The organism is Streptomyces sp. NPDC053367, assembly GCF_044545925.1.
Classification (GTDB): Bacteria; Actinomycetota; Actinomycetes; order Streptomycetales; family Streptomycetaceae; genus Streptomyces.
Map to the genome: position 1 here is coordinate 1 of NZ_JBITYN010000012.1, position 57671 is coordinate 57671.

General features: G+C 72.1%; 42 protein-coding genes and 1 pseudogene (1 of these 43 running past the window's edge). 11 read left to right on the forward strand and 32 right to left on the reverse strand.

Going from position 1 to position 57671, the window contains the following annotated elements:
- Positions 1–129 precede the first annotated feature (129 nt).
- From ACIGXJ_RS30205 to thyX, 3 genes are all read right to left on the reverse strand, one after another.
- A complete protein-coding gene (locus ACIGXJ_RS30205; RefSeq protein WP_399651986.1) occupies positions 130–1815 on the reverse strand; it encodes a ribonuclease J in 1686 nt (561 codons plus the stop codon).
- A 154-nt stretch (positions 1816–1969) separates the two neighbouring features.
- A complete protein-coding gene (dapA, locus tag ACIGXJ_RS30210; RefSeq protein ID WP_399651989.1) occupies positions 1970–2869 on the reverse strand; it encodes a 4-hydroxy-tetrahydrodipicolinate synthase in 900 nt (299 codons plus the stop codon).
- Positions 2870–3080: 211 nt separating this feature from the next.
- Positions 3081–3821, reverse strand: coding sequence for an FAD-dependent thymidylate synthase (gene thyX / locus ACIGXJ_RS30215; RefSeq protein WP_399651992.1), 741 nt, complete (start codon positions 3819–3821; stop codon positions 3081–3083).
- Positions 3822–4085: 264 nt separating this feature from the next.
- Here thyX and ACIGXJ_RS30220 point away from each other — a divergent pair, with 264 nt between their 5' ends.
- A complete protein-coding gene (locus ACIGXJ_RS30220; protein ID WP_399651995.1) occupies positions 4086–4271 on the forward strand; it encodes a hypothetical protein in 186 nt (61 codons plus the stop codon).
- Between the two features lie 100 nt (positions 4272–4371).
- Positions 4372–4926, forward strand: a complete 555-nt coding sequence (locus tag ACIGXJ_RS30225; protein WP_399651998.1) for a hypothetical protein — start codon at positions 4372–4374, stop codon at positions 4924–4926.
- A 72-nt stretch (positions 4927–4998) separates the two neighbouring features.
- Here the strand turns inward: ACIGXJ_RS30225 and ACIGXJ_RS30230 are convergent, their stop codons facing one another.
- The 5 genes from ACIGXJ_RS30230 to rpsO all read right to left on the reverse strand — a co-directional run bounded on the left by ACIGXJ_RS30230 (position 4999) and on the right by rpsO (position 10462).
- The gene (locus tag ACIGXJ_RS30230; protein ID WP_399652001.1) at positions 4999–5451 is read right to left on the reverse strand and encodes a hypothetical protein; all 453 of its coding nucleotides are present in this window, start codon (positions 5449–5451) and stop codon (positions 4999–5001) included.
- 18 nt (positions 5452–5469) lie between these two features.
- Positions 5470–6222, reverse strand: coding sequence for a 4-hydroxy-tetrahydrodipicolinate reductase (gene dapB, locus ACIGXJ_RS30235; RefSeq protein WP_399652005.1), 753 nt, complete (start codon positions 6220–6222; stop codon positions 5470–5472).
- A 26-nt stretch (positions 6223–6248) separates the two neighbouring features.
- Positions 6249–7628 (reverse strand): M16 family metallopeptidase, encoded by a 1380-nt coding sequence (locus ACIGXJ_RS30240; RefSeq protein WP_399652007.1) that lies wholly within the window; start codon positions 7626–7628, stop codon positions 6249–6251.
- Positions 7625–9847: a polyribonucleotide nucleotidyltransferase gene (locus ACIGXJ_RS30245; protein ID WP_399652009.1), complete on the reverse strand. Its 2223-nt coding sequence runs from the start codon at positions 9845–9847 to the stop codon at positions 7625–7627. The genes ACIGXJ_RS30240 and ACIGXJ_RS30245 overlap by 4 nt, the downstream gene beginning before the upstream one ends.
- Before the next feature lie 327 nt (positions 9848–10174).
- Entirely contained in the window at positions 10175–10462 is a 288-nt protein-coding gene (gene rpsO, locus ACIGXJ_RS30250; RefSeq protein WP_015657483.1) for a 30S ribosomal protein S15, read from the reverse strand.
- Between the two features lie 273 nt (positions 10463–10735).
- Here rpsO and ACIGXJ_RS30255 point away from each other — a divergent pair, with 273 nt between their 5' ends.
- Positions 10736–11017: a DUF397 domain-containing protein gene (locus tag ACIGXJ_RS30255; RefSeq protein ID WP_399652012.1), complete on the forward strand. Its 282-nt coding sequence runs from the start codon at positions 10736–10738 to the stop codon at positions 11015–11017.
- Between the two features lie 163 nt (positions 11018–11180).
- Here the strand turns inward: ACIGXJ_RS30255 and ACIGXJ_RS30260 are convergent, their stop codons facing one another.
- Entirely contained in the window at positions 11181–12707 is a 1527-nt protein-coding gene (locus ACIGXJ_RS30260; RefSeq protein WP_399652015.1) for a PQQ-binding-like beta-propeller repeat protein, read from the reverse strand.
- Between the two features lie 435 nt (positions 12708–13142).
- Here ACIGXJ_RS30260 and ACIGXJ_RS30265 point away from each other — a divergent pair.
- A pseudogene (locus tag ACIGXJ_RS30265) lies at positions 13143–13271 on the forward strand (SCO5717 family growth-regulating ATPase); the annotation flags it as partial.
- Between the two features lie 492 nt (positions 13272–13763).
- Positions 13764–17186, forward strand: a complete 3423-nt coding sequence (locus ACIGXJ_RS30270; protein WP_399652603.1) for an AAA family ATPase — start codon at positions 13764–13766, stop codon at positions 17184–17186.
- A gap of 75 nt (positions 17187–17261) precedes the next feature.
- On the opposite strand, the gene ACIGXJ_RS30275 is transcribed toward ACIGXJ_RS30270, so the two are convergent.
- The 9 genes from ACIGXJ_RS30275 to rimP form a co-directional block, all read right to left on the reverse strand.
- Positions 17262–18209 (reverse strand): bifunctional riboflavin kinase/FAD synthetase, encoded by a 948-nt coding sequence (locus ACIGXJ_RS30275; RefSeq protein WP_399652017.1) that lies wholly within the window; start codon positions 18207–18209, stop codon positions 17262–17264.
- Between the two features lie 219 nt (positions 18210–18428).
- Entirely contained in the window at positions 18429–22802 is a 4374-nt protein-coding gene (locus ACIGXJ_RS30280; protein ID WP_399652020.1) for a hypothetical protein, read from the reverse strand.
- 325 nt (positions 22803–23127) lie between these two features.
- The gene (gene truB, locus ACIGXJ_RS30285; RefSeq protein ID WP_399652023.1) at positions 23128–24033 is read right to left on the reverse strand and encodes a tRNA pseudouridine(55) synthase TruB; all 906 of its coding nucleotides are present in this window, start codon (positions 24031–24033) and stop codon (positions 23128–23130) included.
- Positions 24030–24488 (reverse strand): 30S ribosome-binding factor RbfA, encoded by a 459-nt coding sequence (gene rbfA, locus ACIGXJ_RS30290; RefSeq protein ID WP_399652026.1) that lies wholly within the window; start codon positions 24486–24488, stop codon positions 24030–24032. Before rbfA ends, truB begins: the two co-directional genes overlap by 4 nt.
- 35 nt (positions 24489–24523) lie before the next feature.
- Positions 24524–24817 carry a DUF503 domain-containing protein gene (locus ACIGXJ_RS30295; protein WP_399652029.1) on the reverse strand — a complete coding sequence of 98 codons (294 nt, stop codon included), beginning with the start codon at positions 24815–24817 and terminating at the stop codon, positions 24524–24526.
- Positions 24818–24956: 139 nt separating this feature from the next.
- On the reverse strand, positions 24957–28028 hold the full coding sequence (gene infB / locus ACIGXJ_RS30300; RefSeq protein ID WP_399652031.1) for a translation initiation factor IF-2: 3072 nt from the start codon (positions 28026–28028) through the stop codon (positions 24957–24959).
- A 147-nt stretch (positions 28029–28175) separates the two neighbouring features.
- Positions 28176–28472: a YlxR family protein gene (locus ACIGXJ_RS30305; RefSeq protein ID WP_399652034.1), complete on the reverse strand. Its 297-nt coding sequence runs from the start codon at positions 28470–28472 to the stop codon at positions 28176–28178.
- A 90-nt stretch (positions 28473–28562) separates the two neighbouring features.
- On the reverse strand, positions 28563–29549 hold the full coding sequence (gene nusA / locus ACIGXJ_RS30310) for a transcription termination factor NusA (RefSeq protein ID WP_399652037.1): 987 nt from the start codon (positions 29547–29549) through the stop codon (positions 28563–28565).
- Between the two features lie 2 nt (positions 29550–29551).
- Positions 29552–30061, reverse strand: a complete 510-nt coding sequence (gene rimP / locus ACIGXJ_RS30315) for a ribosome maturation factor RimP (protein ID WP_399652039.1) — start codon at positions 30059–30061, stop codon at positions 29552–29554.
- A 207-nt stretch (positions 30062–30268) separates the two neighbouring features.
- Here rimP and ACIGXJ_RS30320 point away from each other — a divergent pair, with 207 nt between their 5' ends.
- The 3 genes from ACIGXJ_RS30320 to ACIGXJ_RS30330 are packed head-to-tail and all read left to right on the forward strand — an operon-like array spanning position 30269 to position 32162.
- The gene (locus ACIGXJ_RS30320; RefSeq protein WP_399652042.1) at positions 30269–30781 is read left to right on the forward strand and encodes a hypothetical protein; all 513 of its coding nucleotides are present in this window, start codon (positions 30269–30271) and stop codon (positions 30779–30781) included.
- Positions 30778–31236 (forward strand): ferritin-like domain-containing protein, encoded by a 459-nt coding sequence (locus ACIGXJ_RS30325; RefSeq protein WP_399652044.1) that lies wholly within the window; start codon positions 30778–30780, stop codon positions 31234–31236. The genes ACIGXJ_RS30320 and ACIGXJ_RS30325 overlap by 4 nt, the downstream gene beginning before the upstream one ends.
- Positions 31237–31262: 26 nt before the next feature.
- Positions 31263–32162, forward strand: a complete 900-nt coding sequence (locus ACIGXJ_RS30330) for an aminoglycoside phosphotransferase family protein (RefSeq protein ID WP_399652047.1) — start codon at positions 31263–31265, stop codon at positions 32160–32162.
- Between the two features lie 64 nt (positions 32163–32226).
- On the opposite strand, the gene ACIGXJ_RS30335 is transcribed toward ACIGXJ_RS30330, so the two are convergent.
- The 7 genes from ACIGXJ_RS30335 to ACIGXJ_RS30365 all read right to left on the reverse strand — a co-directional run bounded on the left by ACIGXJ_RS30335 (position 32227) and on the right by ACIGXJ_RS30365 (position 41542).
- A complete protein-coding gene (locus ACIGXJ_RS30335; RefSeq protein WP_399652050.1) occupies positions 32227–33927 on the reverse strand; it encodes a proline--tRNA ligase in 1701 nt (566 codons plus the stop codon).
- Positions 33928–34000: 73 nt separating this feature from the next.
- Positions 34001–34531: a GNAT family N-acetyltransferase gene (locus ACIGXJ_RS30340; RefSeq protein WP_399652053.1), complete on the reverse strand. Its 531-nt coding sequence runs from the start codon at positions 34529–34531 to the stop codon at positions 34001–34003.
- Between the two features lie 17 nt (positions 34532–34548).
- Positions 34549–35397, reverse strand: coding sequence for a GNAT family N-acetyltransferase (locus tag ACIGXJ_RS30345; RefSeq protein WP_399652055.1), 849 nt, complete (start codon positions 35395–35397; stop codon positions 34549–34551).
- Between the two features lie 173 nt (positions 35398–35570).
- Positions 35571–36728, reverse strand: a complete 1158-nt coding sequence (gene ispG, locus ACIGXJ_RS30350; protein WP_399652057.1) for a flavodoxin-dependent (E)-4-hydroxy-3-methylbut-2-enyl-diphosphate synthase — start codon at positions 36726–36728, stop codon at positions 35571–35573.
- A 170-nt stretch (positions 36729–36898) separates the two neighbouring features.
- The gene (locus tag ACIGXJ_RS30355) at positions 36899–38191 is read right to left on the reverse strand and encodes a M50 family metallopeptidase (RefSeq protein WP_399652606.1); all 1293 of its coding nucleotides are present in this window, start codon (positions 38189–38191) and stop codon (positions 36899–36901) included.
- A gap of 8 nt (positions 38192–38199) precedes the next feature.
- The gene (gene dxr, locus ACIGXJ_RS30360; protein ID WP_399652060.1) at positions 38200–39456 is read right to left on the reverse strand and encodes a 1-deoxy-D-xylulose-5-phosphate reductoisomerase; all 1257 of its coding nucleotides are present in this window, start codon (positions 39454–39456) and stop codon (positions 38200–38202) included.
- 154 nt (positions 39457–39610) lie between these two features.
- Positions 39611–41542 (reverse strand): acyl-CoA dehydrogenase family protein, encoded by a 1932-nt coding sequence (locus ACIGXJ_RS30365; RefSeq protein ID WP_399652063.1) that lies wholly within the window; start codon positions 41540–41542, stop codon positions 39611–39613.
- A 258-nt stretch (positions 41543–41800) separates the two neighbouring features.
- On the opposite strand from ACIGXJ_RS30365, the gene ACIGXJ_RS30370 reads away from it, so the two are divergent.
- Positions 41801–42814 carry a LacI family DNA-binding transcriptional regulator gene (locus ACIGXJ_RS30370; RefSeq protein ID WP_399652065.1) on the forward strand — a complete coding sequence of 338 codons (1014 nt, stop codon included), beginning with the start codon at positions 41801–41803 and terminating at the stop codon, positions 42812–42814.
- A 418-nt stretch (positions 42815–43232) separates the two neighbouring features.
- Positions 43233–45275, forward strand: coding sequence for a TIM-barrel domain-containing protein (locus ACIGXJ_RS30375; protein ID WP_399652068.1), 2043 nt, complete (start codon positions 43233–43235; stop codon positions 45273–45275).
- A 58-nt stretch (positions 45276–45333) separates the two neighbouring features.
- On the opposite strand, the gene ACIGXJ_RS30380 is transcribed toward ACIGXJ_RS30375, so the two are convergent.
- The 7 genes from ACIGXJ_RS30380 to ACIGXJ_RS30410 all read right to left on the reverse strand — a co-directional run bounded on the left by ACIGXJ_RS30380 (position 45334) and on the right by ACIGXJ_RS30410 (position 56349).
- On the reverse strand, positions 45334–46044 hold the full coding sequence (locus tag ACIGXJ_RS30380; RefSeq protein ID WP_399652071.1) for a hypothetical protein: 711 nt from the start codon (positions 46042–46044) through the stop codon (positions 45334–45336).
- Between the two features lie 37 nt (positions 46045–46081).
- Positions 46082–48391, reverse strand: a complete 2310-nt coding sequence (locus tag ACIGXJ_RS30385) for a glycosyl hydrolase family 95 catalytic domain-containing protein (RefSeq protein ID WP_399652074.1) — start codon at positions 48389–48391, stop codon at positions 46082–46084.
- Positions 48388–50349, reverse strand: coding sequence for a beta-galactosidase (locus ACIGXJ_RS30390; RefSeq protein ID WP_399652076.1), 1962 nt, complete (start codon positions 50347–50349; stop codon positions 48388–48390). The genes ACIGXJ_RS30385 and ACIGXJ_RS30390 overlap by 4 nt, the downstream gene beginning before the upstream one ends.
- On the reverse strand, positions 50346–52535 hold the full coding sequence (locus ACIGXJ_RS30395) for a 1,4-beta-glucanase (protein ID WP_399652078.1): 2190 nt from the start codon (positions 52533–52535) through the stop codon (positions 50346–50348). The genes ACIGXJ_RS30390 and ACIGXJ_RS30395 overlap by 4 nt, the downstream gene beginning before the upstream one ends.
- Before the next feature lie 125 nt (positions 52536–52660).
- Positions 52661–53605: a carbohydrate ABC transporter permease gene (locus ACIGXJ_RS30400; protein ID WP_399652080.1), complete on the reverse strand. Its 945-nt coding sequence runs from the start codon at positions 53603–53605 to the stop codon at positions 52661–52663.
- Positions 53602–54636 (reverse strand): ABC transporter permease, encoded by a 1035-nt coding sequence (locus tag ACIGXJ_RS30405; RefSeq protein ID WP_399652082.1) that lies wholly within the window; start codon positions 54634–54636, stop codon positions 53602–53604. Before ACIGXJ_RS30405 ends, ACIGXJ_RS30400 begins: the two co-directional genes overlap by 4 nt.
- 27 nt (positions 54637–54663) lie before the next feature.
- Positions 54664–56349 carry an extracellular solute-binding protein gene (locus tag ACIGXJ_RS30410; RefSeq protein WP_399652084.1) on the reverse strand — a complete coding sequence of 562 codons (1686 nt, stop codon included), beginning with the start codon at positions 56347–56349 and terminating at the stop codon, positions 54664–54666.
- 334 nt (positions 56350–56683) lie between these two features.
- On the opposite strand from ACIGXJ_RS30410, the gene ACIGXJ_RS30415 reads away from it, so the two are divergent.
- On the forward strand, positions 56684–57671 hold the 5' end (the start) of the coding sequence (locus ACIGXJ_RS30415) for a glycoside hydrolase family 3 C-terminal domain-containing protein (RefSeq protein ID WP_399652086.1). 1847 nt of this gene lie beyond the right edge of the window; only the first 988 of its 2835 coding nucleotides appear in the window; its start codon is at positions 56684–56686; its stop codon lies beyond the right edge, outside the window.

The window sequence follows — 57671 nt, forward strand, 5'->3', positions numbered from 1 at the left end:
GGGGCGGGGCGCCCCGGGGGGGGGGGGGGGGCGGGGGGGGGCCCCCCCCCCCCCCCGGGGGGGGCCCCCCCCCCCCCCCCCCCCCCCCCCCCCCGCTCCTGGTTGGCTCTCCTGGCGGACCGTCAGGCGTCAGACCTCGACGACCACCGGGAGGATCATCGGCCTGCGCCGGTAGGTGTCCGAGACCCACTTGCCGAGGGTGCGGCGGACCAGTTGCTGCAGCTGGTGGGGCTCCACCACGCCGTCCTGGGCCGAGCGCTCAAGGGACTCGGTGATCTTCGGGATCACGTCGGCGAAGGCCGAGTCCTCGATGCCCGAGCCGCGGGCCTGGATGTGCGGGCCGCCGGTGATCTTGCCGGTGGAGGAGTCGATGACCACGAAGACCGAGATGATGCCCTCGTCGCCGAGGATCTTGCGGTCCTTCAGGGCCGGCTCGCCGACGTCGCCGACGGACAGGCCGTCGACGTAGACGTAACCCGCCTGGACCTTGCCGGAGATCTTGGCCTTGCCCTCGACGAGGTCGACGACGATGCCGTCCTCGGCGATGACGATGCGGTCGTGCGGGACGCCCGTCAACGCGCCCAGCTCGGCGTTGGCACGCAGGTGGCGCCATTCGCCGTGGACCGGCATCAGGTTCTTCGGGCGGCAGATGTTGTAGAAGTACAGCAGCTCGCCCGCGGAGGCGTGGCCGGAGACGTGGACCTTGGCGTTTCCCTTGTGGACGACGTTGGCGCCCCAGCGGGTCAGGCCGTTGATCACTCGGTAGACCGCGTTCTCGTTACCGGGGATCAGCGACGAGGCGAGGATGACGGTGTCGCCGTCGACGATGCGGATCTGGTGGTCGCGGTTGGCCATGCGGGACAGGGCGGCCATCGGCTCGCCCTGGGAGCCGGTGCAGACCAGGACCACCTCGTGGTCCGGGAGGTCGTCGAGCGTCCTGACGTCCACCACCAGACCCGGCGGGACCTTGAGGTAGCCGAGGTCACGGGCGATGCCCATGTTGCGGACCATGGAGCGGCCGACGAACGCGACCCGGCGGCCGTACTCGTGGGCGGCGTCCAGGATCTGCTGGATGCGGTGGACGTGGCTGGCGAAGCTCGCCACGATGATGCGCTTGCGGGCGCCGGCGAACACCTGCCGCAGGACGTTGGAGATGTCCCGCTCGTGCGGTGTGAAGCCGGGGACCTCGGCGTTCGTGGAGTCGGAGAGCAGGAGGTCGATGCCCTCCTCGCTCAGCCGGGCGAAGGCGTGCAGGTCCGTGAGGCGGTTGTCCAGCGGCAGCTGGTCCATCTTGAAGTCGCCGGTGTGCACGACCATGCCCGCGGGGGTGCGGATCGCGACGGCCAACGCGTCCGGGATGGAGTGGTTGACCGCGACGAACTCGCAGTCGAAGGGGCCGATGCGCTCGCGATGCCCCTCCGCCACCTCCAGGGTGTAGGGGCGGATGCGGTGCTCCTGGAGCTTGGCCTCGATCAGGGCGAGGGTCAGCTTGGAGCCGATCAGCGGGATGTCCGGCTTCTCGCGCAGCAGGAAGGGGACACCGCCGATGTGGTCCTCGTGGCCATGGGTGAGGACGATGCCCTCGATGTCGTCCAGGCGGTCCCGGATGGACGAGAAGTCCGGCAGGATCAGGTCGATTCCGGGCTGCTCCTCCTCGGGGAAGAGCACTCCGCAGTCGACGATCAGCAGGCGGCCGCCGTACTCGAAGACCGTCATGTTGCGGCCGATCTCGCCGAGGCCGCCGAGCGGGGTGACCCGCAGGCCGCCTTCGGCGAGCGGCGGGGGCGGGCCGAGTTCAGGGTGCGGATGACTCAAAAGACTCTCCTCACCACGCGCGCCACGTACCGGTGAGGCACGTGGCGCAGCGTGACGTTCGTGCAGTTAGCAGTTGTTGTGGGGTGCGGGCACCGGTGGCCCGCTATTCAGTTGTGAAGCCTCTGCGCGCGGTGGGGTTCCGCGAAGTCCGTTGTCAGAGCTCTACCCCGCCGGCAGCAAGATCGATCTTGAGCTGCGCCACCTCTTCCGGCGAGCACTCCACCATGGGGGCGCGCAGCGGTCCGGCGGGCAGACCCTGGAGGGCGAGCGCGGCCTTGGTGGTCATGACGCCCTGGGTGCGGAACATGCCGGTGTAGACGGGGAGCAGCTTCTGGTGGATCTCCGTGGCCTTCTGTACGTCGCCGGAGGTGTACGCCTCGACCAGGGCGCGCAGGTCCGGGGTGACGACATGGCCGACGACGGAGACGAAGCCGACCGCGCCGACGGAGAGGAGGGGCAGGTTCAGCATGTCGTCACCGGAGTACCAGGCGAGGCCGGAGCGGGCGATGGCCCAGCTGGCGCGGCCGAGGTCGCCCTTGGCGTCCTTGTTGGCGACGATCCGGGGGTGCTGGGCGAGCCGGACGAGGGTCTCGGTGTCGATCGGGACGCCGCTGCGGCCGGGGATGTCGTAGAGCATGACCGGCAGCTCGGTGGCGTCGGCGACGGCCGAGAAGTGGCGGTACAGGCCCTCCTGCGGGGGCTTGTTGTAGTACGGCGTGACGACCAGGAGGCCGTGGGCGCCGGTCTTCTCGGCGGCCTTGGCCAGCTCGATGCTGTGGTGGGTGTCGTTGGTGCCGACGCCGGCCACGATGTGGGCGCGGTCGCCGACCGCCTCCAGTACGGCTCGTACGAGGTCCGATTTCTCCGCGTCGCTGGTGGTGGGCGACTCGCCGGTGGTGCCGTTGACGATCAGGCCGTCGTTGCCTGCGTCCACCAGGTGGGTGGCGAGCCGCTGAGCGCCGTCGAGGTCGAGTGCGCCGTCCGCCGTGAAAGGCGTGACCATGGCGGTGAGGACCCGCCCGAAGGGGGTCTGCGGAGTGGAGGTCGGAGCCATGGGTTACACGCTACTCGCTGCTCATCGCGTGGTCTGCCCTCGGGGGGCGGGATACGTCATGACAAATGTGGAGCCCGGCACTGCCTGCTCGGGGGTTCAAGCAGTGCCGGGTCCGTTTGATCAGGCTAGATGAACTTCTCCAAATGCCGCAATACGGACACTTCGGGCGACTGATCCGTACATCTGTCCCCGACGGGAAAACGGGTGTGCGTCACGGGGCGACGCGGCCGTTCGCATTGAAGGCCGCGTAGGTGAGCGGCATGAGCTTCGCCCACTCGGCTTCCATCTTCTCGCCCACCATCTCGATCTCCCGCTGCGGGAAGGACGGCACCTTCGCCAGCTCGTGCTGGGTGCGCAGGCCGAGGAAGTGCATCAGCGAGCGGGCGTTGCAGGTGGCGTACATCGAGGAGAACAGGCCGACCGGGAGCACGGCACGGGCGACCTCGCGGGCGACGCCGGCGGCGAGCATCTCCTGGTAGGCCTCGTAGGCCTGGACGTAGGAGGACTCCATCGTCCGCTCGACGAGCTCCTGCTGCGCCTCGGTGCCCTCGACGAAGACGTACTTGCCGGGGCGGCCCTCCTGGACCAGCTTGCGGGAGGCGTCGGGGACGTAGAAGACCGGCTGGAGCTCCCGGTAGCGGCCGGACTCCTCGTTGTACGACCAGCCCACGCGGTGCCGCATGAACTCGCGGAAGACGAAGATCGGGGCGCTGATGAAGAAGGTCATCGAGTTGTGCTCGAAGGGGCTGCCGTGCCGGTCCCGCATCAGGTAGTTGATCAGGCCCTTGGAGCGCTCGGGGTCCTTCTGGAGCTCTTCCAGGGACTGCTCGCCGGCGGTGGACACTCGGGCGGCCCACAGCACGTCGGAGTCGGCCGCGCTGTGCTTGACCAGCTCGACGGTGACATCGCTGCGGAAGCTGGGCTTGAGGTCGTCGGCGGGGGTGTCGGTCACGGCTCGGAGGGTCCTTCCATCACTTCACTCGGGCGGCGCCCACTCTACGGGCCCCCACCGACAGCAGGGCGTTCGGTCCCGGTCCGAGACGACTTCTGGGAGTTCAGGGGTTCCGGGCACCTTTGTGGACACTCGTACGTCTGCATGAGTACGAGTGCATGAGTACGAGTGCATGAGTACGAGTGCATGAGTACGAGTGCATGAGTACAGGTGCACGCGTACGAGCGGTTCGTTCGAAGCGTCCCGAAAGGAGCCACACTCCCGATGTTCGTCAGCAATGTCGCTCCCCCTCCGCAGGAACGGGCGTCCCTCGGCCAGATAGCCGGGCGCTGGCTGCTGGGCGCCACCATCGTCGGCGCGCTGGTCGGTTCGCTGGTCGTGGGCACGCCGGCGCTGTCCACCGACCAGTCGGGCGGGGCGCAGCAGTCGCAGGCGTCGCAGCAGCGCTGACCCCGACTGACTCCATCGGACCCCCGAAGGTGGTGGGCGGGGACACGGCTCGATAGCCTCACCGGGCACAGCCCCTGAGTGGAACGAGTGAGGACCAGCCGTGCCCCTGCCCTTCCTGACGGCCGACCGTGCTTTCGAGGCAGCGGACGATGTCGCGCTGCCCTTCGACGACCGCGACCGCTGGCGGCGCCCCTACCGGCCCGGCCCCTGGCGGGTCGGCGCGGCCGCGGTGGGTCTGCTGCTGGCCTCGTACGTGCTGTTCGCGGCCGTCGTCATCGCCCTGACCGGCACGGTCGGCGGTGCCGGGGTCGTCTTCGGCATCGCCCTGCTGATCATCGCCGCGGCGCTGCGCCTGCTGCGGATGGGCGTGTGGGTGGGCGCGCGCGGACTGCGCCAGGTGGGGTTCTTCGTCACGCGGACGGTCGGCTGGGACCGGATCGTCTCGGTGCGCACGGTGCAGCAGCCGGTGCGCTGGCTGGGGCTGCCGCGCACGGTGCAGGGGCAGGCCCTGGTGCTGGAGCGCCGGGACCGGGCGGCCGCCGACGTGCCGCCGCTGCTGACCACGCACAACGCCGACTTCCTCGCCCGTTTCGAGGCGTTCGACCGGGCGGCGGACACCGTGGAGGCCTGGGCCGCGGAGTACGGGCAGGGCTGAGCCTGCCGTCGGCACCCATGCCGAAGGGGCCGGACCGCGGTGGACGCGGGCGGCCCCTTCGGCGTACGACCGTCAGACCCCGACCGGGCGGCCGTCGTGCAGGGCGATGGCGCGCTGCATGGCCTTGCGGGCGCGCGGGGTGTCTCGGGCGTCGTGGTAGGCGACGGCGAGGCGGAACCAGGTGCGCCAGTCGTCGGGGGCGGCTTCCGTCTCGGCCTTGCGGCGGGCGAAGACCTCGTCGGCGGAGTCGCGGTCGACCCGGCCGCTGGGCAGCCGCTTCAGCTCGTCGACCGGCAGGCCGCCCTCGGCGTCGAGTTCGGCGGCGAGGGCGTTGGCCCGGCGGACGAACTGGGTGTTCTTCCACAGGAACCAGATGCCGATGACCGGCAGGATCAGCACCGCCACCCCGAAGGTGACGGTGAGCAGGGTGCCGGCCTTGATGAGCAGCACGCCGCGGCTGCCGACGAGGACGAAGTAGACGACCAGGACGGCGGCCGTGACGGCGTAGGAGATCTTCGCGCGCATGGTGGTGCTGTCCTCGGGTCAGCTCAGGTCCAGGAAGTGCTCCAGGCCGAAGGTCAGGCCCGGAGTCGTCACCACCCGGCGGACGCCCAGCAGGATGCCGGGCATGAAGCTGCTGTGGTGCAGCGAGTCGTGGCGGACGGTCAGGGTCTCGCCCTCGCCGCCCAGCAGGACCTCCTGGTGGGCGAGCAGACCGCGCAGGCGGACGGAGTGGACGGGGACGCCGTCGACGTTCGCGCCGCGCGCGCCGTCCAGGGCGGTCTCCGTGGCGTCCGGCGCCGGGGCGGTGCCCGCCGCCGCGCGGGCCTCGGCGATGAGCTGGGCCGTGCGCGTGGCGGTGCCGGAGGGTGCGTCGACCTTCTTCGGGTGGTGCAGTTCGACGACCTCGACCGACTCGAAGTAGGGCGCGGCGATCTGTGCGAACTTCATCGTCAGGACGGCCCCGATGGAGAAGTTCGGCGCGATCAGCACACCCGTCTGCGGGGAGTCGGCCAGCCATCCCTTGAGCTGCGCGAGGCGCTCGTCGGTCCAGCCCGTCGTACCGACGACGGCGTGGATGCCGTGGCCGACGCAGTACTCGAGGTTGGCCATCACCGAGTCGGGCGTGGTCAGTTCGACGACGACCTGGGCGCCGGTCTCCGCGAGGGACTCCAGCTTGTCGCCGCGGCCGAGGGCGGCCACCAGCTCCATGTCCTCGGCGGCCTCGACAGCCCTTACCGCCTCGGAGCCGATCCGGCCCCTGGCACCGAGGACCGCCACGCGCAGCTTGCTCATGTTCCTGCTTCCTGATCGGTGGTGTTTCAGGCGACCGCGTCGTTCAGCCGGGCCGCCTGCTTGTCCTTCAGCGGGCCGATGACCGACAGCGAGGGCCGCTGTCCCAGGATGTCGCGGGCGACGGCACGGACGTCGTCCGGGGTCACCTCCGCTATCCGCGCGAGCATGTCGTCGACCGACATCTGCTCGCCCCAGCACAGCTCGCTCTTGCCGATGCGGTTCATCAGCGCGCCGGTGTCCTCCAGGCCGAGGACGGTGGAGCCGCGCAGCTGGCCGATGGCGCGGTCGATCTCGTCGTCGGTCAGGCCGTGCTGGGCGACGTGGTCGAGCTCGTCACGGCAGATCTTCAGCACGTCGTGCACCTGGGAGGGACGGCAGCCGGCGTAGACGCCGAACAGGCCGCAGTCGGCGAAGCCGGAGGTGTACGAGTACACGCTGTAGGCCAGGCCGCGCTTCTCGCGGACCTCCTGGAACAGCCGGGAGGACATGCCGCCGCCGAGGGCCGTGTTCAGCACGCCGAGCGCCCAGCGGCGCTCGTCGGTGCGGGCGAGGCCCGGCATGCCGAGGACGACGTGCGCCTGCTCGGTCTTGCGGGCGAGCAGTTCGACGCGGCCCGCGGTGCGGATGGTGCGCCGGCCGTCGCGCGGGGCGATGGGCTCCACGTCGAGGTTCTTGAACGCGCCCGCCTTCTCGAAGGCCGCGCGGACCTGGCGTACGACCTTGTTGTGGTCGATGTTGCCGGCGCAGGCCACGACCAGGTGCGTGGGGTCGTAGTGCTTCTTGTAGAAGCGGCGGATGCGGTCGGCGGTCAGGGCGTTGACGGTGTCGACCGTGCCGAGGACCGGGCGGCCGAGGGCGCTGTCGCCGAACATGGTGTGCGCGAACAGGTCGTGCACACAGTCGCCCGGGTCGTCCTCGGTCATGGCGATCTCTTCGAGGATCGCGCCCCGCTCGACGTTGACGTCCTCTTCGAGGATGAGGGAGCCGGTCAGCATGTCGCAGACCACGTCTATGGCGAGCGGCAGGTCGGTGTCGAGCACGCGCGCGTAGTAGCACGTGTACTCCTTGGCCGTGAACGCGTTCATCTCGCCGCCGACGGCGTCCAGGGCGGAGGAGATGTCCAGCGCGCTGCGCTTCCGGGTGCCCTTGAAGAGCAAATGCTCCAGGTAGTGCGTGGCGCCGTTCAGGGCCGGGGTCTCGTCGCGGGAGCCGACGTGGGCCCAGATGCCGAAGGTCGCGGAGCGGACCGAGGGGAGGGTCTCGGTGACGATGCGCAGGCCGCCCGGGAGGGTCGTCTTGCGCACGGTGCCGATGCCGTTGCTGCCCTTGATCAGGGTTTGGGTACGGGCGACGGCCCGCGCCTCCGAAGAGGTGCGGGCCGTCGCCTTGGAGCTCGTCGACGTCACTTGTCGGCGTCGTCCTTCTTGTCGTCGGCGGAGTCGTCCTCGCCCTCGATCACGGGGATCAGGGAGAGCTTGCCGCGGGAGTCGATCTCGGCGATCTCGACCTGGACCTTCTGGCCCACACCGAGGACGTCCTCGACGTTCTCCACGCGCTTGCCGCCGGCCAGCTTGCGGATCTGCGAGATGTGCAGAAGACCGTCCTTGCCGGGCAGCAGGGAGACGAACGCGCCGAAGGTGGTCGTCTTGACGACCGTGCCCAGGTAGCGCTCGCCGACCTCGGGCATCGTCGGGTTGGCGATGCCGTTGATCGTGGCGCGGGCGGCCTCGGCGGACGGGCCGTCGGCGGCACCGATGTAGATGGTGCCGTCGTCCTCGATCGTGATCTCGGCGCCCGTGTCCTCCTGGATCTGGTTGATCATCTTGCCCTTGGGGCCGATGACCTCACCGATCTTGTCGACCGGGATCTTCACGGTGATGATCCGCGGAGCGTTCGGGGACATCTCGTCGGGCCGGTCGATGGCCTCCATCATCACGTCGAGGATGTGGAGACGCGCGTCGCGGGCCTGCTTGAGGGCGGCGCCCAGGACGGAGGCCGGGATGCCGTCCAGCTTGGTGTCGAGCTGGAGGGCGGTCACGAACTCCTTGGTGCCGGCGACCTTGAAGTCCATGTCGCCGAAGGCGTCCTCCGCACCGAGGATGTCGGTGAGGGTGACGTAGTGCGTCTCGCCGTCGATCTCCTGGGAGATCAGACCCATGGCGATACCGGCGACGGGGGCCTTGAGCGGCACACCGGCGTTCAGCAGCGACATGGTGGAGGCGCAGACCGAGCCCATGGACGTCGAGCCGTTCGAGCTGAGCGCCTCGGACACCTGGCGGATCGCGTAGGGGAACTCCTCGCGCGTCGGCAGGACCGGCACCAGGGCGCGCTCGGCGAGGGCGCCGTGGCCGATCTCGCGGCGCTTGGGGGAGCCGACGCGGCCGGTCTCGCCGGTGGAGTACGGCGGGAAGTTGTAGTTGTGCATGTAGCGCTTGCGGGTCACCGGGGAGAGGGTGTCCAGCTGCTGCTCCATGCGGAGCATGTTCAGGGTGGTGACGCCCAGGATCTGGGTCTCGCCACGCTCGAACACCGCGGAGCCGTGGACCCGCGGGATGGCCTCGACCTCGGCGGCCAGGGTGCGGATGTCCGTCAGCCCACGGCCGTCGATGCGCTTCTTCTCCTTGATCACGCGCTCGCGGACCAGCTGCTTGGTGAGCGAGCGGTACGCGGCGGAGATCTCCTTCTCGCGGCCCTCGAACTCCGGCAGGAGCTTGGTGGCGGCGAGCTCCTTGACGCGGTCCAGCTCGGCCTCGCGCTCCTGCTTGCCGGCGATGGTGAGCGCCTGGGCGAGCTCGGAGCGGACCGCGGAGGACAGGGCCTCGAAGACGTCGTCCTTGTAGTCCAGGAAGATCGGGAACTCGGCGGTCGGCTTGGCGGCCTTCGCGGCGAGGTCGGCCTGGGCCTTGCACAGCACCTTGATGAAGGGCTTCGCGGCGTCCAGACCGGCGGCGACGACCTCCTCGGTCGGCGCCTCGGCGCCGCCCTCGACCAGCTTGATGGTCTTCTCGGTGGCCTCGGCCTCGACCATCATGATCGCGACGTCGCCGTCCTCCAGGGTGCGGCCCGCGACGACCATGTCGAAGACGGCGTCCTCGAGCTCGGTGTGCGTCGGGAAGGCCACCCACTGGCCGCGGATCAGCGCGACGCGGACGCCGCCGATCGGGCCGGAGAAGGGCAGGCCGGCCAGCTGCGTGGACGCGGAGGCGGCGTTGATCGCCACGACGTCGTACAGGTGGTCGGGGTTGAGCGCCATGATCGTGGCGACGACCTGGATCTCGTTGCGCAGGCCCTTCTTGAAGGACGGGCGCAGCGGGCGGTCGATCAGCCGGCAGGTGAGGATCGCGTCCTCGGAGGGGCGGCCCTCGCGGCGGAAGAAGCTGCCGGGGATCTTGCCGGCGGCGTACATCCGCTCCTCGACGTCCACCGTCAGGGGGAAGAAGTCGAGCTGGTCCTTGGGCTGCTTGGAGGCGGTGGTGGCCGACAGCACCATGGTGTCGTCGTCCAGGTACGCCACGGCGGAGCCGGCGGCCTGCTTGGCCAGGCGGCCCGTCTCGAAGCGGATGGTGCGGGTGCCGAAGGAGCCGTTGTCGATGACGGCCTCGGCGTAGTGGGTCTCGTTCTCCACTAGCAATTTCTCCTCGTCTTCGTCCGTTGCCTGCCCGTGTGGCAGGGGGACGATGGTGGAGAAGCGCTCCGTGCGGTGCGGGCCGGTCTTCGATCGAAGCACCCGGGGCTCGCTTCCCCCCGGGGGCCACTACCGAGGACCGGCGGCGGCTAGGTGCGCTTCTCCTCTTCTTTACGTGCTGTCGTGCTGTCGTGCTGTCGTGCTGTGCCGTACGTATTGCGTTGTGCTACCACACTACAAAGGGGCAGTGACAGTCCGCACGTTCCCGCACGTACGGCAAAGGGAGCGGTCCCGGTCTCTTCCGGGAACCGCTCCCTTCACGGCGTCTTACTTGGCGCCGGCCGCACCGCGGCGGATGCCGAGACGGTCGACCAGCGCACGGAAGCGCTGGATGTCCTTCTTGGCCAGGTACTGCAGCAGGCGGCGACGCTGACCGACCAGGATCAGCAGACCACGGCGGGAGTGGTGGTCGTGCTTGTGGGTCTTGAGGTGCTCGGTCAGGTCGGAGATCCGGCGCGACAGCATGGCGACCTGGACCTCGGGGGAGCCGGTGTCGCCCTCCTTCTGGCCGAACTCGCTGATGATCTGCTTCTTCGTAGCGGCGTCGAGCGGCACGCGTACTCCTCGTTTATGTCTGATGGGCCACCGAGTGCCCCCGGTCCACATCTCGGGGGAGCTTCCGTTACTCGGGAGGCGGGGATCCGCTGGGCGCGACCTCCAGAGCTCGGCTCCGGGGGTGCGTACACAAACGGCCGTCACCCAGAGTACCAGCAGGCGAGGGGCGCTCTCGCCCGGGTCCCGGAACCGCCCCGCACACGCGTGTGCGGCCACTAGGGTGACCTGCGGGATCACAGCGTACGTCGGGAGTCGGGAAGGGGTCGCGTCGGGATGACGGAGACGGCAGAGGAGATCAAGGCGCGCAAGGAGCGGGAGCGCGACGAGCTGTATGCGCTCGACATCTCCGGCGTCGAGTGGCAGAGCGCGCCGGGCACGGAGCAGCACGAGGAGCGCGTGGAGATCGCGTATCTCCCCGGCGGGGCCGTGGCCATGCGCTCGTCCCTCGACCCGGACACCGTGCTGCGCTACACGGAGGCGGAGTGGCGGGCCTTCGTGCTCGGCGCCCGGGACGGCGAGTTCGATCTGGAGCCGGCGCCGGGCGACGACGCCTGAGTGACGCGGGACCCAAACCGGGCGACTCCGTCTGAATGACGCGCGGACCGGCACCGGGCGACTACGCCTGAGTGACGCGCGGACGGCATCGGGTGACGACACCTGAGTGACGCGCGGACGGGGCGGGGGCATACGGGCTCCCGTCCCGTCCGGTGCCGCGGAGCTACTTCCTGCGGGGCGCGTCGGGCTCGATGCCGACGGCCAGCCAGACCCAGGCCTTGTCCTCGTCGGGGGCGCTCGCGGCCTTGGCGGCGAAGAAGACGCGGCCGTTCTGGACGATGACGTGGGCCAGTTCCGTCGAGGTGAGTGTCCACGCCTCCAAGGGCAGGTCGAAGTAGAGATACGGGGTCTCGTCCCCGGTGCGCGGGTCGAGGGCGACCAGGCCCATGGGCGTGATGTGGTCGCTGCTGTCGCGCAGCGCGAGAAGCTTTCCGCCGCTCATCCGCAGGGGGTGCAGCAGGGCGTTGCGGCCCGACTCGAACTTCTGCATCGTGCGGCCGGTCTTCAGGTCGAAGCCGACGATCCAGTTGTAGTTGTGGATGGTGTCGCCCTGCTCGGCGGTGGTCAGGAAGACCTGTCCGGCGCCGACGGTGACGGTCGGGCAGTCGTCGGCGGCCAGCAGGTCGGTCTCGTCGGCGCATTCGGCGACGTAGGCGTCCTTGCCCAGCGGGATGGCGCTGCGGTTCTTGCCGTGCTCGTCCAGGGCGAGAATGTCCGTGATGCCGATGTCCGCGGCGGAGACCGCGAGGACGGCGGGCCTGCTGGAGATCACCCGCACGTCGTGGATGCCGGCCTCCAGGGCGTACGTCCATCTCGTCGCGCCCGTGCCTGGGTCGACCTCGCGCACCTTGTAGGTGATGCCGTCGTACGACCCACCGGTCCAGCACTGCAGGCGCAGCACCAGGGTGGGGCCGCCGGCGGCGCCGTGGTGCTCGCACTTGTCGGCGGGGTCGGACTCGACGCGCCAGCGCTGCTCGCCGGTGTCCATGGCGTAGGCGTCGGTGCCGCCGCCCCAGGTGACTGCCACGACGCCGTGGGCGAGGGCGACGCCCGGGGTGTCCTGGCCGCCCGGGCTCTCCGGGGTGCCCTTGCCGGTGCCGAGCTTCGAGGCGGGGAACTCGGCCTGCCACACCTTCTTGCCGTCGTCGAGGTCGACGAAGGCGACCTGGTCGCACAGCGCGTCCGCGTCCTCGCCCGAGCGGAACAGCACGGCCGTACGGTTCTCGCCGGTGACAGCGCGCGTGACGCCGCAGAGGGGGCCGTCCAGGCGCAGCTCCCACACCTCGTCGCCGACGGCCACGTCCTCGCCGATCCGGAAGCCGACCAGGGTGCGGTTGATGCCCTTGGCGAAGATCTCGTCCGTGGCCCAGGTACCCGGCATCTCATGGCGTTCGCCCGGGGCCATGTCGTCGGCGGAGAAGCGGAAGCCCATGACGCCGCGTTGGTTCGCGGGCTGCTTCTCCACCGTCTCGCGCACGTCGAGCCGGCCCCCGCCGGCGGCGGCCGGTGCCTTGCGGTCGTCGTGGCCCGTGTCGTCACCGGTGCCCCAGACGAGCCAGCCGCCCGCGCCGAGGGCCGCGGCCAGGACGACCGCGAGGCCGCCACCGAGTACGCGCTTCCTTCTGCGCTTCTTCTGCTCCGCGGACAGCGCGGACTGGGTGTACATGGAAGGGGGCGGGCCGAAGCTCACGCGAAGAGGTCCTTGTCTGTGGGTGGTTGGGGGGGTGGGCGGCGATGATCAGCTGTCTACTATGCCCGTCGCCGTACGGGGCGGCCGAGGCGGGTTGGGCGGGTTGGGCGGCTGGTGGCGCCCGCGGTGACCCTGGTCCGTCCGTCGGGGACGGGTCGGGGCTGAGTCCGGGTCAGGTCGGGGGGTGAGGGCCGCGTCGGCGGGCAGGCTGTGACGCAGGGGGCAGATGCTCAGGAGGACGGGCCTGCCGGGTTGACGTACACGGTGACTAGGCTGGGACCGGGCGTGGCGCCAGGCCCGTGGACCGGGCGTCGGCGTCCCAGGGGGAGAGCCGGTGGATCGGACGACCTCGGAAACGACCTCGAACGACATCGGAAGACGAGACATGGTCGCCCCGGCACTGCATGCGGGTGTCCGACCACACCAGGAGGAACTGTGAGCAGCGATCGGGACGGGATCCGCGGGGGCTGGGCGACGCCCGGCGACGACCAGCCCGACGCGGAGTCCGCCGTCGAGACGACGGGCGAGTTCACCATCGACTACGCGCCGCCCGCCTGGTACACGCAGAACGCGTCGGGGGGTTCGGCGCAGCCGGGGGGTCCTGGGGGCTCGGGAGGGTCTGAAGGCTCGGGAGGGTCTGGGACTTCGGCCGCTGCGCAGGGCTCTGCGGGTTCTGGGGCTTCGGCTTCTTCGGCTTCTTCGGCTTCTTCGCCCACTTCGGCCACTTCGGCTGCTGCGGAGGCATCGGCGGATGCGGCTCGGCAGGTTGCCGGGGCGGGGACTGACGGTGGTTCAGGTGCCGGTGGCGGTACGGGTTCCGAGGCCGGGGTCGTGTCGGGGGGCGGTGCCGGGGCGGGGTCCGGGTTCGGGGCTGCTTCGGTTCCTCCTGGGGCGCCCTTCACTCCGCCTGCCCCTGCCCCTGCCCCTGCTCCCGGCGCTCCCTTCACGCCTCCGGCTCCCGCTCCGGGAGTGTCCTTCACTCCGCCCGCACCGGCGCCCTTCACTCCGCCCGCGGCTCCCGTGACGCCTCCGCCGCCGACCGGGAGCCCGATCGCCGTGCCCAAACTGCCGGTGGGGAGCGGGTTCGAGCCGCAGCGGCCGCAGCAGGACGTTCCGGAGGCGCCCGAAGGGGAGGCCGCATCCCCGAGTGCGCTGCCGAGCTTCGCCGTGAGCGGGCTTCCCGCGCGCGCCGAGAGCACCGAGGGGGTCGAGGAGCCCAAGGAGAGCGAGTCCGGGGAGGCGGACACCGGTGACCTGGAGAGTGGCGCCACCATGCGCTTCTCGGCCGTTGCCCTGAAGCGGGAGATCGCTGAGCGCGCGGCGGAGGCCCGGAGCGAGGGTCAGGCCGACTCCGAGACCGGGCCCGAGCCTGAGGCTGAGCCTGAGCCCGAGTCGGCGAACGAGCCGCAGAGCGAGAGCGAGCAGGACGACAACGCCTCGGACCGGAATGCGGACCGGGATGCGGACGGGGATGAGGACCGTGTGGAGGAGCAGGTGGAGTCCGCCGCCTCGCCCGACACGGACTCCGCTTCCGAGACCGACTCCGCTTTCGATTCAGACTTCGACGCGGACTCCGACTCCGACGCGGGCTCCGACTCCGAGTTCGTCTCCGGCTCCGGCTCCGTCTCCGTCTCCGGCTCCGGCTCCGGCTCCGGCTCCGGCTCCGGCTCCGAGGACGCTGCCGAGCCGGTGGGCGCCGATGAGGAGTCCGCCGCAGAGGACGATGCCGTTCCGGCTGAGATCGAGGACGCTGTACCGGCCGAGGCCGTGACACCGGACGCCGAGCCTGGGGAGGCCGAACCCCTGAGTGCCGCCGTCGACGCTGCCGAGGACGCCGAGGAGGCCGCGCCTTCCGACGCGGAGCCGGAGCCCTCGGACGCGGTCCCGGCGGACGCCGCACCGCAGGACGCCGCATCGCGGGACGCCGCACCGCAGGACGCCGTGCCGCAGGACGCCGCACCGCAGGACGCCGTGCCGCAGGACGCCGCACCGCAGGACGCCGTGCCGCAGGACGCCGAGCCGCAGGACGCCGTGCCGCAGGACGCCGTGCCCGCCATCCCCGCCGATGTCCCCGGCATCAGGCCGCCCGAGTGGGCTCCCGCGGCGACGGAGGAGAAGGCGACGGCGACGCCGGTAACTCCTGCGCCGTACCAGCCCTCCGCGCCCGCCCCGGCCGCTCAGTGGCCCGCCCGGCCGCAGGCACAGCCCGCCGTGCCGCCGGTGCCCGGCCAGTCCCAGCCGACCGCCGCCGCGTCCGCTGCCCCGCAGAACCCGCCCGCCGTGCCCGCGCAGCAGCCGCCGTTCCAGCCGGAGGCTCCGCAGCCCGCACCCGCCGCCTGGCACCAGCCGGCCCCGCCCAACGCGCCCCAGCCCGGCTACGGCTTCCCGCAGCCGCCCGCGCCCAACCCGCAGAGCGGCTACGGCTTCCCGCAGCCGCCCGCGCCCAACGCCCAGCAGGGATACGGCTTCCCGCAGCCCGGCGCCCCGGCGCCCGAGACCCAGCAGCCGGCCCCTCAGGCACCCGCGCAGCCCACACCCCCCGCCCCGACCGCCCCTGTCGCCCCGCAGCCCGGCTACGGCTTCCCGCAGCCCGGCACACCTGCGCCCAACCCCACGGCCCAGCCCGGCGGTTACGGCATCCCGCAGGCACAGGCCCAGGCCCCGGCGGCCACCCCGCAGCAGCCGCAGACCCCGGCCCCGGCGGCCACCCCGCAGCCCGGCTACGGCTTCCCGCAGCCCGGCACACCTGCGCCCAACCCCACGGCCCAGCCCGGCGGTTACGGCTTCCCGCAGGCACAGGCCCAGGCCCCGGTGGCCACCCCGCAGCAGCCGCAGACCCCGGCCCCGGCGGGCACCCCGCAGCAGGCTCAGGCACCGCACCAGCCGCACGCGCCCCAGGCCCAGCAGCCCGAACAGCCGCGGCCCGAACAGCCGCAGCCGGGACAGCCTCAGTCGCCGCACCCCGGGCAGTCTCAGCCGCCCCAGCCCTACGCCCCGCAGGCCGCCCAGCCCTACGCCCCGCAGGCCGCCCAGCCCCTCCCCCACCAGCAGCCCGCTCCCGAGCAGGGCCCGCACGGCCAGTACCCGCAGCAGCAGCCGCAGCAGTCCCAGCCCCCGGTCGACCCCCGGGCCGGTGCCGCCTGGCCGCAGCCGATGCAGCACGACCAGCGGCAGCCGACCAACCCGGGGGTGGCGCCGCTGGGTTACACGGCGGCGGTGGAGCTGTCCTCGGACCGGCTGCTCAACAACAAGAAGCAGAAGGCGAAGAGCGGCCGCCCGGCCGCAGCGCCCTCGCGGTTCAAGATCGGCGGCAAGAAGGAGGAGGCCGAGCGGCAGCGCAAGCTGCAGCTGATCCGTACGCCGGTGCTGTCCTGCTACCGGATCGCGGTCATCAGCCTCAAGGGCGGTGTCGGCAAGACGACGACCACCACCGCGCTCGGCGCCACGCTGGCCAGCGAGCGGCAGGACAAGATCCTGGCGATCGACGCCAACCCGGACGCCGGTACGCTCGGGCGCCGTGTGCGGCGGGAGACCGGGGCGACGATCCGCGACCTCGTGCAGGCGATCCCGTACCTGAACTCGTACATGGACATCAGGCGGTTCACCTCCCAGGCGCCCTCCGGGCTGGAGATCATCGCCAACGACGTCGACCCGGCCGTGTCGACGACGTTCAACGACGAGGACTACCGCCGCGCGATCGACGTGCTGGGCAAGCAGTACCCGATCATCCTCACCGACTCGGGCACCGGTCTGCTCTACAGCGCGATGCGCGGTGTGCTGGACCTCGCCGACCAGCTCATCATCATCTCGACGCCGTCCGTGGACGGTGCCTCCAGCGCGAGCACCACGCTGGACTGGCTGTCCGCGCACGGGTACGCCGACCTGGTCTCCCGGTCCATCACGGTCATCTCCGGGGTCCGTGAGACGGGCAAGATGATCAAGGTCGAGGACATCGTGGCGCACTTCGAGACGCGGTGCCGCGGGGTCATCGTCGTGCCGTTCGACGAGCATCTGGCCGCGGGTGCCGAGGTCGACCTGGACATGATGCGGCCGAAGGTGCGGGAGTCGTACTTCAACCTCGCCGCGATGGTCGCCGAGGACTTCGTACGGCACCAGCAGTCGCACGGTCTGTGGACCAGTGACGGCAACCCGCCACCGGTCGCCGCCCCGCCGCTGCCCGGTCAGCCGGTACCGGGACAGCCCGGGCCCGGGCAGCCGTATCCGCAGCAGCAGCCCTACCCGCCGCAGCAGGCCCAGACCCCGCAACAGGCCCAGGCCCCGCAGCCGGGGCAGCCGTATCCGGGGCAGCCCTACCCGGGCCAGCCGTACCCGGGCCAGCAGCCGCAGGCCCCCCAGCCCGGGCAGCCGTACGCCCAGCCGCAGCAGCCCGGCCAGCCGGGACAGCCGTACCCGCCGCAGCAGCCCGGCCAGCCGGGACAGCCGTATCCGCCGCAGCCGGGGCAGGCGACCCAGCAGTAGCCCGGTCGGTGAACGCGAAGGGCGGCCGGTGCCCCGCAAAGGCACCGGCCGCCCTTCGGCGTCGTACGGGAGCCACTACTCCGCGGCGGCGATCAGCTCCCGGCACTTCTTCACATCGGCCGCCATCTGCTCGAGCAGCCCCTCCAGCGAGTCGAACTTGGCCTGGCCGCGCACGAAGGCGAGGAAGTCGACGGCGACATGGAGGCCGTACAGGTCGAGGCCCACGCGGTCGATGGCGTACGCCTCGACGGTGCGCTCGGTGCCGTCGAACTGCGGGTTGGTGCCGACGGAGATCGCGGCCGGCATGACCTCGCCCTGGGCGTGCAGCCAGCCGGCGTAGACGCCGTCGGCGGGGATGGCGGTGTGCGGGAGGGTCTCGACGTTGGCCGTGGGGAAGCCGAGCTCGCGGCCGCGCTGGGCGCCGCGCACGACGACGCCCTCGACGCGGTGCGGGCGGCCGAGGATCTCGGCGGCGCCCTCGACGTCGCCCTCGGCGACCAGGCGGCGGGTCAGGGTCGAGGAGAACGGCTCGCCGCCGCCCGCCGAGCCGCTGACGTACAGGTCGACGACCTCGACGTCGAAGTCGTAGGTCTCGCCCTGCTCGGCGAGGAAGGCGACGTCACCGGCGGCCTTGTGGCCGAAGCGGAAGTTGGGGCCCTCGACGACGGCCTTGGCGTGCAGCTTGTCGACGAGCACCTTGGCGACGAAGTCGGCGGGCGACAGCTTGGAGAACTCGGTGGTGAAGGGCAGGATCAGCACCGCGTCCAGACCCAGTTCGGCACACAGCTCGGCGCGTCGGTGGTGCGGGGCCAGCAGCGGCGGATGGCTGCCGGGACGGACGACCTCGCTGGGGTGCGGGTCGAAGGTGACGAGGACGCTGGGCAGGCCCAGCTCGCGCGCGCGGTCCACGGCGTGCTTGATGATCAGTTGGTGACCGCGGTGGACTCCGTCGTAGGAGCCGATGGTGACGACGCTGCGCCCCCAGTCCTGGGGGATGTCCTCCAAGCCACGCCAGCGCTGCACTGTGACCGCTCCTCGAACCCGTGTCTGACTCATTACGGCTGCCTCTTATGCAGGTCTAAGGGTGCCATGCCGGGTGGCCGGTGCCTTCATCGGCGTCGGTGCTGTGACGGTTCGCACGTGGTGGCACGTGACGGCACGGTGTCGGGCAGGGGATCGCCACGGGAGGGCACGGGCTCGGCAGCGGATCGACACGGGATCGGCAGCGGATCGGCAAGGGAGTCATACGGGTACGACCGCGTCCGCGAGGTTGCCGATCATGCGGCGGGTGCTGGGGCCGACCATCGCGGACCACTCCTGCGGGGCGTCGGCCAGCCAGCAGGCGACCTGGGCGGCGAAGCCGGGCAGATGACGGCCGAGGTCGACCAGGGCGCGGTCGTAGCGAGTGGCGCCCTCGGGCGTGCGGACGAGCAGCAGGCCGACGCGGTGGACGAGGTCGCGCAGGCCGTCGCCGCCGTACGCGGCCGCGGCGCGCAGCAGGGCGTCCAGGACGGCCGGGTCGCGTTCGCGCTGGAGCAGGAACTCGCGCAGTTCGGTGCGCAGCGGGCCGGGGGCGGCGATCACCCCGGCGAGAGCCGCCCTCACGGGTTCGGGGCCGCCGTCCAGCAGCCCGGTGAGCAGCGGCAGCAGTACGGCCCGGGCCTCGGTGCCCTGGTCCAGGCGCCGGTCGGTGTACGTGGCGAGGTCCCCGGCGGTCTGGGGGTGCCGCTCGACGATCTCCCGCATCAGCGCGGCGACCCGTCGGGCCGGCCCGGGGGTGGTGACGTCGGCGAGCGCGCGCAGGGCCTCGCCGACCTCCGGCAGCGGGCAACGCTCCGTGAGACGCGCCCGGAAGGCGTCCAGGACCGGTAGCGGGTGGGTGTCGAGCGCGGCGAGCAGGGCGTGGGGCGGGAGGTGGGGGTCGCCCTCGGCGAAGCGGCGCAGCGCCCCGGTGAGGTGGCGGGCGCGGGTGCGGGGGTCGCGGACGAGGATGCCGAGGGCGCCGCCGTGCAGGGTGCGGTCGGTGGGGCGGGCGAGCAGGGCGAGGGCGGCGTAGCGGAGCAGCTCGCGGTCGGCGTCGGTGCGGACGTGCGGGGCGGCGCGCAGGCCGTAGGTGACGGCCGCGACCCGGCGGGCGGGCCGTTCGTCGTGCGCCCACCGGTCCACGGCCCGGCACAGCGCCGACGGCTCGTCCTCGGCCAGGACGCCGAGCAGTTCGTCGCCGCGCCGGTGCGCGCTGTCGACGAGCGCCTCGGTGAGGTCGTCCAGGGCGCGGTGCCGATGGGTGTGCAGCAGCGCCTGCGCGGCCGTCGCGACGGTGGCGTGCGGGGTCGCGGGAAGCGGCCGCTCGTCGTCGAACCAGCGGGTGAGCTGCGGTTGTACGGCGGTGGCGTCGGCGGCGAGCAGTCTGGCCGCGGCATCCAGGTACCGGTCGCCTCCGCGCTCCGCCTGGTCGGTCTCGTGCGGGGCGGGGTCGGCGAGGACGAGGCGGCGCAGGAGGTCGAAGCGGTCGGTGGGGCTCAGCGCCACGCCGGTCCAGAAGCCCGGTCCGAACTCCCCCGGCACGGGGCGCCCTTGCCGCCGCCAGTCCACGATCGTGTCGGCGAGCAGCCGCAGCACCGGGGTGTACGGCGTGGCGTCCGGCACCCTCAGCAGCACCTCGGTGATCAGCCGGGCGGCCCACCAGGAGTGCGGGTCGGCGTCCAGGGCGTGCGCCGACTCGGCGAGCGTTCCGGCAAGCCGGCCGGCGCCCTGCTGGCGGGCGAGCAGCAGCATGGCCTCCACCACCGGGCCGATGCGGTGGTGCGGGACGGGGACGGGGTGGCCGGTGTCCGGGGTGACGGGCCGGTGGACCAGGGCGCGCATCGCCTCGTCGAGGTCGAGGTGCATGCCCTGGATCCAGTCGGCGAGCTCCTCGTGGGCGAAGCGGTAGCCGGTGCCGGCCGGGACGAGGAGGCCCTCGGTGAGGACGGCGGAGGCCCAGCCGGTGCCGCCGCCGAGCCGGGCGGGGGCGGGGCCCCAGGGGAACACCGCCTCGAACGACTCCCGGTCCAGCTCGCCCTGGCCGGGGCCGAGGCTGCGCCGGGCCGCCTCGTGCACCTGGCCGGAGACGCGGGCGGCCAGGCGGCGTACGGCGGTGCCGCGCAGGCCGTTGTCCACGGCCAGGCGGACGGCGACGCGCAGGCACATCAGGTCCAGCCAGGCGGCGAGGACGTCGTCGCGGGTGAGGCGGGGCGCGGGGGTGTCGGGCAGTGCCGCGCGCACCTCGGACAGCAGGCGCAGGGTGAGGGGGTGCCCGGCGTCGGTCTCCGCGAGCACGCCTTCGGGGATGCCGTAGCGGGCGCGGGCCCGGCGGGCCTCCTCACGGGTGAGGTCGCCCAGCAGCGCACAGGGTGGGAGCCGCCTGGGACCCCCGCCCCCGCCCGCCCCGTCTCCCTGGAGCCCGGCGGCCCCGTGCAGCAGCTCGCGCGGGAACTCCGCCCCCGCCGCCTCCCAGTACTCCGCCCGGCACGCCACCACCAGCCGCGCCCCGGTCGCGCGCAGCCACTCGGTGGTGCCCCGGGTCCACTCGGGGAGGCGGTGGGCCAGGACGGGCGGCATCTCCTCCGGGCCGTCGAGCAGCAGGAGCAGCGGACGGCCGGCGAGGCGTGCGACCCGGGCCAGGCGCTCGGGCGTGACGTCGCCCGGGCCGGCGGGGAGGGCGGCACCCGAGGCGTGCAGGATCCGCGCGGCCCGGGTCAGCGCCCGCCGAGCAGCATCGGCGACCGACACGTCGGAGTCCCTCAGATCGGCACCGCGCAGCCACAGCGTGGGAGCGGGCTCGGCGCCGCGGTGCCGACGCGCGGCAAGCGCCGCGAGCTCGGTCGTACGACCGCTGCCCGGCGCCCCGACGAGGCCCAGCACCACGGCGGGGCCCCGGGCGAACACGCCCCCACGAGACGCGTGCTCCCCCGAACCCCGCGCACCGGGCGTACCACTGTCGCCGCGGGAGAACACCACGGACTCCGCTCCAGCGCCCGCGCTCTCCCCCGACTCACCTGCGCCGAACCCGCGGTCCTCGGCCCGGGAGCACCCGCCGGACTCCGCCGCGACACCCACCCGCCCCTCCGACTCCGCCACGACACCCACCGGTCCATCCGACCCCGTGGCGACACCCACCCGCCCCTCCGACCCCGGCGCGAGGCAAGCCCCTCCCTCCACCCCTGCCGCGAAGCCCGCCCGTTCCCCCGGCTCCCCCGCGACGCCCGCCCGTTCCCCCGGCTCCCCCGCGACGCCCGCCCGTTCCCCCGGCTCCCCCGCGACGCCCGCCCGTCCCTCCGGCTCCCCCGCACCGAACACGTCCCCACCGGCCCGGGCGGCGCCTGCGAACCCGCCGCCGCCCGCCGCAGGGTGCCCCGGCTCCGTCGCGCCGGGTCCCCCTTGAACAGCGACACACGCGGCGAACCCTGCCGTCTCGGCACGCCCCGCCGGTCCCTCCGCACCAGGGCCGCCCCCAGCGCCGCCCCCAGCGTCACCCCGCGTCGCCGCCGCGCATCCACCCGGCCCCGCCGCTCCAGGTCCACCCTCGCCGGCCCGGGCCGCCCCCGCGGACTCCGCCGCCGCGTCGGCCCCCTCCGCCGGCTCCGCGTCCCCCGATCCCCCGTCGGCACGCTCGCCCGCAGCCGCCTCCGCCCCGGCACAAGCTCCCTCACCGGCCCCGGCGAAGGCGTCCAACTCCCTCGCGACGGCCTTCCGTTCCACCGGCCGCGCCCCGTCCGGGCCGACGTCGTCGGCGCGGCCGACCAGGCCCCCGAGCGCACCGGGTGGGCCGTCGCAGCCGATCGAGGTGGCGGTGAGTTCGAGGACGCCCGCGAGGTTGAGGTCGGTGCCGTAGGCCGGGACGGTGGCCGCGTTGCGGGTGAGGAGGTCGGCGAGGGGGCCGTCGGGGGCCGGACGCAGGGGGACGGCGAAGCCGGCCTCGCGGGGGCCGCACCGCAGGGCCGTGCCCAGGACGGCGACGACCGCGCCGGTCGCCGCGTCGAGGACGGGTCCGCCGGCCGCTCCGCCGCCCAGGCGCAGGGCGTCACGCCCGGCCGTGCCGATGGCCAGCTCCAGAGCGCCGAGGGCGTGGAAGCGGTCGGTGGCCGTGTACGTCACGGACGTGGGGCCGAGGACGCGTGCCTCGCGCCAGCATCCCGCGGCCAGTCGCACATACGTGCCCGGGCCGACCCCGTCCCGGGCGGTCACGGGCAGCGGGTCCGCGTCGAGGCCGTCGGTGCGGACGAGAGCCAGGTCCAGGGCGGGCAGCGGGGTCACGGCGCCGGCGTCCACGACGCGGGAGCCGCCCCCGGCGGTCCGCAGCACCAGCCGGGGCAGGCCGTCCACGGCCTCGTGGCTGGTGATCAGGGTGCCGTGGTGGTCGGCGAGGAAGCCCAGCCCGCGCGGCCGCCCGGCGAGGTCGTACACCTGGACGAGGACGTCGTCGCGGGCGGTGCCGGGAGGTGGGGGCGCCTGTCCGGCGCCGAAAGCGCAGCGCGTCCACGGGCCGGCCTGGACGGGCCCGGTGCCGGTGTCCGCCGGCGGTCCCGCCGCGTCCCTCCGGTGGTCGTCGTCCGCCCGCGGGCCCCCTGCCGCCATGGTCGAACCTCCCCGCCTCGCGCACATGCCCGGGGCCGGTCCTCCGGTTCACGCGTGTGTCGCGAGGTCCTGGCACGCATTCCCGCTGCGCCCCCGAAGGCGGGCCCTGCTCCCGACGGTAGGCGCGCGGTGATCAGGGGGACAGATCGCGCGGTGAACGCGCCCCCCCGCACTCCGTCGGTTCACTCCGAGCGCCTGCCCGGACGGGTGAATGGACGGGGCCGGCTGGATAGACCCTTGGGGTGGGGGAACCGAGGGGGACCGTGGAGCGGCGTTCGGAGGACGCCCCGTGACCGCCGCTCCACGGGCGGACACCGAACCGGTGTCAGCCGAAGACCGCCAGGCTCTTCGCCTTGCCCTTGTGCGCCTCCACGAGCGCCAGGAACCGCCCCTCGGGGTCGAACACGGCGACGGCCCCGGCGCCCGCGTACTCGTCCGGCATCTCCAGGCGTACGCCGTTGACGAGCAGCCGGGCCCGCCTGGTGTCGATGTCCCAGCGGGGGAACGCCGCCGTGGCGGCCTCGGCGATGGGCATCACCGTCAGCTCCTGCTGGAGCTGGTCCAGCGTCTTCGCCGCGTCCAGCTTGTACGGCCCCACCCGGGTGCGGCGCAGGGCGGTGAGGTGGCCGCCGACGCCGAGGTCGGCACCCAGGTCGCGGGCGAGGGCCCGGATGTAGGTGCCGGAGGAGCAGGTCACCGACACCACCAGGTCCAGGACGGGCGTGCCGTCCTCGGCGACCGCGTCGCGGACGTCGTACACCGTGAAGGACGAGACGGTGACCGGGCGGGCGGGGATCTCGAAGTCCTCGCCCTCGCGCGCCCGCTTGTAGGAGCGCACGCCGTCGATCTTGATGGCGCTGACCTTGGACGGCACCTGCATGATGTCGCCGGTGAGCTTGGCGATGCCCGCGTCGACGGCCTCCCGGGTGACCTTCGAGGCGTCGGCCGACCCCGTGATCTCGCCCTCGGCGTCGTCCGTGACGGTCGTCTGGCCCAGCCGGACGGTGCCCAGGTACTCCTTCTCGGTCAGCGCGAGGTGCCCGAGGAGCTTGGTGGCGCGCTCCACGCCGAGGACGAGGACGCCCGTGGCCATGGGGTCGAGCGTGCCGGCGTGGCCGACGCGGCGGGTGCGGGCGATGCCGCGCATCTTGGCGACGACGTCGTGCGAAGTGAAGCCCGACGGCTTGTCGACGATGACGAGGCCGTCGGGCGTGGTGTGCTTCTGGGTCATTCGGCGGCGTCGTCCGTCTCTTCGGCGGCGTCGTCGTCCGGCTTCTTGTACGGGTCCGCCTCACCGGCGTACCGGGCGCCGGCCGAGACCTCGCGCACCTTCGCGTCGGACTGCCGCGCCTTGTCGAGGAGGTCCTCGATGGTCTTGGCGGTGTCGGGCAGGGCGTCGGCGACGAACGTCAGCGTCGGGGTGAACTTCACGCCCGCCGCAGCACCGACCGCGCTGCGGAGCACGCCCTTGGCGCTCTCCAGGCCGGCGGCCGCCGCCTTGCGCTCCTCCTCGTCCCCGTACACGGTGTAGAAGACGGTCGCCTCCCGCAGATCCCCGGTGACCCGGGTGTCCGTGATGGTGACGTGCGAGCCGAGCCGCGGGTCCTTGATCCCGCGCTGCAGCTTCTGGGCCACCACCTCTCGGATGAGGTCCGCCAGCCTTTTAGCCCGCGCGTTGTCGGCCACTGGTCCGTCTCCTTAAGAGTTTCTTGCTTCTTGCTTCAGTCTTCGTCGCTGTGGAGCCTGCGTCGAACCGAGAGCAGCTCCACCTCGGGCCGCCCGGCGACCAGCCGCTCGCAGCGGTCCAGTACGTCGCTGAGGTGCCCGGTGTCCCCCGAGACGAGCGCCAGCCCGATCTCGGCCCTGCGGTGGAGGTCCTGGTGGCCCGTCTCCGCCGCGCTCACTCCGTACTTGCGCTGGAGTTCGGCGACGATCGGACGGACCAGGGAGCGCTTCTCCTTGAGCGAGTGGACGTCGCCGAGGAGCAGATCGAAGGACAGAGTCCCCACATACATGTGTGCCCGGATGTCCCGCCGGTTCGGGGTACGGGCGCCGGGCTGAGAGTGCCGGCGCCGATACGGGAACCGTACACGCAACGGCCGGGGCCGATCGACGGAAATAACTCCCGCCGACCGGCCCCGGTCGCGTGTCAGGTCACGCGCGCGGCTTCTCGCGCATCTCGTACGTCGCGATGACGTCGTCGACCTTGATGTCGTTGAAGTTTCCGAGGTTGATACCACCCTCGTAGCCCTCGCGGATCTCGGTGACGTCGTCCTTGAAGCGACGCAGGCCCTCGATGTTGAGGTTCTCCGCGACGACCTTGCCGTCGCGGATGAGGCGCGCCTTGGTGTTGCGCTTGACCTCGCCCGACCGGATGAGCACACCGGCGATGTTGCCCAGCTTGGACGACTTGAAGACCTCGCGGATCTCCGCCGTACCGAGCTCGACCTCTTCGTACTCCGGCTTGAGCATGCCCTTGAGGGCCGCCTCGATCTCCTCGATCGCCTGGTAGATGACCGAGTAGTAGCGGACGTCCACACCCTCGCGCTCGGCCATCTGCGCCGCGCGGCCGGCCGCGCGGACGTTGAAGCCGATCACGATGGCGTCGGAGCCCATCGCCAGGTCGATGTCGGACTCCGTGACCGCACCGACACCACGGTGCAGGACGCGGATGTCGACCTCTTCGCCGACGTCCAGCTGGAGCAGCGAGGACTCGAGGGCCTCGACCGAACCGGAGGCGTCACCCTTGATGATCAGGTTCAGCTGCTGGACCTCGCCGGCCTTCAGGACCTTGTCCAGGTCCTCCAGCGAGACACGGCGCGTGCGCTTGGCGAAGGCCGCGTTGCGCTCGCGGGCGGCGCGCTTCTCGGCGATCTGACGGGCCGTACGGTCCTCGTCGACCACCAGGAAGTTGTCGCCCGCACCCGGGACGTTGGTCAGGCCCAGGACCTGGACCGGCGTCGACGGGCCGGCCTCGGCGACGTTGTTGCCGTTGTCGTCGAGCATGGCGCGGACGCGACCGTAGGCGTCGCCCACGACCATCGTGTCGCCGACCCGCAGGGTGCCTCGCTGGACGAGGACCGTCGCCACGGCACCGCGGCCGCGGTCGAGGCGGGACTCGATCGAGATGCCCTGCGCGTCCTGGTTCGGGTTGGCCCGCAGGTCGAGCGAGGCGTCGGCCGTGAGGATCACGGCCTCCAGCAGCGAGTCGATGTGCAGACCCTGCTTGGCGGAGATGTCGACGAACATGGTGTCGCCGCCGTACTCCTCGGCCACCAGGCCGTACTCGGTCAGCTGACCGCGCACCTTGGTCGGGTCGGCGCCCTCGACGTCGATCTTGTTGACCGCGACGACGATCGGCACGTCGGCCGCCTTGGCGTGGTTGAGCGCCTCGACCGTCTGCGGCATGACGCCGTCGTTGGCCGCGACGACCAGGATCGCGATGTCGGTCGACTTCGCACCACGGGCACGCATGGCGGTGAACGCCTCGTGACCCGGGGTGTCGATGAAGGTGATCTTGCGCTCTTCGTCGTTGACCTCGGTCGCGACCTGGTAGGCACCGATGTGCTGGGTGATGCCGCCGGCCTCGCCCGCGATGACGTTCGTCTTGCGGATGGCGTCGAGCAGTCGGGTCTTACCGTGGTCGACGTGACCCATGACGGTGACGACCGGCGGGCGGACCACCAGGTCCTCCTCGTCGCCCTCGTCCTCGCCGAACTCGATGTCGAAGGACTCGAGCAGCTCGCGGTCCTCCTCCTCCGGGCTGACGATCTGAACCTCGTAGTTCATCTCGCCGGCGAGGAGCTGGAGGGTCTCGTCGGAGACGGACTGGGTCGCGGTGACCATCTCGCCGAGGTTCATCATGACCGCGACGAGCGACGCCGGGTTGGCGTTGATCTTCTCCGCGAAGTCGGTGAGCGACGCGCCGCGGGAGAGACGGATGGTCTCGCCGTTGCCGCGCGGCAGCATCACGCCGCCGACGCTCGGGGCCTGCATGGCCTCGTACTCCTGGCGCCTCTGCCGCTTCGACTTGCGACCGCGACGCGCGGGACCACCGGGACGGCCGAAGGCGCCCTGCGTGCCACCACGGCCACCCGGACCACCGGGACGACCGCCGAAGCCGGGACGGCCACCGCCGCCACCGCCGGGACCACCGGGACGGCCGCCGAAGCCGCCGCCACCGCCACCGGGACCGGCAGGACGGCCGGCGAAGCCGCCGCCACCGCCACCCGGACGGCCGGCGAAGCCGCCGCCGCCCGGACGACCGCCGCCACCGCCACCGGGACGACCGCCGCCACCGGGACCACGGCCACCGGGGCCGCCGCCGGGACGCGGGCCCGCAGCGGGACGCTGCGGCATCATGCCGGGGTTGGGACGCGGGCCGCCGGGACCGCCGCCGGGACGGGGACCGCCCTGCGGACGGGGCATCGAGCCCGGCGTCGGACGGGAACCGCCCGGAGCCTGCGGACGCGGACCGCCGCCCTGGGCGCCGGGCGCCTGCGGACGGGGACCGGCGCCGCCGGGGGCACCGGGGCCGCCGGGACGCGGGGCACCCTGCGGGCGCGGAGCCTGCGGGCGGGCCATACCGGCGTTGCCGCCGGAGGTGAAGGGGTTGTTGCCCGGGCGCGGACCGGCCGGACGGGCACCGCCGGGACGCGGGGCCTGGCCGCCGGGACGGCGGTCGCCCTGACCCGGACGGGACGCCTGGCCCTGACCGGGAGCCGGACGGCCGCCGGGCTTCGGGGCGCCGGGACGGGCCGCGGGGCGCGGAGCCTGGTCGGCGGCCGGGGCCTGTGCGGCGGGGGCCGGGGCGGACGGCGGAGCGGTGAACTCCGGGGCCGCCGGGGCCGGACGCGGCGCGGGCTTCGGGCCCGGCGTCGGACGCGGGCCGGGGGTGGCCGGCGCGGAGGCGGCCGGGGCCGCCGGGGCGGCGGGCGCCTGGGCCGCGGGCCTGGGGGCGGCCGGCCGCGGAGCAGCCGGACGTGCCGCCTGCGCCGGGGACGGCGCGGGGGCGGGCTTGGGGGCTGCCTTCCTCGGGGCGGCGGGCTTGGCGGACTTGCCGCTGCCACCACCCTGGAAGGCGTCAGTCAGTTTGCGTACAACAGGCGCCTCGATCGTCGAGGATGCCGATCGGACGAATTCACCGAGTTCCTGGAGCTTGGCCATGACGACCTTGCTCTCCACACCGAACTCCTTGGCGAGTTCGTATACCCGGACCTTAGCCACTTCGCTCCTTTGAGGTCCGGGTTGCGGCCGGACCGTCGCTAGTTCATGGGCGTACTCATCGCGTACTCATCGAGTGCTCATCGCAATCTCGACCTGCTTTCGACTCGCGAGGTACCAGACCGCACGGGGGGTTCCGTACGGCGCTTCTTACGGTGTTGCCTCCTCGGCAACTGTCGACTGCTCGACGTATCGGCGCAACGCCTTTGTGTCGAGCGCTCCCGGGGCGCGCAGTGCCCGCGTGAACGCCCGGCGGCGGACCGCCTGGTCGAGACAGACGAGGGCGGGGTGCACATACGCACCCCGGCCGGGCAGCGTACCGCGTGGATCAGGGACGCACTCGCCCTCGATCGCCACGATGCGCAGCAGACCGGTCTTGGCCGTTCGCTCCCGGCACCCCACACAGGTGCGTTCAGGGCATGATCGGGCGTGCGTCCGGCCAGACACAGTTAAGTCTACCTCCCCGTGCCGACCTCACCCTTTTGGGGCAAGAATCGAACGGTTGTTGTCGTGATCTCAGCGGCGTACGGCTGGGATCTATTCCCCGGGCTGCTCGGTGTCGGGGCGGATGTCGATCCGCCAGCCGGTCAGCCGGGCGGCGAGCCGGGCGTTCTGGCCCTCCTTGCCGATGGCCAGCGACAGCTGGTAGTCCGGCACGGTCACCCGCGCGGAGCGGGCCGCCATGTCCACGACCTCGACCTTGGAGACCCGGGCCGGGGACAGCGCGTTGGCCACCATCTCCGCGGGGTCGTCCGACCAGTCGACGATGTCGATCTTCTCGCCGTTCAGCTCGCCCATGACATTGCGCACCCGGCCGCCCATGGGGCCGATGCAGGCGCCCTTGGCGTTCAGGCCCGAACGGGTGGACCGTACGGCGATCTTGGTGCGGTGACCGGCCTCACGCGCGATGGCGGCGATCTCCACCGAGCCGTCGGCGATCTCCGGCACCTCCAGGGCGAAGAGCTTCTTCACCAGATTGGGGTGCGTGCGCGAAAGGGTGACGGACGGACCGCGCACCCCCTTCGCCACCCGGACGACGTACGACCGCAGGCGCATGCCGTGCGGGTACGTCTCGCCCGGCACCTGCTCCTGCACCGGCAGGATCGCCTCGAGCTTGCCGATGTCGACGAGCACGTTCTTCGGGTCGCGGCCCTGCTGGACCACACCGGTGACGATGTCGCCCTCGCGGCCGGCGTACTCGCCGAGCGTCGCGTCGTCCTCGGCGTCGCGCAGCCGCTGCAGGATCACCTGCTTGGCGGTGGTGGCGGCGATACGGCCGAACCCGGACGGGGTGTCGTCGAACTCGCGGGCCTCCTGGCCCGGCTCGAGGTCCTCGGGGTCCTCCTTCGCCCACACGGTCACATGCCCGGTCTCCCGGTTGAGCTCCACGCGCGCGTGTCGGCGGCTTCCCTCGGTGCGGTGGTAGGCGATGAGGAGGGCCGACTCGATCGCCTCGACCAGCAGGTCGAAGGAGATCTCCTTCTCCCTGACCAAGCCCCGCAGGGCGCTCATGTCGATGTCCACGGCTACGCCTCCTCCTCTTCCTTCATGTCCTTCTTGTCCTTGCGGTTGAACTCGACCTGCACCCGCGCCCTGTCGAACTCGGAGAAGCCGAGCCGGCGGCTGGTGGCCTTGCGGCCCTTCACACCGGGGACCTCGACGTCCAGACCGTCCTCGTCGACGCCGAGGATCCTGGCGATCAGCTCGCCGCCCTCGGTCAGCTGGAACTTCACGAGCCGGTCGACGGCGCGCACGAAGTGCCGGTGCTCGGTGAGGAGGCGCTCCGCGCCGGGGGTTCCGACCTCCAGGTCGTAGGCCGCGTCACCCATCGCGTCGGTCTCGTCGAGCTTCGCCGAGAGCGCACGGCTCACATCGGCGATCGCGTCGAGGTCGGCACCCTCGTCGGAGTCCACGACCACGCGCAGCACACGCTTGCGGCCGACCGAGTCGACGGCGATCTCTTCCAGATCGAGGCCTTGGGAGGTGACGAGCGGCTCCAGAAGTTCTCGCAGCCTCTCGCTCTGGGTGGTGCTCATCCGGGTGACTCCTCGGCCGCGTGTGCTGTTGTGGGTTGGGGCGCGTGTCAGGTCAAAGGGTATCCGGTCCGGGGGTGTGTTGCCGTCCACGGCCGGCCGGGGTGCCTTCCGGCCGGGGTACCCGCGCTGAGCCGGTTACCCGTGTCCCGCTCGTTCACGGGTACCGTGATCACGACTGTTCGTACGAATTCCCCGAGGATCACTGCCGTGCCGTTCTCCCCGTCGCCGCGTATCCCCTCGGGGGTGCGAAGAAGGACCCTGTTCGCCTCGGCCGCCGGTGGGCTGCTCGTGGCCGGCTGCAGTTCCGGTTCCGAGGACCGGGACTCGGCCACCGGGGGCGCTCCGGCCGCCGGGGAGCGGGCACGCGTGCGTGCCGCCGCCGACAGCGCCGCCCTGGTCGAGCGGTACGACGCCGTGCTCGCGGCCCACCCCGCGCTGGCCGGCCGGATCCGGCCGCTGAGGGAGGAGACCGCACGCCATGTGGCCGCCTTCGGAGGCGTACGGCGCTCCCCTCGGCCCTCCGCGCCGGCACCCGCTCCCGCCACGCCCGAGGCCGCCCTCGCCGGGCTGGCCGCCGCCGAGCGGGAGCTCGCCGACCGGCGGGCCGAGGCCTTGCTGGAGGTGCCCGGGGAGCTGGCGCGGCTGCTGGCGTCCGTGGCCGCGGCCGGTGCGGGGCACGCGTACCTGCTGACCCTGAAGCCGACGGAGGGCGACGTATGAGCGAGAAGGCCGGGCCCGAGCTGACCGCGCTCCAGGCGGCGCTGGCCGCCGAGCACGCGGTGGTCTACGGCTACGGGGTCGTCGGCGCCCGGATCCCCGAGGGGCGCCGAGCCGAGGCACGGACGGCCTACGACGCCCATCGCAGCCGGCGCGACGGCCTGGCGCGTGAGGTGCGGGACCTGGGCGGGGAGCCGGTCGCGGCGGCGGCCGGGTACGTGCTGCCGTTCCCGGTGGGCGACCCGGACTCCGCGGTGCGGCTCGCCGCCGAGCTGGAGGAGCGGGTGGCCGGGGTCTACTCCGACCTGGTGCGGGCGTCGGCCGGCGAGCGGCGGGCCGCTGCCGCGCGGGCGCTGCGGGAGGCCGCGGTGCGTGCGGTGCGCTGGCGCGGCGGGAGCGTAGCCTTCCCTGGGCTCGCCGAGCGCTCCTCCGGGACCTCGGCCGCGCCTACGGGGTGACGGTCACGGGAAAGGACAACTCGCGCATGGCTTTCGAACCGCCGCGGCGTCTGGTCAGGGCGCTCGGTGAGAGCGCGCCGGACGGTGACGACTGGTTGGAGAGGCTCCCCGAGACGCTCGACCGGGCCGTCGCGCTACGCGAGTTGACCGTGGACCGGGTCCAGGTGCCCGGGGGCCGCAGCAGCCTGGTGGTGCTCGTGCGGCGGGCCGACGGGACGCCCGCGGTGCTGAAGCTGGCTCCGCCGCGGGCACGGCCCGGGAGCGAGCGGGCCGCGCTGGCGCACTGGGCCGGGCGGGGCACCGTACAGCTGCTCGACGAGGAAGGGACGGAGGGGGTGCTGCTGCTGGAGCGGCTGCATCCGGACGTCTCGGTGCGGTCGCTGCCCGAGGCGAAGGCGCTGCTGGAGGCGGCGGGGACGCTGCGCAGGCTGTGGGTGGAGCCGCCGCAGGGGCACGCCTTCGCGACGGTCGCCGAGCGGACCGGGCGGCAGGCGCGGGCCATGCGGGCGAGCGCGGACGCCGACGCCGAGCTGGTGCCGCTGGTCGACGCGGCGCTCGCGGTGCGCGAGGAGCTGGTGGCGGCGCCGCCGGAGCACCTGCTGCTGCACGGCACGTTCCGGCAGTCCAAGGTCCTCGCGGCCGAGCGGATGCCGTGGCTGGCCGTCGGGCCCGACCCGCTGGTCGGCGAGTGCGCGTTCGACCTGGCCCGGCTGGTCAGGGACCGCGTGGAGGACCTGATCGCCACCCCGTCGGGCGCTGCGACGACCCGGCGCCGGGTGAAGCGGCTCGCGGAGTCGCTGGACGTGGACCAGGAGCGGCTGCGGGGCTGGACCCTGTTCCGGGCCGTGGAGTCGGGTGTGCGGGCGCGCCGGGTGGGGCGGCCCCAGGACGCGGAGCTGCTGCTGGAGTTCGCGAGCTGGCTGTGAGACGCCGAAGGTGCGGGTCCCCCGCCCGGGAAGAACCCCGGGGGACCCGCACCTTCGCCGTGTCCTACGCGGTCAGGCGCGCCACGGCCTCCTCGACCGTCAGCTCCTCGCGCTCACCGGTCCTGCGGTCCTTGAGCTCGACGACGCCCTCGCCGGCGCGGCGGCCCGCGACGAGGATCTTCGGTACGCCGATCAGCTCCGAGTCGGTGAACTTCACGCCCGGGGACACCCCGGCGCGGTCGTCGACCAGGACGCGCAGGCCGGCCGCGGCCAGCTTGTCGGAGACGTCCAGGGCGAGTTCGGTCTGCAGGGCCTTGCCCGCGGCGACGACGTGGACGTCGGCCGGGGCGACCTCGGCGGGCCAGCACAGGCCCTTGTCGTCGGCGGTCTGCTCGGCGAGGGCGGCGACCGCGCGGGAGACGCCGATGCCGTAGGAGCCCATGGTGACGCGGACCGGCTTGCCGTTCTGGCCGAGGACGTCCAGCTTGAGGGCGTCGGCGTACTTGCGGCCCAGCTGGAAGATGTGGCCGATCTCGATGGCGCGGTCCAGCTTGAGGCCGGTGCCGCACTTCGGGCAGGGGTCGCCGTCCTGGACGACCACGACGTCGACGTACTCGTCGACCGCGAAGTCACGGCCCGCGACGACGTTCTTCGCGTGCATGCCCTCCTTGTTGGCACCGGTGATCCAGGAGGTGCCGGGGGCCACGCGCGGGTCGGCGATGTACTTCACCTTGTCCAGGCCCTGCGGGCCGACGTAGCCGCGGACCAGGTCGCGGCGCTCGGCGAAGTCGGCCTCGGTGACCATCTCGACGGTGGCGGGCGCGAAATGGGCCTCGACCTTGTCCATGTCGACCTCGCGGTCGCCGGGCACGCCCACGGCGACGATCTCGCCGTCGACCTTCACCAGGAGGTTCTTCAGCGTGGCGGAGGCGGGGACGCCGAGGGAGGCGGCCAGGGTCTCGATGGTGGGGGTGTCCGGGGTGGGGATGTCCTCGGCGGCGGGCACGGCCGAGCCGTCGACCGGCTTCACCTCGTAGCTGATCGCCTCGGTGTTCGCCGCGAAGTCGCCGTTCGGGCAGTTGGCGAAGGTGTCCTCGCCGGCCTCGGCCGGGGCGAGGAACTCCTCCGACTTGGAGCCGCCCATCGCGCCGGCGGTCGCGGCGACGATGCGGTAGTCCAGGCCGAGGCGCTCGAACACGCGCTGGTAGGCCTCGCGGTGCAGGGCGTAGGACTTGGCCAGGCCCTCGTCCTCCAGGTCGAAGGAGTACGAGTCCTTCATCAGGAACTCTCGCCCGCGCAGGATGCCGGCCCGGGGGCGGGCCTCGTCGCGGAACTTCGTCTGGATCTGGTACAGGATCACCGGCAGGTCCTTGTAGGACGAGCACTGGTCCTTCACCAGCAGGGTGAAGATCTCCTCGTGGGTCGGGCCGAGGAGGTAGTCGCCGCCCTTGCGGTCCTTCAGACGGAACAGCTCGGCGCCGTACTCGTCCCAGCGGCCGGTCGCCTCGTACGGCTCACGCGGCAGCAGCGCGGGCAGGGAGACCTCCTGGGCGCCGATGGCGTCCATCTCCTCGCGGACGATGCGCTCGACGTTGGCGAGGACCTTCTTGCCGAGCGGCAGCCAGCTCCAGATGCCGGCGGCCGTGCGGCGGACGTAGCCGGCGCGGACGAGGAGCTTGTGGCTGAGGACCTCGGCGTCCGCCGGGTCGTCGCGCAGGGTCTTCGCCATCAACTGGGACATGCGCTGGACCGGTGCGTTGGCCATGGTTCTCGTACTCCTGCCGGGTAAGGGTGATGGCTAGGAGGTTAGCCGGGGGGTGGGGGGCTGCGGAAATCGGTTAGCGGCGGCGCAGCGGGAGGGGGGCGCCCATCACGGCGTACGGCTTCGGCGCGCTCGGGAAGTGGACGCGGCGGGCCAGGTCGACGTAGCCGAGGGAGTGGTAGAGGCCGCGGGCGGGGCTGTCGGTGTCGATCGCCGAGAGGATGGAGCGGGGCTCGGTCGCGCTGTCGGTGATCGTGGTGATCAGGGTGCGGCCGATGCCGCGGTTCTGGTGCGCCGGGTGGACGTGGAGTTCGGTGATGACGAAGGAGTCGTCGAGCCAGGTGTCGTTGCCCTCGGCGCGGAGGTAGGGCTCCACCACGGTGGACCACCAGTGGGTGCGGTCGTTGGGCATGCCGTAGACGAATCCCACGAGTTGGCCCCGGCTGGTCGCGCCCAGCGCTCTCGCGCCCGGGTACGTCATGTGGCGCAGCACGATCTGCCGGCGGACCGCCACCTCGTCGGGGTGCAGGTCGAAGGCGACCGCCTGGACCGCGAGGGCCTCGTCGACGTGGGCTGCGAGGTCCAGGGGGCCGATGGCGAGGTCCATGCCGGGAGCCTACAGCGCTAGAAGAGCACGCTCATGAACGATCCGACCTCTTCGAAGCCGACCCTCTTGTACGTCCTTCTGGCCGCCGTGTTGAAGTCGTTGACGTAGAGGCTGACCACGGGGGCCACGTCCGCCAGGGCGTAGCCGAGGACCGCTGCCATGCCCGGTGCGGCCAGGCCCTTGCCGCGGTACTCGGGGGCCACCCAGACGCCCTGGATCTGGCAGGCGCGGTCGGTGGCGGCGCCGATCTCGGCCTTGAACACGACCTTGCCGTGGTCGTCCAGGCGGGCGAAGGAGCGGCCGGTGCCGACGAGTTCGGCGACGCGGGCCTGGTAGAGCAGACCGCCGTCGCCGGCCAGCGGGGAGACGCCGACCTCCTCGGTGAACATGGCGACGCAGGCCGGCATGATCGTCTCCATCTCGTCCTTGCGGACGCGCCGGACGTACGGGTCCGGGGTGATGTCGGCCGGCATGCGGTCGGTGACCATCAGGGGCTGGCGGGCGCGGACGTCGCGGGCCGGGCCCCAGTGGGGTTCGAGCAGCCGCCACAGCTCGGCGGTCTGCTCCGCCGGGCCGACGATCGAGGAGCAGCGGCGGCCCGCCCTTCTCGCCCGGTCGGCGAAGGCCCGGATCGCGCGCGGGGTGGCGCAGAGGGGGACGAGGTTGGCGCCCGCGTAGCACAGCGACGTGAGCATGCCGTCCTCGTACCAGCCCCACATCTCGCCGCCCAGGCGCCAGGGGTCCAGGCCGGCGACCTGGACCCGGGAGGTCACGAAGGCGTTCGCCACGGGTTCTCTGTCGAGGACTGCGAGTGCGGCGTCCAGGTCACTCGGTTCGAGGACCCGGGAGGTGGTCTGGGTCAACACGTGCGGGCCTCATCGTGGGGTTCTGCTGGTCTCCGCACTATAGCTGCGCTGCTTGTGCAGCGCGCCTTCCAGCTCGGCCGGTGCTGTGCGTCGGCGGCTTTCCCCTGCGTCGTGGCTTGTCGGGCGGTTCCCCGCGCCCCTCGGGTACGTACCCTGCGGGGCATCCCGGAAGCTCAGCCGGCCACCGACACCGACGGCTCGCCGGACGGGACGCCCTCGTCCTGCATCTGCTCGGCGATCTTCATCGCCTCCTCGATGAGGGTCTCCACGATCTTGGACTCGGGGACGGTCTTGATGACCTCGCCCTTGACGAAGATCTGGCCCTTGCCGTTGCCGGAGGCGACGCCGAGGTCGGCCTCGCGGGCCTCGCCGGGGCCGTTGACGACGCAGCCCATGACGGCGACGCGGAGCGGGACCTCCATGCCGGTCAGGCCGGCGGTGACCTCTTCGGCGAGCTTGTAGACGTCGACCTGGGCGCGGCCGCAGGACGGGCAGGAGACGATCTCCAGGCCGCGCTGCTTGAGGTTGAGGGACTCCAGGATCTGGTTGCCGACCTTGACCTCCTCGACCGGCGGCGCGGAGAGGGAGACGCGGATGGTGTCGCCGATGCCCTGGGAGAGCAGGGCGCCGAAGGCGACGGCCGACTTGATCGTGCCCTGGAAGGCGGGGCCGGCCTCGGTGACGCCGAGGTGCAGGGGGTAGTCGCACTGGGCGGCGAGCTGGCGGTAGGCCTCGATCATCACGACCGGGTCGTTGTGCTTGACCGAGATCTTGATGTCGCGGAAGTCGTGCTCCTCGAAGAGGGACGCCTCCCACAGGGCGGACTCGACGAGGGCCTCCGGGGTGGCCTTGCCGTACTTCTGGAGCAGGCGGCGGTCGAGGGAGCCGGCGTTGACGCCGATGCGGATCGGAGTGCCGTGGTCCTTGGCGGCCTTGGCGATCTCCTTGACCTTGTCGTCGAACTGCTTGATGTTGCCGGGGTTCACCCGGACCGCCGCGCAGCCCGCCTCGATCGCCGCGAAGACGTACTTCGGCTGGAAGTGGATGTCGGCGATGACCGGGATCTGGGACTTGCGGGCGATGGTCGGCAGCGCGTCGGCGTCGTCCTGCGTGGGGCAGGCGACCCGGACGATCTGGCAGCCGGACGCGGTCAGCTCGGCGATCTGCTGGAGGGTGGCGCCGATGTCGGACGTACGGGTCGTCGTCATGGACTGGACCGAGACCGGGGCGTCGCCGCCGACCGCGACGGAGCCGACCTGGATCTGCCGGCTCTTGCGGCGCTCGGCGATCTTGGTCGGAACGGACGGCATGCCGAGAGAAATCGCAGTCATCTGCTGTGCAACCCCAAGTCGTGGATCAAGGTCCGGACCCGTATCTGCGGCGGGCTCCAGGCTTCGAGATTACGGCACATGGCCCCGGAGGCTCACATCCCGCCCGGTAAAGACACCCGATGGGGGCGGCCGGGCACACAGTGTGCCCGGCCGCCGTGAACCACCGGTGGCTAGGAGATGCGCACCGGGTTGACCACGTCCGCGATCAGCACCAGGACGGTGAAGCAGACGAAGATCCCGGCGACCACATAGGCGACCGGCATCAGCTTCGCCACGTCGAACGGGCCCGGGTCCGGGCGGCGCAGCACCCGGGCGGTGCCCCGGCGCAGCGACTCCCACAGGGCGCCCGCGATATGGCCGCCGTCCAGCGGCAGCAGCGGGAGCATGTTGAACAGGAACAGCGACAGGTTGAAACCGGCCAGCAGGAACACGAACATGGCGAGCTGCTGGGAGGCCGGGATGTCGAGGGTGGCGATCTCGCCGCCGACCCGGGCCGCACCGACGATGCCCATCGGGGAGTCCTGCTCGCGCGGTCCGTCGCCGAAGGCGGCGTCCCACAGGGCCGGGATCTTCGAGGGCAGGGCGACGAGGGAGTCGACCGCGTCGCCGACCCGGTCCCCCATCCAGGTCATGGAGTCGCCGAAGCCCAGGGTCTCGACCCCTTCGGCGGCGCTGAAGCCGAGGAAGCCGGCCTTGATGTACTCGCCCTGGACGTAGGCGCCGCTGGAGTCCTTCTTGGTGACCAGGTTGGTGGCGATCTTCGCGTGCAGGGTGACCTCCTGCCCCTTGCGGTCGACGACGATCGCCACCTCCTTTCCGGCGCTGTCGCGGATCAGGTCGGAGAGGGTGTTCCAGTCGTCGGTGCGGTGTCCGTCGAAGGCGACGATCTTGTCGCCGGCCTTCATGCCCGCGGCCTCGGCCGGGGAGGCCGGATCGGACTTCTTGCACTCGTCGCGCTTCTCCGTCTGCGCGATGACGCACGGGGAGACCGAGCTGACGGTGGTGGTCTGCTGCTGGATGCCGAAGCCCATCAGCACCGAGAGGAACAGGCCGAAGGCGAGGACCAGGTTCATGAACGGGCCCGCGAACATCACGATGACCCGCTTCCACGGCTTGCGCGTGTAGAAGAGGCGGTCCTCGTCACCCGGCCGCAGCTCCTCGAAGGCGGCCGAGCGGGCGTCCTCGATCATGCCGCGCCAGGGCGAGGTGGAGCGGGCCTCCAGCTTGCCGTCGGCGCCGGGCGGGAACATGCCGATCATGCGGATGTAGCCGCCGAACGGGATCGCCTTGACGCCGTACTCGGTCTCGCCCTTCTTCCGCGACCAGATGGTCGGGCCGAAGCCGACCATGTACTGCGGCACGCGGATGCCGAACAGTTTGGCCGTGGACAGGTGGCCCAGCTCGTGCCACGCGATCGAGAAGAGCAGGCCGACCGCGAAGACCACTATGCCGAGGATGAACATCAGGGTCGTCATGCACGGGCCTCCGCCGTCTGTGCCGTCAGTTCCCGGGCCCGGGTGCGCGCCCAGGTCTCCGCTTCGAGGACGTCCGACACGGTCAGCGAAGTTCCCGCGCTCGGGGTGCCGTGCTCCTCGACGACCCGGGTGACGGTCTCCATGATCCCGTTGAAGGGCAGCGCGCCGGCCCGGAAGGTCTCCACGCACTCCTCGTTGGCGGCATTGAACACCGCCGGGGCGGTGCCCGCGAGCTCGCCCACGTGCCGGGCGAGGTTCACCGACGGGAAGGCGTCGTCGTCGAGCGGGAAGAACTCCCACGTCGAGGCCGTGCTCCAGTCGAAGGCGGGCGCCGCGTCGGGCACGCGCTCCGGCCAGCCCAGGCCGATGGCGATGGGGCCGCGCATGTCGGGGGGCGTGGCCTGCGCCAGGGTCGATCCGTCCGTGAACTCCACCATCGAGTGAACATACGACTGAGGGTGGACGACGACCTCAATGCGGTCGAAGGGAATGTCGTAGAGCAGGTGTGCCTCGATGACCTCCAGGCCCTTGTTGACGAGGGTCGCGGAGTTGATCGTGATCACCGGGCCCATCGCCCAGGTGGGGTGGGCGAGGGCGTCCTCCACGGTGACGTGCGCGAGCTGTTCCTTCGTACGGCCGCGGAAGGGGCCGCCGGAAGCGGTGACGACGAGCTTGCGGACGTCTGCGCGGGTGCCGGCGGCGAGGGCCTGGAAGAGCGCGGCGTGCTCGGAGTCGACCGGGATGATCTGGCCGGGCTTGGCGCGCTCCTTGACCAGCGGGCCGCCGACGATGAGCGACTCCTTGTTGGCGAGCGCGAGGGTGCGGCCCGCCTCCAGCGCGGCCAGGGTCGGGGCGAGGCCGATGGACCCGGTGATGCCGTTGAGGACGGTGTGGCAGTCGGAGGCGGCCAGCTGCGTGGCCGCCTCGGCTCCCGCCAGGATCTCGGGCAGCGGCTCCCCCGCCCCGTACTCGGCGGCCAGCGCCTCGCGCAGCGCCGGTACGACGTCCTCGCGGGCCACCGCGACCGTACGCACCCGCAGGCGGCGGGCCTGCTCGGCCAGCAGGGCCACCCGGCCGCCGTTGGCGGACAGGGCGGTCACCCGGAAGCGGTCGGGGTTGCGCAGGACGAGGTCGATGGCCTGCGTGCCGATCGAACCGGTGGACCCGAGGATCACCACGTCCTTGGGGCCGTCTCCCACGACGGGGTCGTACACGAGATGCGGATCGGCAAGGGGGGCTGGGCTGTCGCTCATGCCCCCCATTCTTCCCGTAGTCCGACCCCGGATGTGTTCACGGGGTGGTGTCGCGTGTGCTCATGCAGTGGCGCGCCGGAACTTCTCCCACCGGGCGTCGACGACCTCCTGCGGTACCCGGCCGAAGTCCTCCATCCCGAGCGTGCCGGCCGGGTCAGCGGATCGAGCGGTGGACGTTTTCCCTGGTCGGGGGGCCGGGGGTGGCGTCTGCGATCCATGGGCCGTCGTCGGACGGGTCGAGGACGCCCTCCTCCAGCCAGGTGTAGGTGCCCGACAGGACGCCCTTGACGACCTGGCGGTCGATGTCGTCGGTGTTGGTCCACAGGCGGTCGAAGAGGGTGTCGACGCGCAGGCGGGCCTGGCGGCAGAAGGTGTCGGCGAGCTGGTAGGCCTCGCGGCCGTGGTCGCCCTGGCCGCGCAGCAGCTCGGCGCGGACGCAGGCGGCGCTCATGGCGAACAGTTCGGCGCCGATGTCGACGATCCGGCCGAGGAAGCCCTGCTTGGTCTCCATGCGGCCCTGCCAGCGGGACATGGCGTAGAAGGTGGAGCGGGCCAGTTTGCGGGCGTGGCGCTCGACGTAGCGGAGGTGGCCGGAGAGGTCGACCTCGTGGCGGAACTCGCCGTAGGAAACGGGCAACTGGCCCGCTCCGGCGACCAGCTTCGGCAGCCACTTGGCGTAGAAGACGCCCGCGCTCGCGCCCGCCCTCGCCTTGTCGGACAGGGACTTGTCGGGGTCGATGAGGTCGCCGGCCACCGACAGGTGGGCGTCGACGGCCTCGCGGGCGATGAGCAGGTGCATGATCTCGGTGGAGCCCTCGAAGATGCGGTTGATGCGCAGGTCGCGCAGCATCTGCTCGGCGGGCACGGCACGCTCGCCGCGGGCGCGCAGCGACGCGGCGGTCTCGAAGCCGCGGCCGCCGCGGATCTGGACGAGTTCGTCGGCCATCAGCCAGGCCATCTCGGAGCCGTAGAGCTTGGCGAGGGCGGCCTCGATGCGGATGTCGTTGCGGTCCTCGTCGGCCATCTGGGAGGACAGGTCGAGGACTGCTTCGAGGGCGAAGGTGGTCGCCGCGATGAACGCGATCTTCGAACCGACGGCCTCGTGCAGGGCGACCGGCTTGCCCCACTGCTCGCGGACGCCGGACCACTCGCGGGCGATCTTCAGGCACCACTTGCCGGCGCCCGCACACATCGCGGGCAACGACAGACGGCCGGTGTTGAGGGTGGTCAGGGCGATCTTGAGGCCGGCGCCCTCGGGGCCGATGCGGTTGCCCGCGGGGACCCGGACCCGGTGGAAGCGGGTGACGCCGTTCTCGATGCCGCGCAGGCCCATGAAGGCGTTGCGGTTCTCGACGGTGACGCCCTCGGAGGCGGACTCCACGACGAAGGCGGTGATGCCGCCGGGATGGCCCTCCGACTTCGGCACCCGTGCCATGACGACGAGCAGGTCGGCGATCACACCGTTGGTGGTCCAGAGCTTCACCCCGTCGATGACGTACTCGTCGCCGTCCGGCACGGCCGTCGTGGCCAGCCGGGCCGGGTCGGAGCCGACGTCCGGCTCGGTGAGCAGGAAGGCGGAGATGTCGGTGCGGGCGCAGCGCGGCAGGAAGGCGTCCTTCTGCTCCTGGGTGCCGAAGATCTTCAGCGGCTGGGGCACGCCGATGGACTGGTGGGCGCTGAGCAGCGCGCCGACCGCCGGGCTGACCGAGCCGACCAGGGCGAGGGCCTTGTTGTAGTACACCTGGGTGAGGCCGAGGCCGCCGTACTTGGGGTCGATCTTCATGCCGAGCGCGCCGAGCTCCTTGAGGCCGTCGACGACCTCGTCGGGGATGCGGGCGTCGCGCTCGATGACCTCCGGGTCGATCTCGGTCTCGCAGAAGTCGCGGAGCTTGGCGAGGAACTCCTCGCCGCGCTGGGCGTCCTCGGCGGCGGGGAGCGGGTGGGGGTGGATGAGGTCGAGGCGGAAGCGGCCGAGGAACAGTTCCTTGGCGAAGCTGGGCTTGTGCCAGTCCTGTTCCCGGGCCGCCTCCGCGACCTGGCGGGCCTCACGCTCGGTGACGTTGCGTGGGGGCGTTGCTGCGGTCATGAGGCTCACCTCGCCGCGAAGAGGGATCAAGGGGACCTTGCGTTACCGATCGGTGCTACCGGATCGTTCGTACCCGAAAGCGGACGCCCCCACCAGTCCTCGCGCGGCCGTTCAGCCGATACGGACGGAAAACGGCTGTCGAAGCGCTTCGACTAGCTATGGACACCCACTCCCGCTGGGGCTACTGTCGAACCACCCTCACTCGCCCTTGTTCACCTTGCGCACTGTCGAAGCGCTTCACAAAGCTTGGAGAGCTGGATGGTCACCCTCGCCGAGGTCGCCCAGCACGCCGGAGTGTCGGCGAGCACGGTGAGCTATGTCCTCAGCGGCAAGCGGTCCATCTCCGCCACCACCCGGCAGCGGGTCGAGCAGAGCATCCGGGAGCTGGGCTACCACCCGAACGCCGGGGCCCGCGCCCTGGCCGGCAAGCGGTCCAACATCATCGCGCTGATGATCCCGCTGCGGACCGACATGTACGTGCCGGTGATGATGGAGATCGCCATCGCGGTCGCCACCACCGCCCGCACCCATGGCTACGACGTGCTGCTGCTGACCGGCGAGGAGGGCCCCGACGCGGTGCGCCGGGTCACCGGCAGCGGGCTCGCCGACGCGATGATCCTGATGGACGTCGAGCTGGACGACGAGCGGCTGCCGTTGCTGCGCGGCACCGACCAGCCGTCCGTGCTCATCGGGCTGCCGGCCGACACCGAGGGCCTGACCTGCGTGGACCTGGACTGGACCGCGACGGGCGCGCTGTGCGTGGAGCAGCTGGCCACGCTCGGCCACCGCGACATCGCCGTCATCGGCGAGGCCCCCGCGGTCTACGAGCGGCACACCGGCTTCGCCGAGCGCACCCTGGACGGACTGCGCTCCCGCTCCAGGGAGCTGGGCGTACGGCTGCTGCACCGGCCGTGCGAGGGCGGGTACGACGCGATGGCCTCCACGCTCGCCCGGGTCTTCGACGAACGCCCCGGCACCACCGCCTTCGTCGTGCAGAACGAGTCGGCCGTCGAGCCGCTCCTCGCACTGCTGCGCCAGCAGGGCCGGGCCGTGCCCGAGGACGTGTCGGTGATCGCGGTCTGCCCGGACCAGGTCGCCACGCAGGCCTCGGTGCGGCTGACGTCCGTCGCCATCCCCGCCCAGGAGATGGGGCGGCACGCGGTGGAGCGGCTGGTGGCCAAGCTGGACGGGCGCCAGGGCGACGAAGTGGTGCTGCTCGCACCCGAGTTGACGGTCCGGGCGAGTTCGGGTCCGGCACCCGCTGCGTCCTGACGCCTCCGCCGCCTTCCGGACCCGCGGGCTTCCGGACCCGCGGGCTTCCGGACCGGCGGGCTTCCGGACCGGCGGGCTTCCGGACCCGCGCCGCGCCTGCCGAACTCGCGATCTTCCGGATCGCGATCTTCCGGATCGCGATCTCCCTCCGAATACGCGGTTCCCCGGATCCGCGAACTGCTGACGCCCCTGCGACCTTCCGGCACTCCTGCGATCTTCCGGAACTCCTGCGACCTTCCGGCACTCCTGAAACTTCCTGCCCCCCGCGACCTTCCGCCCCCGCGACTTCCTCCACCTCCCCCCTTCCCCCGCAACTCCCCGACCCCCGCCACTCCCTCCCGCCAGCGCCGTCCCGGCCCCCTGCACATGTCCGCCCCGTCCCGTTCGGGGCACCCCCATGTCCTCAGGAGCACGCCACGTGAATCAGCCTGCCGAAATCCAGTCCAAGGTCAGCCTCGCGCAGTCCTCCCCCACCGTAGGTACGTTCCGTGAGCGCGGCGGGGCGCTGGAGTGGAGCGGCCGCCAGGAGACCGTGCGGGTCGAGCCCTGGGGGCCGGACGCGGTCCGGGTGCGTGCCCGGCTCGGCGGGCCGGTCCTGGAGGGGCTCCCCGGCGCCCTGCTCGACGAGGCCCCGGCCACGTCGTCGAGCGTGAAGACCGAGGAGGGCCGGGGCCGGCTGACCGTCGGCGCCCTCACCGTCGACATCGACGCCGAGGGCATGATCCGGTTCCTGCGCACGGACGACTCCACCGAGCTGCTCGCCGAGGAACGCGCCCACTTCTGGTGGCCCGGTCCCCGGCTGTACACGGCCGTCGGCAACGGCCATCACCGCCTCGAACAGCGGTTCGCCGCCTACGAGGGCGAGAGGCTGTACGGCCTGGGCCAGCACCAGCACGGCCGGCTCGACCAGAAGGGCCTGGTCCTGGACCTGGTGCAGCGCAACGCCGAGGTGGGCATCCCGGTGCTGACCTCCAGCCGCGGCTACACCCTGCTGTGGAACAACCCGGCGATCGGCCGGGTGGAGCTGGCGCACAACGGCACCCGCTGGGTCGCCGACTCGGCCCGCCAGATCGACTACTGGATCACCGCGGGCACCCCCGCCGACGCCCAGCGCCGCTACAGCGCGGTCACCGGCCGTACGCCGATGCTGCCGGAGTGGGCGGCCGGCTTCTGGCAGTGCAAGCTGCGCTACCGCACCCAGGACGAACTCCTCGGCGTGGCCAGGGAGTACAAGCGCCGCGGCCTGCCGCTGGACGTGATCGTCTGCGACTTCTTCCACTGGACCCACCTCGGCGAGTGGAAGTTCGACCCGAAGGAGTGGCCGGACCCGGCGGCGATGGTCCGCGAACTCGACGAGCTGGGCGTCGAGCTGGTGGTGAGCGTGTGGCCCTCGGTGTCGCCGCTGAGCGAGAACCACCCGGTCATGGAGCAGCGCGGCTACTTCATCGGCACCCAGTACGGCCCGCTCGCGCACGCCGACTGGCCGGACAAGGAGGTCGCCTCGACGGTCCAGGTCGCCTTCTACGACGCCACCAACCCGGACGCCCGGGAGTTCGTGTGGTCCAGGATCCGGGACAACTACCTCCGTCCCTACGGCATCAAGGCCTTCTGGCTGGACGCCTGCGAGCCCGAGCTGAAGCCCGGCTTCCAGGAGAACCTGCGCTACTGGGCGGGCCCCGGCCTGGAGGTCGGCAACCTCTACCCGGCGGAGAACGCCCGCACCTTCCACGAAGGGCTGCTCGCGGAGGGCGAGTCGGAGATCATCACCCTCAACCGCTCGGCGTGGGCGGGCAGTCAGCGCTACGGCGCCGCCCTGTGGTCGGGTGACATCGGCACCGACTTCGCGACGCTGCGCCGCCAGATCGCGGCCGGCCTCAACACCGCGCTGTCCGGCATCCCGTGGTGGAACACCGACATCGGCGGCTTCCACGGCGGTGACCCGGACGACCCGGACTACCGGGAGGTGATGGTCCGCTGGTTCCAGTTCGGCGCGCTGTCCCCGCTGATGCGCCTGCACGGCTTCCGCGAGCCGGGCATGCCGCTGGGCCCGGAGATGACGGGCGGCCCGAACGAGGTGTGGTCGTACGGCGAGGAGACCGGGGCCGTCCTGGAGCGGTACCTGCGGCTGCGCGAGCGGCTCAAGCCGTACGTCCTGAAGGTCATGCGGGAGGCCCATGAGGAGGGGCTGCCGGTGATGCGGCCGCTGTTCCTGGAGTTCCCCGGCGACCCGGCGGCCTGGCAGGTGGACGACGCCTATCTGTTCGGGCGGGACCTGCTGGTCGCCCCGGTGCTGACCGCGGGTGCGACGGCCCGGACGGCCTACCTTCCGGCGGGCGCGCGCTGGACGGACGCCTGGACGGGTGCGGCGTACGAGGGCGGTACGACGGTGACGGTGGACGCCCCGCTGGAGCGCATCCCGCTCTTCCTGCGGGACGGCGCCCAGCTGCCGATCGCCGGATGAGACGCGTGCGGCCGGTCCCGTAGGGGAGGGACCGGCCGCACGTCTGTTCGCCTTCGGATCAGCTGCTGCTGACCGTCAGGCTGTTGGTGCGGAAGTCGAGTCCGCCGGACGACGAGGTGATCTCGTAGCCGAACTGCACGTCCCCGATGGTCTCGTTGCCGAACCAGCCCTTGGTGTCCTTGATCCACTTCAGGATCGGCAGGATGTTCACCGTGCCGGAGCCGGAGTCGGAGGTGCGCAGGAACGAGTAGACCTCGTTGGCGCCGTTGTTGCCCTTGTAGACGTTCCAGGTGTGGCCGCCGAGACTGACGGTGCCCTGGGAGGTGCCGAGCGGGCCGACGGCGCCGTTGTAGTTGACCCACAGCATGATCTCGTGGTCGTAGTCCGTGTCCCAGATGTCGTAGGACGTGTTGTACGCGCCCGCCGACGGGACCGTGACGTTGTAGCTGCTGGTCAGCGAACCGATCGAGGTGATCGTCCTGTTGATGACCTTCTTGGCGTTCGGGTAGGACTTGATGCCGCCGGTGTTCGGGTGGTTCGCCCAGACGCCCCAGTTGGTGCCGGAGTTGGCCCAGACGCACTGGCCGCCGGCGCCGGAGCCCCAGATGTTGTTGTAGAGGGTGTAGCCGTTCAGGCTGGTGTTGCCCCACTGGTCGCACGTGCTCCAGATCGCGGCCTGTGCGGGCGCGGCGGCGAGTCCGACGGTCGCGCCGAGGGCGAGGGCCGGGGCGAGCAGTGCGGTGAGGAACCTTCCGCGGGTACGTGCCATGGTGTCCCTTCCATGGGTGGGGGGAAGTGCGCGGTCATCAGGTCCTCAGGGTGAGGACCTGGTCCTCTCCGGCGACGAGGTCGAGCGACCGCCCGTCGCCGGAGGGGGTTCTGAGGTCCACGCGGCAGCTGCGCGTGGGGCGGACGACGGCGGTCGCCCCGTCATGGCTCCAGCCGAGGTCGACCTCGGCGCCGAACCGGGTGCGGACGCCCGTGATCCGGCCTCGCGGGATGCTTTCGGGCCGGGCGGGCAGCAGCACGAGCCGGGCAGGGGTCGACTGGACGAGCGCCTCGATCAGTACGGCGGGCAGGGTGTGGGCGGCGTCCGCGTTGTAGACGTCGCGCTGGGGGTAGTGGGCGCTCATGAGGGAGGCGTGGAAGTAGTCGCCGTCGAGCACCTGGTCGAGGGCGTGGGTGAGGCGTGCGGGGTCGTTGAGGCGGGCCGCGACCAGCGCGTGGTGGAGGTGGCCGTGCGCGGAGTCGTTCTCGGCGCCGCGCAGTTCGAGGGCGCGGCGGGCGGCCCTCGCCAGGTCCGGAGTGTCGTACGGGGTGATCTCCTCCAGCGGCCACACGCCGTAGAGGTGGCTGAGGTGGCGGTGGTCGTAGGTGTCGTCGAGGCCGGGCCACGCCCATTCGGCGAGGGCGCCGTCCCGGTTGACGCGGTGGGGCGGGAGCCGGTCGGCGAGTGCGCGCAGGCGTGCGGCGCGGGCCGGGTGGTAGTCGGCGGCGGTCAGCAGGGCGTGGCGGGCGGCGGACAGGTCCATGGCCGCGTTGACTGCGCCCCAGCTGCCGTTCGCGGGGCGGTTCTCGGGTGAGTAGGAGGGGACGACGACGAGACGGCCGGCGTCGTCGGTCCGGGTGAGGAAGTCCTCGTAGAAGTCGGCGAGTTCGGCGAGGGCCCGGGCCGTGCGCGGGTCCCGCGTGCCGCACGTCTCGTCCTGGTCGACGAGCGGTTTCAGCAGCCAGTCGGCGCCCGCCGTCCACAGGTGCAGGGGGTACTCGCGGGAGAAGTGGTGGGCATGTCCGCACGCGCCGTCGGTGTGGGCGGGGGCGACGACACCCCGGGCGCCGAACACGGCCCGGGCGTTGTCCCGCCAGTCGGGCAGCTGGCCGTGGACCAGCCTCGCCTGCGCCTCGGTGACCTCGGGCAGGGCCCCCGCGACGGCGGAGGCCGTCTGGAGATTGAGGTTGGCGTCCGTGGTGAACGCGCCGGACCAGGCCGTGTCCCACTCGCCGGTCCACAGGCCGGTCAGCCGGGGCGGCAGCAGGCCGGACGCGGACAGCAGGTGGTAGCGGCCCGCGGCGAAGAGGCGTTCCAGCAGGGCCGGGCCGTGCGGCCTGGCGAGCAGCTCCGAGCCGGGCAGGGCCCGTTCGGCCGGGTCGGCGGCCAGGTCGAGGGCGACCCGGCTGTAGGCGGCCCGGTGCAGGGCGAGATGCCGCTCCAGGAGGGCGTCGTAGGGCTGGAGGAGGTCGCGCAGGGCGCGGGTCTCCTCGACGACGTCGAGTTCGCCGGTGTGGCGGCGCACCCGGGTCAGGAGCAGGACGGAGGCGGCGCCCTGGATGTGGGTGCCGGGCGCGGCCAGGGTGGTGGTGCCGCCGGTGACGGCCGCCACGGTCACTCCCGTGTAGGCGTGGTCGCCGCCCGGGTAGCGGGCGCGCAGGGTGAGGGCGACGCCCTCGGGGGTGAGGTGGGCACCGTGTCCGGCCCCGAGGCCGGGGGGAACGCCCGGGAGGCGGTGGTCGAGGGCGAGTTCGAGGCTGAGGCCGGGGCCCTTGATGTGCTGGACGATCACGTCGTCGGCACGGGAGACGAACACGCGGCTGGCCCAGTCGGGGGTGCGGGCGATGACCTCGCCGGTGGTGAAGTCGACCTCGCGGCGGTAGGAGTGACCCGTCGCCCGCGGGCGCTTCGGCCGCTTGAGCCGCAGGGCGAACGCCGGATGGAAGGGCCGCACCCAGTGCAGCGGGCGGCCGTCGGTGAAGTCCTCGGCGGCGGTGAGGTCGCCGGCGAGCAAGCGGTCCTGGACGGCGGGGAGGTCGGCGGCGAGCTCGGGAGGGTGGTGGGTGCCTGTGCCGGGGTGAGGGCGTACGAGGGTGTGGTGGGTGACGATGACCCGGTCGTCGTTCGGGTCGCCGGACACGAGGGCGCCGTGGTGGCCGTTCCCGGCGAGGAAGGAGTCCTCCCAGCGGGCGGCCGGGCGGGGCTCCCAGGTGCCGTGGACAGGACCGGCGGCCGTGGCCGGCGAGGGGGCTGGGCGGGGACCGGCGGGGGTGAGCGGGGAGGGGGCGGGAGGGGGGCCGACGGTCGTGGCTGGTGAGGGGGCGGCGGGAGAGGAGTCGCCGGTCATGGCTTGAGCACCGCCACTCCGTAGCGGCCGAGGGTGATGCGGTCCGTGACCGTCTCGCCCGTCAGCAGGTCGTGGTGGGTGCCCGGCACGGTGACGGTGACCGGCTCGCGGCCGTGGTGGAGCAGGAACAGCAGCTCACCGCGGCGCACGGCCTCGACGTCGGCGGGGAGGCCGTCCAGCACCGGCCGGGCACCCGCCTCGGAGGCGATCCGCGCGAGCAGCTCGCGCAGGGCCTCCGGCTCGGGGAGGGTGGAGAGGTACCAGGCGCGGCCGTTGCGGAGCACCGCGGGGAGGCCGTCCAGTTCGCCGCCCTCGTACGCGAGGGACTCCTCGCAGTCGGCGTCGATCTCCTCCGACCACAGCGTGCCGCGGAACCCCGCGCACTCGACGCTCTCCCCCGCCTCCAGCGGCCACCACTCGTGCAGTGTGCGGATGCCGAACAGCTCGCGCAGCCGGGCGTCCATGCCGCCGGGGCGCACCCGGTCGTCCCGGTCGGCGACTCCGGTGAGGAAGCCGCAGACCAGGGTGCCGCCCTGGGCCACGTACGCCAGGAGGTTCTCGATCGCCGGGTCGGTGAGGACGTACGCCTGCGGGACGACGACCAGCCGGTAGCCGCGGAGGTCGTGCTCGGGGTGGGCGAAGTCGGTGGTGAGGTGGGCCTCCCACAGGGCGCGGTGCCAGGCGCGCAGGACGTCGGCGTGGTCGACCTCGGTGGACGGGCGGCCGTCCTGGCAGGAGGCCCACCATGCGTGCCAGTCGTGCACGATCGCGACGTCCGCGGTGAGGGCGGTGCCCGTGACCTCGCGCAGCCGCCGCAGCTCGGCGCCGATCCGCTTGACCTCCTGGAAGGTACGGCCCTGCTCGCCCGCGTGACCGACCATGCCGGAGTGGAACTTCTCCGCGCCCTGCCGGGACTGGCGCCACTGGAAGTAGCAGACGGCGTCGGCGCCGCGGGCGACGGCCTGCAGGGACCACAGGCGGTTCAGTCCGCGGGGCTTGGGGTGGTTGACGCCGCGCCAGTTGACGGCTCCGGCCGCCTGCTCCATCAGCATCCACGGTCCGCCGGCCTGCGACCGGGTCATGTCCTGCACCAGCGCGCCCAGTTGTCCGCCGCGCGGGTCGCGCGGGTCGGGGTAGACGTCGACGGAGACGACGTCCTCCTCCTCGGCCCAGCGCCAGGCGTCGACACCGATCCACAGCGGCATGAAGTTGGTGGTGACCGGGAGGTGCGGGGTGTGCCGGCGGACGATGTCGCGCTCGGCCACGTAGCACTCCAGGAGCATGTCGGAGGTGAAGCGCCGGAAGTCGAGGACCTGGCTGGGGTTGTTGAGATAGTGGGCGTGGCGCGGGGGCAGGATGCCGTCCCAGGTGTCGTAGCCCTGGCTCCAGAAAGCCGTGCCCCAGGCGGTGTTGAGGGCGTCGAGGGTGCCGTACCGCTCGCGCAGCCAGCGGCGGAAGGCGGCCGCGGCCTCGTCGCCGTGGTCGGCGGTGCAGTACTCGTTGTTGATGTGCCACATGGTGAGGGCGGGGTGGCTCGCGTAGCGGGCGGCGAGGTCCTCGGTGATGGCGGCGGCGTAGTGCCGGTAGGTGGCGCTGGAGTGGGAGAAGTGCTGGCGTCCGCCCCACCACTCGATACGGCCGTCCGCGTCGCGGGGCAGCGTGTCGGGGTGCAGCCGGCCCATCCAGGGCGGTGGGGCGGAGGTCGGGGTGGCCAGGACGACGCCGACGCCGTGCTCGTGCATCAGGTCCATGAGCCGGTCGAGCCAGCCGAAGTCGCGTTCGCCCGGTTGGGGTTCGAGCTTCGCCCAGGAGAAGACGCCGAGGGTGACGGAGTTGACACCGGCGTCATGCATCAGCCGGACGTCCTCCTGCCAGGTCTCCTCGGGCCACTGCTCGGGGTTGTAGTCGCCGCCGAAGAGGAGGCGGCCCCGGGTGGCGGTGGCGAGGTCCGCCGTCATGCGGGGTCTCCGTACTGGATGCCGCGGCCGTTGGTGGCGAGGTAGACACGGCCGTACACGCGGGGGTCGCCCGTGATGGCCTCGCCGGTCCAGCCCCACTGGTGGGCGTCGTCGTTGATGCGGGTCCAGGTCCGCGCGCCGTCGTCGGAGCGGAGCACGGCGGTGACGGTGTCCGCGGCACCCACCTGGTAGATCGCGGGGTAGTCGGCGCCCTCGGCGGCCTTGCCGAATCCGAGGGTGAAGGAGGCCCGGCAGCTGTCGGCCTTCGCGAAGATCGCACCGCCGTCGGTGGACCGGTACAGCCCGTTCCCCTTGGCGCTCAGCCAGAGGTCGCCGGACCGTCCGGGGGCCGCGACCAGCTTGAACTGGCTGTCCCCGGAGGGCAGCCCGGTCGCGCGGGCGGTGAAGGAACGGCCACTGTCAGTGCTGGCGTATACCGTTCCTGTGTCGGTGTCGTACGCGTAGAAGAGCGTCGGGTCGGCCGGGTCGGCGACCGGCGTGGCGCCCTTCGGGAAGGAGGAGACCTCGGACCAGGTCGTGCCGTTGTCCGCCGAGCGGTGAGTGGGATGTCTCGTGCCGTCCCAGTGCACGAAGGACCACAGCAGCGCGCTGCCGTCGGCATTGGTGGCGATCGGTCCCGGTGCGCTCCGGGCGATGTCGGGCTGGGCCGCGAAGGGCGCCCAGGTCCGCCCGCCGTCCTCGGAGTACGCGCCGTTGCCGTGGTCGCCCCAGCCACTGCGGACGACGTACGACGCTCTGGCCGCGGCTTGCGCGAGTCCCGTCGCCGACCCGAACACGGGGTTCGCCGCCATGCCGTCCGCCGGAGACGCCGTGAGCAGCTCGTGGTACATCACGCCGATGTCCCCCGACCCACTGAGCAGATGCGCCTCCCCGGCCGGGGGCGAGATCAGCTGCCGCACGGACGTCTCCTCCAGGCCGCGGATCCGCGGGGCCCAGTGCACGAGGTCACGGGTGCCGTAGAGCGTGGCGCCGGTGCCGTACACCACGTGCCCGGAGTCGTACGGGTCGACGGCCAGGGCCTGGATCCACCAGCCGAACTTGGGGCTCTCGCCACCCCACTTGAGATAGGGGGTCTCGGACACGTCCACCACGGCGGACTCCTTCAGGGACGTCCAGGTGCGGCCGCCGTCGGTGGTGCGGTACAGGGTGTCGACGGCCGCCCAGCGGTTGTTGGTGGACACGACGACCGTGCCGGGCCGGCGGGCGTCCACGGCGACCCCGCCGTAGCCGAAGGTGTCGGCGCCGCCGGGCCGTGCGGGGGTCACGTCCCTCCAGGTACCGCTGCCGGTGGCCAGCTTGTGCACACTGCCGTCGGCCTGTCCGTTGGGCCCGGGCGCGTCGGCGTACGTCACGTACAGCTCGCGGGTGAGCCGGTCGTAGGCCGCGCGGACGGGCACCCTGGCGGCGGTGCCGGAGGGCTGACCGGGTACGGCGGTCCAGGTGGCCCCGTCAGCGGTGCGGAACAGGTTCGGCCCGGTGCCGCCCCCGTCGCCCCAGCCCGCGTACACGGCCCGGCCGGCCGCCACCAGCAGGGTCACGCCCTGCCCGGTCGCGCTCGGGGCCGCCGGGAAGCCGGACGCGGGTGCCCAGGTGGCGCCCCGGTCGGTGGACTTCAGCAGCCCGTCGTGCCGGGTGCCCAGCCACAGGGTGTCGCTGTCGCGCGGGTCGACGAGGAGGCGCTCACCGCAGCCGCGCCCGTCCTCGTTCGCGCCGAGCTTCACCGGGAGGTCGGTCCGTGCCCAGGTCGCCCCCCGGTCCTCGGACCGCAGGACGGCGCCGTTGCCGGCCCAGGGCTGGGCGTAGGTGCCGAGGGCGAGGTAGACCCGGTCGGGGTGCGCCGGGTCGACGGCCATGGCCTCCACGCCCAGGAGGTTCCAGTCGTCCCACCCCAGGTGATCGGTGAGCGGCGTCCAGCGGGCTCTGCGGTCGTCCCAGCGGTAGGCGCCGCCGATGTCGGTCCGGGCGTAGGCGAGCCCGCGCACGCGGGGGTGGAACAGCACCCCCGTGACGAACCCGGTGCCGCCGATGACGACGTTGCGCCAGCGGTAGGGGCGGGCAGCGGCGGGGGCGGCCCGGGCCGGTGCCGGAAGGGGCAGCGCGGCGAGGGCGACGGCGGCCGCGCTCCCTGCAAGAACGGTTCGCCGAGACGGCCTGGGCGCAGACATGACATCCCTCGCTGTGTGAAGAGGTGACAGGGGAGAACTCAGGGGGGCGGGGAACTGCGCGAGCAACCACGCGACCCGCGGCCGAGGGGCGCCGGAAACCCCGGCGGCGCTCACCGGCCGGGGCTTCAGCCCTTCACCGCCCCCGTCAACATGCCCTTCTTGAAATGCCGCTGCACGAACGGCGACAGCACCGCCACCGGCAGCAACGCCAGCACCATGACGGCCATCTGCACGGCCAGCCCCGACAGCTCGCCCGTCTTGATGGCCTGCCCCAGCCCGACCGGAGCCTCCTGCTTCTGCACGAGCTGGATCATGACGTTCTGCAGCGGCATCATGTCCTGGTCGTTGAGGTACAGGGACGCGTTGAACCACGCGCTCCAGTACCCGACGGCGTAGAACAGGGTGATGACGGCGATCACCGCGCGGGACAGCGGCATGACGATCTGCCAGAGGATCCGGAGGTCGCCCGCCCCGTCGATCCGCGCCGAGTCGGTCAGCTCCTGCGAGATGCCCATGAAGAACCCGCGCAGGACGAGGATGTTGAAGACGCTCACCGCGCTCGGCAGGATCAGCGCGAGATAGGTGTCGGTCAGCCCGAGCGACTGCACCAGCAGATAGGTCGGGATGAGGCCGGCGCTGAAGAACATCGTGGCCAGCAGGACCAACAGGATCCAGCGGTGGCCGAGCGACCCGGTGCGCGACAGCCCGTAGGCGCAGAGCACCGACACGGTCATGGAGAACAGGGTGCCGACGAGCGTGACGAGGACGCTGATGACCGCCGCGCGCGTCACCTGTCCGCCGCTCAGCAGCTCCCGGTAGGCCACGAAGGTGATGTCCTGCGGCACCATCACCAGCCCGCCGGCCTCGTCGATCGTCCGGCGCGAGGACAGGCTGGTGACGACGACGATCCACAGCGGGAAGAGGATCGCGAGGCAGGCCAGCGTCAGGACCAGCCCCTTGGCGGCGAGCCCGGCCGGCGTCGGCTTCTCCTCCCACACCGGCCGGGGCGGGGCCTGCCACCAGCGGGGCGCGGCGGCCTCGGCGGCCGGCTTGTCGATGACGGCGGTCACTTCTTGTACACCCCCTGCTCGCCCATGAGATGGGCCACCTTGTTCGCGACGAGGACCAGGCCGAGACTGACGACGCCCTTGATGAGCCCGGCGGCGGCCGCGTAGCCGAAGTCCTGGTTGCGGACGCCGTTCCACCACACGAAGGTGTCGAGGACCTCGGACGCGCCCGGCCCGACGGCGTCGCGCTGGAGCAGGATCTGCTCGAAGCCGACGGTGAGCGCGTCGCCCACCCGCAGGACGAGCAGCAGCGCGATCACGGGGCGCAGGGCGGGCAGCGTGACGTGCCAGATGCGGCGCCAGCGGTCGGCGCCGTCCATCGCGGCGGCCTCGTAGAGATCCGTCGGCACGGCCGCCAGCGCGGCGAGGAAGACGATGATCCCCCAGCCGGCGTCCTTCCACACGGACTGCGCGGTGACCAGGTACTTGAAGGTCTCCGGGTCGGTCATGATGTCGAGGCCGTCGTAGCCGTGCTGCCGCAGCAGCTGGGAGAGCAGGCCCGCGCCGCCGAACAGCTGCTGGAAGACGGCGATGACGAGCACCCAGGAGAAGAAGTGCGGCAGGTAGAGGATCGCCTGGGACACCGCCCGCAGCCGGGGCCTGACGACGCTGTTGATCAGCAGCGCGAGCAGGATCGGGATGGGGAAGTACAGCACCAGTTGCAGGAAGAACAGCACCAGGGTGTTGGTGACCGCGTTCCAGAAGTCCGAGTCGTCGAAGATCCGCCGGAAGTTCTCCAGGCCCACCCAGGGACTGTTCAGCATCGACACGACGCCGTTGTCGCTGATGTAGGGGTCGTAGTCCTGGAAGGCGACGATGTTGCCGAGGATCGGGACGTAGTTGAACAGCAGGACCAGGGCGACGGCCGGCAGGGTCATCAGCAGCAGCACGCGGTCGCGGCGGAGCCGGAGCCGGAGGCTCGGCTTCCCCGAGGGTCGTCCGCGCCGGGGCCCTGGGGCGCGGCCGGGCGCCACCGGGGCCTTCTCGGTCGTTACGGCCTCGGCCCTGTTCCGAGGCACCGTGCTGTGGGACACGGCTGTTCTCCTTGCCTCAGTGCCGGGTCAGCCCGCTGCCGAGCCGTTCTCGTCGAGGATCTGCTTGTACCAGTCGCGCAGTTTGTCGCCGCCCTTGCTCTTCCAGTCGGAGACGGCCTGCTGCATGTCGCTGATCTTCTTGCGGCCGCGGACGATGTCGTCCTCCAGCTGCTCGAAGTTGCTGGAGAGGTTGGAGTAGCGGGCGGGCTCCGTGATCTGCATGCCGTAGAAGGAGGACTTCCTGGTGAAGGCGCCCATGCGCTGCTGCCACTCGACCTGGCCGCGGGCGACCTCGGGGAAGTCGGGGTGGGCGATGGTGGGAGCGGGGCTCGCGACCATCACGTAGGCGTTCATCACCTCGTTGTTGCCCTGGTCGGTCTTGGCGGGGACGCCGTTCTCGACGGTGTAGTGGGTGCCCTCCACGCCGTAGTTGGTCATCATGTACTCCTTGGTGCCGTACGGCGCGGCGGTGACGTTGGCGACGGCCAGCACGTCCCGGACGACGGACTCCGGGGCCTTCTTGTTGACGAAGGCGAAGATGCCGGCGGGCTGTTCGGCCCACAGGGTGGGGTCGCCGCCGTCGTGGGCGTGCACGTCCATGCCCCAGATCTCGAACTCGGGGTTCTGGGTGGCCTGTTCGGCGGTGCGGCTCCACCACTGCGAGATGTTCTGGGCGTAGATCAGGAACTCGCCCTTGGCGAACTTGGGGCCCGGGTCCGGGGCGTTCTTGCCGAACTGGGCGTCGGGGTGGACGACTCCGGCGGCGAAGAGCTTGCGTGACCACTCCAGCGCTTCCAGGAACTCCTCGGTCTCGACGCGGTTGACCAGCTTGCCGTCGACGAGGTTCCAGCCGAGCGGCTTCTCGCTGCCGGAGAGCACGCCGAACATCTGGAACGCGGTCCACTTCATGTCCAGGCAGGCCCAGCGCCTGGCCCGGGCGTCGGTGATGTCCTTGGCGAGGGCGAGGAACTCGTCCGCCGACTTCGGGACCTCGTAGCCCTCCTTCTCGAAGACGTCGCGGCGGTAGAGGGGCACGATGCCGGGCACCGAAGGCGCCGGCTGCGGCAGGCCCAGCAGCTTGCCGCCGAAGATGGAGCGCCGCCAGGCGTCCGTCGGGATCGCCGCGAGGTTGGGGTACTCCTTGACCGCGTCGCCGGAGAGGTAGGGGCCGAGGTCGGCGAACTTGCTGATGATGGCGGTGGGGATGCGGCCGTTCATGTTCCAGCCGGGGACGACGACCACGTCCGGGACGTCGCTGGAGGCGAGCACCGCGCCGAGCTTCTGCTCATAGGTGTTGCCGTCCTGGTTCTGCCAGCGCACGTCGACGCCGATCAGGTCGTTCATGCCCCGGTAGTAGGCGTTGTCCGACTTCGGGGGCGAGCCCCAGAACGGCGACATGACGGTGACCTTGCCGCCCTTGCCGAGCTTCTCGGGCACCGAGGTCTTCAGGCCGGCGACGTCGAGCTTGCCGGTGAACCCGACGGCGGAGCCGTTCTTCGCGGGGAGGTCCGGCACGACGACGTTGCCGGCGACGTAGGCGGGAAGGATCTTCTTGGCGTCCTTGCCGGACGTGGTGCCGTCGCGCGAGCCGCCGTCGGACCCGCCGCAGGCGGCGAGCAGTGGCATCCCCCCGGCGACCGCCGCGGTGGCCACCGCGGTGGAGGCGAGGAAGCTTCTCCGGCTGGGGGCGGAGGAAGCGGCGTTCGGCGTCATTGCGTCAACCCTTCGTGGCGCACCAGGACACCCGGCGGTTCAGCCGTCGGCTGCGGTGTCTTCAGTGGAACTGGCTGAGCGGAAGCGGTTCTCGCAGGGCCCTGGGCCCGTCCGTCGAAGCGCTTCGATGTTGCTGCGAGGTTAAGTGAACGCCCAGGGGTGCACAAGGGTCGAGCCGAGATTCCTGCCCGACCGGCCGGTGCCGCGGCAGCTCATGGGGAGCCTGGGGAGCCGGAGTTGATCCGGTGCGACGTCTTGACACCCACCCCCACGTCGAATGAGCATCGAAGCGCTTCGAAAGCGCCTCGCCGTTCCATCGCAAGGGGAACCCCACGTGACCGCATCCACGCCGCCCGCGCCGCCGTTCCGCGATACGCATCTGCCGCTCGCGAAGCGCATCGACGACCTGCTGTCACGCCTGACGCTCGACGAGAAGGTGTCCTTCCTGCACCAGTTCGTCCCGGCCGTGGAGCGGCTCGGCGTGGCCGCCTTCCGCACCGGCCAGGAGGCGCTGCACGGAGTCGCCTGGATGGGCCCGGCGACGGTGTTCCCACAGGCGGTGGGGCTCGGCGCGACCTGGAACGAGGACCTCGTACGCCGGGTCGGCGAGGCCGTCGCCGCCGAGGTCCGGGCGATGCGGGCCCGTGACGACCGGGTCGGCCTGAACGTCTGGGCGCCGGTGGTGAACCTGCTGCGCCACCCGCTGTGGGGCCGCAACGAGGAGGGCTACTCCGAGGACCCGAGGCTCACCTCGGCCATCGCCACCGCCTACACCCGCGGCCTGCGCGGCACGGACCCGCTGTACTGGCGCACCGCCCCGGTGCTCAAGCACTGGCTGGCCCACAACAACGAGACGGACAGGGATACTTCGTCGTCCTCGGTGCGCCCGCGGGTCCTGCACGAGTACGACCTGCGGGCCTTCCGCGAGACGGTCGAGGCGGGTGCGGTCGCCGGGGTGATGCCGGCCTACAACCTGGTCAACGGCCGCCCCAACCACGTCTCGCCCTACCTGCGTGAGCAGCTGCGCACCTGGACCGACGAGGAGCTGCTGGTCTGCTCGGACGCGGGCGCGCCCTCCAACCTGGTCGACTCCGAGCACTACTTCGACACCCACGAGGAGGCGACGGCGGCCGCTGTCCTGGCCGGCGTCGACAGCTTCACCGACCACGGCACGGACTCCTCGGTCGTCCTGGCCCGGGTGCAAGGCGCCCTGGAACGGGGCCTGCTGACCGAGGCGGACGTCGACACGGCCGTACGCCGCCAGCTGTCGGTCCGCTTCCGGCTCGGCGAGTTCGACGGCCTCGACGACAGGGGCGCCTTCG

Coding starts and splice junctions, on each gene's coding strand:
- ACIGXJ_RS30385 (WP_399652074.1), bottom strand. CDS start 48,391: ATGACCGGCGACTCCTCTCCCGCCGCCCCCTCACCAGCCACGACCGTC.
- ACIGXJ_RS30365 (WP_399652063.1), bottom strand. CDS start 41,542: ATGACCGCAGCAACGCCCCCACGCAACGTCACCGAGCGTGAGGCCCGC.
- ACIGXJ_RS30325 (WP_399652044.1), top strand. CDS start 30,778: ATGAGCGAGAAGGCCGGGCCCGAGCTGACCGCGCTCCAGGCGGCGCTG.
- ACIGXJ_RS30355 (WP_399652606.1), bottom strand. CDS start 38,191: ATGTTCATCCTCGGCATAGTGGTCTTCGCGGTCGGCCTGCTCTTCTCG.
- dapB (WP_399652005.1), bottom strand. CDS start 6,222: ATGAGCAAGCTGCGCGTGGCGGTCCTCGGTGCCAGGGGCCGGATCGGC.
- ACIGXJ_RS30220 (WP_399651995.1), top strand. CDS start 4,086: ATGTTCGTCAGCAATGTCGCTCCCCCTCCGCAGGAACGGGCGTCCCTC.
- ACIGXJ_RS30255 (WP_399652012.1), top strand. CDS start 10,736: ATGACGGAGACGGCAGAGGAGATCAAGGCGCGCAAGGAGCGGGAGCGC.
- ACIGXJ_RS30230 (WP_399652001.1), bottom strand. CDS start 5,451: ATGCGCGCGAAGATCTCCTACGCCGTCACGGCCGCCGTCCTGGTCGTC.
- truB (WP_399652023.1), bottom strand. CDS start 24,033: ATGACCCAGAAGCACACCACGCCCGACGGCCTCGTCATCGTCGACAAG.
- ACIGXJ_RS30395 (WP_399652078.1), bottom strand. CDS start 52,535: ATGTCTGCGCCCAGGCCGTCTCGGCGAACCGTTCTTGCAGGGAGCGCG.
- ACIGXJ_RS30390 (WP_399652076.1), bottom strand. CDS start 50,349: ATGACGGCGGACCTCGCCACCGCCACCCGGGGCCGCCTCCTCTTCGGC.
- ACIGXJ_RS30370 (WP_399652065.1), top strand. CDS start 41,801: ATGGTCACCCTCGCCGAGGTCGCCCAGCACGCCGGAGTGTCGGCGAGC.
- ACIGXJ_RS30410 (WP_399652084.1), bottom strand. CDS start 56,349: ATGACGCCGAACGCCGCTTCCTCCGCCCCCAGCCGGAGAAGCTTCCTC.
- ACIGXJ_RS30295 (WP_399652029.1), bottom strand. CDS start 24,817: ATGTATGTGGGGACTCTGTCCTTCGATCTGCTCCTCGGCGACGTCCAC.
- dapA (WP_399651989.1), bottom strand. CDS start 2,869: ATGGCTCCGACCTCCACTCCGCAGACCCCCTTCGGGCGGGTCCTCACC.
- rimP (WP_399652039.1), bottom strand. CDS start 30,061: ATGAGCACCACCCAGAGCGAGAGGCTGCGAGAACTTCTGGAGCCGCTC.
- ACIGXJ_RS30280 (WP_399652020.1), bottom strand. CDS start 22,802: ATGGCGGCAGGGGGCCCGCGGGCGGACGACGACCACCGGAGGGACGCG.
- ACIGXJ_RS30335 (WP_399652050.1), bottom strand. CDS start 33,927: ATGGCCAACGCACCGGTCCAGCGCATGTCCCAGTTGATGGCGAAGACC.
- ACIGXJ_RS30380 (WP_399652071.1), bottom strand. CDS start 46,044: ATGGCACGTACCCGCGGAAGGTTCCTCACCGCACTGCTCGCCCCGGCC.
- ispG (WP_399652057.1), bottom strand. CDS start 36,728: ATGACTGCGATTTCTCTCGGCATGCCGTCCGTTCCGACCAAGATCGCC.
- ACIGXJ_RS30330 (WP_399652047.1), top strand. CDS start 31,263: ATGGCTTTCGAACCGCCGCGGCGTCTGGTCAGGGCGCTCGGTGAGAGC.
- ACIGXJ_RS30340 (WP_399652053.1), bottom strand. CDS start 34,531: ATGGACCTCGCCATCGGCCCCCTGGACCTCGCAGCCCACGTCGACGAG.
- dxr (WP_399652060.1), bottom strand. CDS start 39,456: ATGAGCGACAGCCCAGCCCCCCTTGCCGATCCGCATCTCGTGTACGAC.